Here is a 57,671-nt window from a genome sequence, read left to right as displayed (position 1 = left end):
CTCTTTGATAAGACAGATGCCCTTGTTCATATCTCTGAGATGGCATGGACGCGTACCAATAATGTCGAAGACTTGGTAGCAATCGGGGATGAAGTTGATGTTAAGGTTATCAAGATTGATGAAAAAGGACGTGTGGATGCTTCTATGAAAGCTCTTCTTCCTCGTCCTCCAAAACCTGAACGTGATGAAAAAGGCGAAAAGTCTGAGAGACCTCACCGCCCACGTCATCACAAGGACCACAAACCTAAGAAAGAATTTACAGAAACACCAAAAGATTTAGAATAAGAAAAGGAGAAATGTATGGGATGGTGGCGCGAAACCATTGATATCGTAAAAGAAAATGATCCAGCGGCCCGCACCACTTTGGAGGTTTTGCTGACTTATCCAGGTGTCAAGGCCTTGGCGGCCCACCGTCTTTCGCATTTTCTCTGGAAGCATGGCTTCAAACTCTTGGCTCGTATGCACAGTCAGTTTTGGCGCTTTTGGACTCAGATTGAGATTCATCCAGGTGCCCAGATCGATTCAGGGGTCTTTATCGACCATGGCTCTGGTTTGGTGATTGGGGAGACAGCGATTGTTGAAAAAGGTGTTCTCCTTTATCATGGAGTGACTCTTGGGGGAACAGGGAAAGACTGTGGCAAACGCCATCCTACCGTTCGCAAAGGAGCGCTTATATCCGCTCATGCCCAAGTCATTGGACCCGTTGAAATCGGTGAAAATGCCAAAGTCGGTGCAGCAGCAGTAGTTGTTGCAGATGTTCCAAGTGATGTGACAGTGGTTGGAATTCCTGCTAAGATCGTCCGAGTTCATGGACAGAAGGATGAGCCAACGATTCATGAAGTTGAAGAAAGACGAGAGTACTACGTTAATAAACTTGAGCAGGCTAAAGAAGCCAGTCACAGATCGTCTGGGCTCTAATTTATGATGATTCTTTTATCTATTAACATTTTTTAAAAGACGATATTCGACTGAGTAGGTCGTAAAGCAAAAGGGCGACTGTCAGCCCTTTTCTTGCATTTATTTGATTCTTCTTTTACTTTTTAGAAAGGAGCAAGGGATTCCGAAGTGTAGAGATATTCGGACTGAAATTCAATTGAATTCTTAGTAATGAAACTAACTGTTCTTGGATTTTGGTTTTCCTGACTATTATTTTATGATTAAAATTTACGACACCATGTCTCGTGATTTGCGAGAGTTTGTCCCGATTGAGGACGGCAAGGTCAAGATGTATGTTTGTGGGCCAACCGTGTACAACTATATCCACGTGGGGAATGCCCGCTCAACAGTGGCTTTTGATACCATTCGTCGCTATTTTGAGTATCGTGGGTACGAGGTTGCCTATATTTCCAATTTTACGGATGTGGATGATAAGATTATCAACCGTGCCAAGGAAGAAGGTATCACGCCTCAGGAGGTTGCGGACAAGTACATCGCTGCCTTTCGTGAGGATGTGACAGCCTTGGGCGTCAAACCTGCGACCCGCCATCCTCGTGTGGTGGAGTTTATGGCTGACATCATCCGCTTTGTGGAAGACTTGATTGAAAAAGGCTTTGCCTACGAGAGTCAAGGAGATGTCTATTTCCGTGTGGAAAAATCTCACAACTATGCCAAATTGGCTAATAAAACCTTGGAAGATTTGGAGCTGGGTGCTTCAGGTCGTACCGATGAAGAAACAGGTCGTAAGGAAAATCCTGTAGACTTTGCCCTCTGGAAATCTGCCAAATCAGGCGAGATTTTTTGGGACAGTCCTTGGGGACCTGGTCGTCCGGGCTGGCACATCGAGTGTTCAGTCATGTCGACAGAGATTTTAGGTGATACCATTGATATTCACGGTGGTGGAGCCGACCTAGAGTTTCCACACCACACCAATGAAATTGCCCAGTCAGAAGCCAAAACAGGTCAGACCTTTGCCAACTACTGGATGCACAATGGCTTTGTCAATATCGATAATGTCAAGATGTCTAAGTCTTTGGGGAACTTTATCACTGTTCATGATGCCCTCAAAACTCTTGATGGTCAAGTGCTTCGTTTCTTCTTTGCGACACAACATTACCGTAAGCCTATCAACTTTACGGAAAAAGCAGTTCGCGATGCCGAGACCAATCTCAAGTATTTGAAGAACACTTATGAGCAACCGTTTACAGGAAAAGTGGATGTCAAAGAGTTACAAACCTTTAAAGACAAGTTTGTAGCAGCTATGGATGAAGATTTTAACGCTGCCAACGGTATCACAGTTGTTTTTGAAATGGCCAAATGGATTAACTCAGGTAACTATGATGCAAGTGTTAAGGAAGCTCTTGCAGCTATGTTAGAGGTCTTTGGAATTGTCTTTATTGAGGAAGTTTTGGATGCAGAGATTGAAGACTTGATCCAAAAACGCCAAGAAGCGCGTGCTAATCGTGACTTTGCGACAGCGGATCATATTCGTGACCAATTGGCTGCTCAAGGGATTAAGCTCCTTGACACCAAAGATGGAGTGAGGTGGACACGTGATTGATGTCAATCTCATTAACGGGATTGCGCTAGCCTTTGAGGGGGATGCGGTGTATTCTATGTATATTCGCCGTCACCTCATCCTCAAAGGTATGACCAAACCCAATAAACTTCACCAAGAAGCGACCAAGTATGTGTCAGCCAAAGCTCAGGCTCGCCTGATTTCTCTTATGTTGGATGAGCAGGTCTTAACGGAAAAAGAAGAAGAAATCTACAAACGTGGCCGCAATACCAATAGTCACACCAAGGCCAAAAATGCCGATGTGGTAACTTACCGTATGTCCACAGGTTTTGAAGCAGTCATGGGCTATCTCCATATGACTGAAAATCTGGAACGTCTTGAGAGCTTGATTTCGTGGTGTATCCAAAAAGTGGAGGACTAGGACATGATGGCAAAAGAACTACAAGACTGGTTTCCTGAAGCTCGGATTTCAGACCAACCAGTAGAGAAAGAGGGCTATCTCACACTCCCTTTAGCTTCTCAGCAGTGGATTTTGCTGGAGGAAGCTGGGCTCAGCGAGCGTGAAAAGCAGCTGGTTGCCCTTTTGACCCAGGAAAAGCAAGGCAATTCTACCAATCCTTGGTATTCTTATTTGGTTGAAGGAAAGGGACAAGCTCCCCAAATTTTTAAAAAGATTCAATTGGTCTATTGTCATTTATCCTATTTTCAACAGGAAAATCTATCCTCTTGGCTGGATATGATGCGGACTCTTTTTCCGAACTGTCAGACTGTGATTCAGGTCGGAGCTCAGGATTATGTTTTCGTGCTTCAACAAGATAAGTACACGTCTGTACGAGCTATTTTAAGTGATACGATTGAAGCGGTTGAGTATGACTTTGGACTGCGTCTGTCTATCATGTTAGGACAGGTTTGGTCTCAGACAGGACATCAAACCCTATCAGACTTAATCAAAGCAGAGCGGGATTTATTTAAGACTTGGTGGCGTCAGGGTCACCAAGGTGTCCATACTTTTTCTCAGCTCTATCTTTGGAGTATGGGAGAAAGACTCGTGAACTTGAAGGCAATCAAGGAGTGTCTACACCAGATGATTTTGGATCAGGACCAGATTCAGGAAATCATTCTCTCTCTTTGGGAAAATAGTGCTGTCTTAACTAAAACAGCCCAGCAACTCTATCTGCACCGTAATTCTCTTCAATACAAGATTGATAAATGGGAAGAATTGACAGGGCTTCAGTTGAAGGAATTGACTGACTTGACCCTGTGTTATCAATTGATTTTACCAGATATTTTATAAAGTTTTGTGCAAGTTGCACAGAACTTTTTTATTTTTTTGGTCATCTTGCCATAGAAAAGTAAAGCGTTTTCATCTATAATAAAACTATCAAAAGACAAAAGGAGTTCACCTCATGGTAGAATTGAATCTTAAAAATATTTACAAAAAATATCCAAACAGCGAACACTACTCAGTTGAAGACTTCAACTTGGACATCAAAGACAAAGAATTTATCGTTTTCGTAGGTCCTTCAGGATGTGGTAAATCAACAACTCTTCGTATGATTGCTGGTCTTGAAGATATCACAGAAGGAACTGCATCTATCGATGGCGTGGTTGTCAACGACGTAGCTCCAAAAGACCGTGACATTGCCATGGTATTCCAAAACTACGCTCTTTACCCACATATGACTGTTTATGACAACATGGCTTTCGGTTTGAAATTGCGTAAATACAGCAAGGAAGACATCGACAAACGTGTGCAAGAAGCAGCTGAAATCCTTGGATTGAAAGAATTCTTGGAACGTAAACCAGCTGACCTTTCAGGTGGTCAACGTCAACGTGTTGCCATGGGTCGTGCAATCGTCCGTGATGCAAAAGTGTTCTTGATGGACGAACCTTTGTCAAACTTGGATGCCAAACTTCGTGTATCAATGCGTGCTGAAATTGCGAAAATCCACCGTCGTATCGGAGCTACAACTATCTACGTAACTCACGACCAAACAGAAGCGATGACACTGGCAGACCGTATCGTTATCATGTCAGCAACTAAGAACCCTGCTGGTACAGGTACTATCGGACGTGTAGAACAAATCGGTACTCCTCAAGAAGTTTACAAAAACCCAGTTAATAAATTCGTAGCAGGCTTCATCGGAAGCCCAGCTATGAACTTCATCAATGTGAAATTGGTTGGTAGCGAAATTGTTTCTGACGGTTTCCGTTTGAAAGTTCCAGAAGGTGCTTTGAAAGTTCTTCGTGAAAAAGGCTACGAAGGTAAAGAATTAATCTTCGGTATCCGTCCAGAAGACGTGAATGCAGAACCTGCTTTCCTTGAAACATTCCCAGAATCAGTTGTCAAAGCTACTATCTCAGTATCAGAATTGCTTGGTTCAGAATCTCACCTTTACTGCCAAGTTGGTAAAGATGAATTTGTTGCCAAAGTTGATGCTCGTGACTACTTGCAAACAGGTGCAACAGTTGAACTTGGATTTGACTTGAACAAAGCACACTTCTTCGATGTAGAAACTGAAAGAACGGTTTACTAAGATAAAAGAAACTTAAAACACTGCTAGAGAAATCTGGCAGTGTTTTTTGAGATGTGGATTGATTGAGAGGGAATTTTCTAGTTTTCATATTCTTAAAAAAGTGATAAAATGGTAGGAAGAATTGGAGAGTAGAGATGCCGAAAGAAGTGAATTTAACAGGCGAAGAAGTTGTCGCTTTAACCAAAGAATATTTAACGGAAGAGGATGTCCATTTTGTCCATAAGGCCTTGGTCTACGCGGTGGAATGCCATAGTGGTCAATATCGCAAATCAGGTGAGCCTTATATTATTCACCCCATCCAAGTGGCAGGTATTTTAGCTAAGCTCAAGCTGGATGCTGTAACGGTAGCTTGTGGTTTCTTGCATGACGTGGTAGAAGATACAGAAGCGACTCTGGATGATTTGGAAAGAGAGTTTGGCCCTGACGTGCGGGTAATCGTTGATGGGGTTACCAAGCTTGGTAAGGTCGAGTACAAATCAATTGAGGAGCAGTTGGCTGAAAATCATCGCAAGATGCTCATGGCCATGTCTGAGGACATCCGCGTTATCTTGGTTAAACTGTCTGACCGCTTACACAATATGCGGACCCTGAAACATCTTCGAAAAGACAAGCAGGAGCGTATTTCCAAAGAAACTATGGAAATCTATGCGCCGCTTGCCCACCGTCTGGGGATTTCTAGCGTTAAATGGGAATTGGAAGACCTATCTTTCCGTTATCTTAATCCAACGGAGTTTTACAAGATTACCCATATGATGAAGGAAAAACGCAGAGAGCGTGAAGCCTTGGTGGATGAGGTAGTTACAAAATTAGAGGAATATACGACGGATCGTCACTTGAAAGGGAAGATTTATGGTCGTCCCAAGCATATTTACTCGATTTTCCGCAAAATGCAGGATAAGAGAAAACGTTTTGAGGAAATCTATGACCTGATTGCCATTCGTTGTATTTTGGATACTCAAAGTGATGTTTATGCCATGCTTGGTTATGTACATGAGCTTTGGAAACCAATGCCAGGTCGTTTCAAAGACTATATCGCTAACCGCAAGGCCAATGGTTATCAGTCTATCCATACGACTGTCTATGGGCCAAAAGGGCCTATTGAGTTCCAGATTCGAACTAAGGAAATGCACGAGGTCGCTGAGTATGGGGTTGCGGCCCACTGGGCTTATAAGAAAGGCATTAAGGGGCAGGTCAACAGCAAGGAATCAGCTATTGGTATGAACTGGATCAAGGAGATGATGGAGCTCCAAGACCAGGCTGATGATGCCAAGGAATTTGTGGATTCTGTTAAGGAAAACTATCTGGCTGAGGAGATTTACGTCTTTACCCCAGATGGAGCTGTCCGCTCTCTTCCAAAAGATTCAGGACCGATTGATTTTGCCTATGAAATCCATACAAAAGTTGGGGAGAAAGCGACGGGTGCCAAGGTCAATGGTCGTATGGTTCCACTGACAACCAAGCTCAAGACAGGGGATCAGGTTGAAATTGTCACCAACCCCAACTCCTTTGGGCCAAGCCGTGACTGGCTCAATATGGTCAAGACCAGCAAGGCGCGTAACAAGATTCGTCAGTTCTTTAAAAACCAAGACAAGGAATTATCTGTCAACAAGGGTCGTGAAATGTTGATGGCCCAGTTCCAAGAAAACGGCTATGTGGCCAATAAATTCATGGACAAGCGTCACATGGACCAAGTTTTGCAAAAGACTAGCTACAAGACAGAAGAATCCCTTTTTGCGGCCATTGGTTTTGGAGAAATCGGTGCGATTACCGTCTTTAACCGTCTGACTGAAAAGGAACGCCGTGAGGAAGAACGTGCCAAGGCCAAGGCGGAAGCAGAAGAGCTTGTCAAAGGTGGCGAGGTCAAGGTTGAGAACAAAGAAACCCTCAAGGTTAAGCATGAGGGTGGAGTGGTTATTGAAGGAGCCTCAGGTCTCCTAGTGCGGATTGCCAAGTGTTGTAATCCTGTTCCTGGTGACGATATTGTTGGCTATATCACTAAGGGGCGTGGTGTGGCTATTCACCGTGTGGACTGTATGAACCTGCGCGCCCAAGAAAACTACGAGCAACGTCTCCTTGATGTGGAGTGGGAAGACCAGTACTCTAGCTCAAGTAAGGAGTATATGGCCCATATCGATATTTACGGTCTCAACCGTACAGGACTGTTGAATGATGTACTGCAAGTTCTTTCAAACACAACCAAGAATATTTCAACGGTCAATGCTCAACCAACCAAGGATATGAAGTTTGCTAATATCCATGTGTCTTTCGGCATTGCCAACCTCTCTACATTGACCACGGTCGTGGACAAGATTAAGAGTGTACCAGAAGTTTACTCTGTCAAACGGACCAACGGCTAATTGCCCGAGCTCTTACTAGAAAGGCTATTATGAAAATCATTATCCAACGGGTTACAAAAGCCCAAGTTAGTATCGAAGGTCAGATTCAGGGAAAAATCAATCAGGGGCTCTTATTGCTGGTTGGTGTTGGACCAGAAGACCAAGAGGAAGATTTGGACTATGCTGTGAGAAAACTGGTCAACATGCGTATTTTTTCAGACGCAGAAGGCAAGATGAACCTGTCTGTCAAAGATATTGAAGGAGAAATCCTCTCTATTTCTCAGTTTACCCTCTTTGCGGATACTAAGAAAGGCAATCGTCCAGCCTTTACAGGTGCAGCCAAGCCTGATATGGCATCAGACTTCTATGATGCATTCAATCAAAAATTAGCGCAAGAAGTACCCGTTCAGACAGGCATCTTTGGAGCGGATATGCAGGTTGAACTGGTCAATGACGGTCCAGTTACCATTATCCTTGATACTAAAAATAGATAAGAAAAACCAAGCCCAGTCGGCTTGGTTTTTCTTATCTATTACAAAATACTCCAAAATGAAATCGGTTCTTGATAGGCCTTGGGGAAATCTCTTTTCAGGCTTTGGCAGATGCGATAGGAAGGGACGAGATGTCCTAGGACGAGGAGAGTTCCCTGAAGGAAAAGTGGGATACCCCTTAAAAACAGCAAGGAGAGAATCATCAAGATATCCCATAAGAGGCTTTGTAAGGCAAAACGCCAGAATCTCGGTCTAATCTGGGAATAGAGGTGACTAAAGTGGTCACAAAGTTGGTTAGAAAGATAGGTCAATAGCACAGGATGAAAGAAAATGAGCCAACCGCTATAAATCAAAATCCAATCCCAAGTAAGCCCCTCTTTAAATGTCAAAAATGCCAGCATGATTCCATCAATGACAAGGAGTTGAATGCTTTTGATGAAGATGATTTTTTTCATGCTAAAACCTCCTTTTCCTTAGAGACACTCCCATAAAGAGATGTGTTTATCGTAAAAATCTGGATAGTGTTCTCTTAGGTAGTCAGCCGTCATATAATATAAAGTAGAATGACAAGCAGTGATGATTGGCATAAGAGAGTAAAAACGCTGAGAACTAATGAAGGCTAAGAGGACAAAAAATAGAAAATCAATGGAGAGAACTCCTAAATAGTAGAAGCGAATCTTTTTATTGATTTGAGGATAAATCTCAGAGAATTGATGTTTGAGTCGGACAAGCAAGCGAAATAACAGAAGTCCTTGAGTAAGGAGGAAAATAAAACCAGTGAGCAAGAGCCGGTCGAAAGCTGTCTCGGGTCTAGTGCTAAAAAATGCAAATAGTAGCAAATCGATGACTGCAATTGCTATAAAATGGATTCTAAAGAGATTTTTCATAAGATGACCTCCCTCTTTTATCTAGCTTCATTCTACTCCAAAAGAATGGGAGTTACAAGTAAAATGATAAAAATAGCAGAAGGGAGATTCTCTTAAGTCGACTTGTTTTTTTATTTAAGTTTTCTTCTATTATCTTACTTCTTCATCATTCCAGACAAATAAAGCTCCGATTGCATTGAGGATATAGAAGATGTATTTTCCGATATTGGCAAAGTTTCCTTGAATACCAGCCTTTGTAAGCTGCACAAAATTGTAAATCAACCAAAAGCCCCACTGAGTTGTTAGTTTCAATGCGTTAAAAGCATTGGCAATGAGGGACAATGCAAAGGCAATAGTTGTTACGTAGGCAAGGAGATTCATCTTTCCTCCATAGCCGATATAGTTTGTCACAAAGGCAAAGAGGAAGGCGATGATTGAAATGATGATGGCCGCCAATTTTAGCTGTTTTTGGCTCATTTGGTTGGGTCTGCCTTCTTGCGAAGCTTCCCATTTCTTAATAGCAAAGGTATAAATGAGGAAGGTGACGGGATAGGTAATGATGGCTGCCTTATTTCCAAGGATATAATCAATAGCACCGGACAAAATGGTATTAACAATACCAAAGTAATTTCCCCATTTGCTTAATTTTCCCGTGAAACGAGTGGACAACATGGAAATCCCAACGTTGGTTACGGAAATCAATCCAAAGGGTACAAGAGCTGTCCATGGTCCCCAGTCTACAAATTTATCGAGGCGGGAGTTGAGGTAACCAGATGCAATTGCAATCCCAACGACCAAAGCAACCCCGAAGAGGTCAAACCATTTGGATGTCGCAAAAATTTTTAGTGATTTTTTCATATATTAAAATATCTTTCTTTTTTTTAACAAATATTATACAACTAAATGAAAGTAAAATCAAATGATAGAAATAAAACCCTGAAAATAAAATTTTCAGGGGTGGTTGGGGTACTTGAGAAATTAGTTGATTTTTTCGACATAGAGTTGTTTGGCAATGTCCATACCTACTTGTAAATCCTCGTTTTTACTGAGGATAGTGAAGGTATTGCTAAAGCCATCAAACTGCTGGACTTGGAGACAGTCACCGATGTGAAGTGAGTGCTTATCCAAATAATTGAGAATGTCAAAACTATCGTGCACTCGAGTCAGGCGGTAGGCGCCAGCTTCCTTGATGTCAGCTAGTGGCAGGTTATTGATTTCAACCAGGAGTTCTCCCTTGGCGGGAATAGTTCCTCCGTGAGGGCAGGTCTTGGGGAATCCAAGCAATTTTTCTAGTCTCTCCACGAATAGCTCAGATACAGTATGTTCCAAGACTTCAGCTTCCTCGTGAATCTGGTCACTCGTATAGTCTAAATGATGGACTAGAAAAACTTCAATCAAGCGATGCTTACGGTAGAGCTCTGAGACCAGTTTGAGTCCAAGATCAGTCAGTAGATAGCCACATTCCTTGTCCTTAAGGATGAGATTTTCGCTCTTCATCCGTTTAATCATTTCAGTTACGGCAGGGGAGAGACTTGCATACGAGCCGCAATTTCCTTGTTGGTAATCTTATGCAAATCTATGCCAATTTCATAAATACACTTTAGATAATCTTCTTTATTCGGGGTCATTCGTTTCCTCTTGTCTAATATCTTTATCTAGTATATCAAAAAAAGCTAGATTTCTCTAGCTATCTGCCACAATGGCTTCTAATTTAGTTCTTTAGCAGCTGCAATTGCGGCTTCGAAGTTTGGCTCAGAATTGATATTGTCCACATATTCAACGTAGCGAATAGTATTGTCAGTATCGAGGACAAAGACTGCGCGTGCCAATAGGTGCCACTCATTGATTAAGAGGGCATAATCACGTCCAAAGGAATGGTCGAAATAGTCTGAGAGCATGATGGCATTTTCAATACCTTCAGCACCGCACCAACGTTTTTGGGCAAAAGGGAGGTCCATGGAAACAGTCAAGACGACCGTGTTGTCCAGTCCAGCCAGTTCTTGGTTAAAGCGACGCGTTTGAGTTGAGCAGATGCCTGTATCGATAGAAGGCACGACACTCAAGACTTTTTTCTTGCCATCAAAATCAGCCAGAGATTTTTTAGAAAGGTCTGTTGTAGTAAGTGAAAAATCAAGTGCCTTGTCGCCGACTTGTAGTTGTTTACCTGTAAAGCTCACAGGATTTCCGAGAAAAGTTACCATAGGATACTCCAATCATTTTTCTTCCATTTTAGCTGAAACAGTCGGAATTTTCCAATGATTTGACCGGAAATATGGATATAGAAAAAACGCCAGCTCATGTGAGAATGACGTTTTTCAGATTTTTTATCTATATGATATTTCTCGAAGGTAGTGCGGACGGGAGCAACTTCCTTCGGAATTTCATCCCTAATTTTTGAGCCTTAGGTCTCAAAAATTCCGTCCTAGATAAGATCAAAGTTCTTATCTAGGATACCACTACAGTGAGAAATATCTGGTAAAAACTCACTTTGTTCGTACTGATTTAAGAAATCTTTATTCTTATAAACGCTGTTTTGTAGCTAGAGATAGAACTAACAAAGCTAATATTAGAAGTAATGTAAAGAGAGACAAGAATCTAGTAATAGATAAACCAATATCTAGATTATTTTGCCAATCCTTCAGCAATCTTATCAAGGTTGTATTTCATCATGTTGTAGTAGCTGTCGCCTTCTTTACCTTGTTCTGCGATAGAGTCAGTAAAGATTTGTGCGTAGATTGGGATGTTTGTGTCTTGTGAAACAGTTTTCATTGGACGGTCATCCACACTAGATTCTACAAAGAGGGAAGGAGTTTTTGTTTGGCGAAGTTTTTCAACCAAGGTCTTGATTTGGTCAGGTGTTCCTTCTTCTTCGGTATTGATTTCCCAGATGTAGGCACTTGGGACACCGTAGGCTTTAGAGAAGTATTTGAAGCATCCTTCGCTGGTTACAATGAGTTTTTTCTCAGCAGGGATGTTGTTAAATTTCTCCTTAGCTTCCTTGTCAAGTTTGTCTAGCTTATCAGTATATTCTTTAAGATTTTTTTCGTAGAATTCCTTGTTGCTAGGGTCTTTAGCGCTCAATTGTTTTGCGATATTTTTAGCAAAGATCATCCCATTTTCAAGGTTAAGCCAAGCGTGTGGGTCTTCTTTACCTTTTTCGTTTTGGCCTTCAAGGTAGATAACATCAACGCCTTCACTGACTGCAAAGTAGTCTTTGTTTTCAGTTTTCTTGGCATTTTCTACCAATTTTGTAAACCAAGCATTGCCACCTGTTTCAAGGTTGATCCCGTTATAGAAAATCAAATCAGCTTGAGATGTTTTCTTAACGTCTTCAGGGAGTGGTTCGTATTCGTGTGGGTCTTGACCAACAGGAACGATACTGTGAAGATCAATCTTGTCACCAGCAATATTTTTAGTGATATCAGCGATGATAGAGTTTGTAGCAACAACTTTTAGTTTTTGACCAGAAGCTGCATCTTTTTTTCCGCTAGTACATGCTACGAGAACAATGGCGGAAAGAAAAAGAACCAACAATGTACCTAATTTTTTCATTAGATCCTCCAATTTATTGGGGCTTTACCCCTTATTTTAACAAATGTTTATTTTTTAGTTTCAAATATCGTTGTTTTGGAGCGATAAAGAAGCTAATGAGAAAGAAACTAGCGGCTGTAAGCACGATACTAGAACCTGCCGCAACGTTAAAGCTATAACCGATAAAGAGCCCCAAAACTGAAGCAGTAGCTCCAAAGGTTGAGGAAAGGAAAATCATGCTTTTCAGGCTATTAGCATAAAGATAAGCAGTTGCAGCTGGGGTAATCAGCATGGCTACAATCAGGATAGTTCCGACACTTTGCATGGCTGTCACAGACACGAGAGTCAGGAGTACCATGAGAAGGTAGTGATAGAAATTGACAGGCATTCCCATGGCTTTGGCCAAGAGTTCATCAAAGGAAGTTATCAAGAGTTGCTTGAAGAAAATCCAGATTAACAAGAGAATGACTGCCCCAACACCGATAGTAATAAACATATCCGTATCTTGGACGGCTAGGATATTACCAAAAAGGATATGGAAAAGGTCAGTTGAACTTTTAGCGACACTAATCAAGATGATACCGAGGGCTAAGAAAGAAGAAAAGGTAATGCCGATGGCGGTATCGCTTTTGATAATCGAGTTTCCCTTGATGTAGGTAATGATGATGGCAGCTAGCAATCCAAAGACAATGGCTCCGATAAAGAAGTCAACGCCCAAGATGAAGGAGAGGGCTACACCTGGTAAGACAGCATGTGAAATGGCATCTCCCATGAGTGACATCCCGCGTAGGATGATGAAACATCCCACAGCTCCAGCTACGACCCCGACGACAATGGCTGTTATCAAGGCGTTTTGTAAGAAATGGAATTTTTGCAATCCATCGATAAATTCTGCAATCATAGGTCACCTCCATTGAAAAAGAGTCGATTACCGTAAGCTTCTTTGAGATTGGCTTCGGTAAAGGTTTCTTTGGTTGGACCAAAGGCAATCACTTCTCGATTGACAAGCAAGACTTGATCGAAGTAGTGGGGAACCTTGCTGAGGTCGTGGTGGACGATGAGAACCGTCTTGCCAGCTTTTTTCAAATCTCTCAGCGTATTCATGATGATTTCCTCACTAACAGAGTCAATCCCAACAAAGGGTTCATCCAAGAGGATATAGTCGGCTTCTTGCACCAAGCATCTGGCAATCAAGACCCGCTGGAACTGACCTCCAGACAGTTGACTGATTTGCCGTTCAGCGTAGTCAGCTAGACCGACGATTTCAAGGGCCTCTTGCACTTTCTTCCAATGTTTAGCATTTAAACTGCGAAAGAGAGGGATAGAGGGAAAGAGTCCTAACGAGACGCATTCCTTGACCTTGATGGGAAAGTTGTAGTCGATATTGATTTTTTGTTCGACATAGGCAATTCGGTGTAAGGATTTTTTAACTTCCTTGTCATCGAGAAATGCCTGACCTTGATGTGGGATAATTCCCAGCATACCTTTTAATAATGTTGATTTCCCAGCACCGTTTGGACCAATGATACCGGTAATTGTTGGTCCTTGGAGCACTAGTGAAATATCCTTAAGTGCCAATGTTTCTTTGTAGGAGACACTGAGGTTTTCGATACGTATCATACAGTTGTATTCCTCCTGCCTCTTAATATACCTTAAAAAAAAAATTAAGTCAAGTTAATTTTTGAAAAATTTAAAATAATAACTGAAAAATGATGGAAAAGGAAAGTCCATTTTTAATTGCATTCCCAAGCAATTTTTGTTAAGCTAGCAATAACTTAAAAAATGAAAGCGAGAACAAGATGACACGTTATCAAGATGATTTTTATGATGCCATCAATGGAGAATGGCAGAAGACAGCTGAAATCCCAGCAGATAAGTCTCAAACGGGAGGTTTTGTTGATTTAGACCAGGAAATTGAAGACTTGATGCTGGCGACAACAGACAAGTGGTTGGCAGGAGAAGAGGTGCCTGAGGATGCTATCTTGGCAAACTTTGTCAAATACCACCGCCTAGTTCGTGATTTTGATAAGAGAGAAGCTGACGGTATCACACCTGTCTTACCACTCCTTAAAGAATTCCAAGAGTTGGAGACTTTTGCGGATTTTACAGCTAGACTAGCAGAGTTTGAACTTGCAGGAAAACCTAACTTCCTTCCTTTTGGTGTATCGCCAGACTTTATGGATGCAAGAATCAATGTTCTATGGGCCAGTGCTCCAAGCACGATCCTGCCAGATACGACCTACTATGCAGAAGACCATCCTCAGCGCGAAGAGCTCTTGACTCTTTGGAAAGAAAGCAGCGCAAATCTTCTCAAGGCTTATGATTTCTCTGATGCAGAAATTGAAGACTTGCTTGAGAAAAGACTTGAATTGGATCGCCGAATTGCAGCAGTGGTGCTTTCTAATGAAGAAAGTTCAGAGTATGCTAAACTTTACCATCCATATGATTACGAAGATTTCAAGAAATTTGCGCCTGCCCTACCTTTGGATGACTTCTTCCAAGCCGTTCTTGGACAAGTACCAGACAAGGTTATCGTAGACGAGGAACGTTTCTGGCAAGCAGCAGACCAATTCTATAGTGAAGAGGCTTGGCCTCTCCTCAAGGCAACCTTAATTTTAAGTGTTGTCAATCTCTCAACCAGCTATTTAACAGAAGAAATTCGTGTTTTGTCAGGTGCCTATAGCCGTGCGCTTTCAGGAGTTCCAGAAGCCAAAGACAAGGTCAAGGCAGCCTACCAGCTAGCACAAGGTCCTTTCAAACAAGCCTTGGGTCTCTGGTATGCCCATGAAAAATTCTCTCCAGAGGCCAAGGCAGATGTGGAGAAAAAAGTGGCAACCATGATTGATGTCTATAAGGAACGCTTGGCTAAAAATGACTGGCTAACTCCTGAAACTCGTGACAAGGCCATCGTCAAACTCAATGTTATCAAGCCTTACATCGGTTACCCAGAAGAATTGCCAGAACGCTACAAGGACAAGGTAGTGGATGAAAATGCTAGTCTTTTTGATAATGCTCTGGCCTTTGCGCGTGTGGAAATCAAGCACAGTTGGAGTAAGTGGAACCAGCCTGTTGACTATAAGGAGTGGGGAATGCCTGCTCACATGGTCAATGCCTACTACAATCCTCAGAAGAATTTGATTGTCTTCCCAGCAGCTATTTTACAGGCGCCTTTCTATGACTTGCATCAGTCATCTTCTGCTAACTACGGTGGTATTGGAGCAGTTATTGCCCATGAAATTTCCCACGCCTTTGATACTAACGGAGCTTCCTTTGATGAAAATGGTAGCCTCAAGGACTGGTGGACAGAGAGCGACTATGCTGCCTTCAAGGAGAAAACACAAAAAGTTATTGACCAATTTGATGGACAGGATTCTTATGGTGCAACCATCAACGGTAAATTGACTGTGTCAGAAAACGTGGCTGACTTGGGAGGAATCGCCGCAGCTCTTGAAGCAGCTAAGAGAGAACCAGACTTCTCAGCAGAAGAATTTTTCTACAACTTCGGTCGCATCTGGCGCATGAAAGGTCGTCCAGAATTTATGAAACTTTTGGCTAGTGTCGATGTGCACGCACCAGCCAAACTCCGTGTCAATGTGCAAGTACCAAACTTCGATGATTTCTTTACAACCTATGATGTCAAAGAAGGAGATGGTATGTGGCGTTCACCAGAAGACCGCGTGATTATTTGGTAATGAATCGAATCTAATACTAAAATCCGTAAATCTATATAGGATGGGTTAGAGAGGTTAATATGAAGAAATTTTTAATGATATTTTCAGTTATTCTTACTATTTTTGTTTTAGCATCTTGTGGTGCAAACAAAAAAGATGAAAAAATAGAACCTTCGGCAACACAATCATCTTCTACCAAAGAGGAACAGAAGGAAAGCTCTACGAAGTCAGAGAGCCAAACTAGTACAAGTTCTTCAATGGCAACGCCGTCAACAACAATGGAAACGAAAAGCGAAACAGGAAAAGATTTGTACAAGGAAGTAATAGAGCGGTACAATCACTATCAGGCACTTTTAAGTAGTGGCGACCGAGAATCCTTGTATGAAAAGTTGAAACAGAACAAGATTTTTTCTGAAGAGTATGGCTATATCTTTACACTAAGCACCTACGATAAACCAGCTAGTCTTCATTATGTGTTTGCTGATTTAAATAAGGATGGTCAGGATGAATTGATTATTGGAGATAAAAAATATATAGGGGCCATTTACTATTTAGAGAATAAACAACCCAAGTTGCTTCATACAGCTTATGTAGCTTCTGCAGGTGGTTTTCGTTCCAGTTTAGTTATCTATGAAAATGGTCAAGTCAGATATGCAGACTGGCAGTCAACACGACCAGAAATGAACTTAAGTCTATATGCTTTTGATAAAGACGGAGTACAGAAGATTAAAGAAGGAATCTTTCAAATTGGTAGTGATCAAAAGCCAGAGCAAATCTTAGGGATTTCTTCTAATGAACTTGATTTAGCTAAATTTGAATGGAAAGAATTTGAGTCAGCTAACTAATGTTCTATGAAGTTCAATACTAGACTAGATTCTAAAATCAAAGAATGGAGAATTGAATAGCAGTACACAAAAACCAAGGATAAAAAATTCCTTGGTTTTTTGCTAGCTAGAAAAAAGGATTGAAGGTCTTTTCGTGAGCAATAGTAGTAGCTGGACCATGCCCTGGATAGACGTCATAGTTTGGCAGGGTGAAGAGTTTGGTCTGGATGCTATGAAGGAGTTGCTCCATACTACCAGTCGGAAGGTCGGTCCGTCCGATTGTTTCTCGGAAAAGAGCATCCCCTGTTAAGACTAGGTGAGCATCAGGAAAGACGATAGAAACACCACCGATAGAGTGACCAGGAGTTGGCAAGACAGTAAAACGAAATTCCTCTAGTTGGTATTCTTCATGAAAGACAAAGGTGTGCTCTGCAGGTTTTGCGACCACATCTGCCATATCATCGTGGCGAGGAAGCCCAGAGAGATTATCGACAGGGGTGTAGAGCCAGCTGGCTTCACTCTCTGCGATATAGACAGGAGGATTTCCAAAAGTCTCGCGAACTAGGTCTAAACTCATGATATGGTCATAATGGGCGTGGGTCAAGAGAATAGCACAGATAGGTTTGTTGATGTTCTCTATTGTCTGACGAATAGCTTCCCAATGGCTACCAGGGTCGACAACGATGAGGTATTTTTCACCTTCCAGGTAATAGGTGTTTTCATAGGCAACAGGATTCACAGTTTTATGGATTTTCATACTAGCTCCGATCTCAAAGAATGTACTAAATTAAGTATAGCACAGTTAGGGGGAATAAAGTAGACAGAAAGTTTTTCTTTATAGAAGGTTCCTTGCTATCTATTTCATTCTGTTCAAAATAGAGATAGCTATTTTTAGAGCGAGGAACTAGCTAGAATTTTTAAAGATTTCATAGAGCTTTTTATTGATTTAGATGTAATTTAAAGCCAACGAGCTGGAGAGTAAATTATTGAAAAAATGGATAATGAATCAAAAAAATTGTATCTTACAGTAGAGACAAGTTTTTGTCTGTGAACAGCAAAATATACATGTAGAGTTAATTTAAATTAATATATTAAAACTACAAAATATAGTATGTAACCTATAACTCTTTGATACATCTAACAAAACAAGTTAAATAGTCAGAAAATTATTGTGTTTTTGGAAAATATTTATTTTAAATTTAGAATAAAAAAATAAGCCATTTTATTTGCCATAGACTAGGAAATATGATATTATAAAGCTGTATGTTGTAGACAATTTTATGATATTGAAAATGACTTCTAACATCTTTTGTTTTCATCTGAGGTTAGCTGTGAGTTTGCGATATCAATAACTTGTAAATCGACATCAAAATAAAAAAGGAGGTTGTGGGTCTAAATGAAAGGCAAGCAACAACAAGATTATAGAGTAGAAAAGTACATCCGTTATGGTATCCGGAAATATAGCTTTGGAGCAGCATCAGTAGCAGTTGCAGCTGGTTTGATGTTCCTTGGAAATGGTGCGGTATCAGCAACGGAAGTTCAAGGTGCAGAAGCATCAGTAGCTGCAACTACTGCCCCAGCAAATCAAGCGGATTCTAATAAAGACAAGGAAGCCGTGAAGCCAGAAACTAAAGTAGAAGAAGCAAAACCTGAAGTTAAAGTACAGGAAGCTAAGAAAGCAAATAAAGCAGCTCTTGAAGCGAATGTTGCTACTTTAGAAATGAAATTAGCATCTGCTAAAAATGCAGATGCGTCTGTAGTAAACTCAGCTAAGGAAGTTTTAGCTACAGCTAAAGCAACACTTTCAAATCCAGAAGCAAGTCAATTGGATGTGAATACTTTAGCTGACAAACTTTCAGCATTGGGTCAAGCCGTAGCTGAATCAGATGCCATGGGTCAACAGAAAAAATTAGAAGCTGAAAAAGTAGCTGCTAAAGCTGAAGCTGAAAAGAAAGCTACTCCAGCAGAAAAATCTCTTTCAGCAGCTCAAACAGCACTTGACAAAGCTTCATCTGAAGCAGAAGTGACTAATAAATTAGCAACTGCTGAACTTTCTAAAAAGGAAGTGAAGGAAGAAAATAAAGCAGCTGTTGAAGCGGCAGTAGCTAAAAACCAAGCAGTTCTTGCGGAAACAAAATCTCTTTTAGCTGAAAAGAGCGTGACCAAAGAGCAAGTGGATGCACAACTTGCACGCCTGAATGAGTCAATCCTTGCAGTATACAATGAGCTGAAAAATGCAGGTATTGGTCGTGATGGTAAGTTTTCAGCAGTCTTAGCAGACATTGCTGATACGGTTACAACTCCACCTCTTTCAGAAGAAGAACAAGCAAATCACTGGAAGAAATACGCAGATAAAAACACAGAACGTCTGACAAAACAAATCAAGTGGTTTGACATTTCAAATCCGAAAGCGACAATTGAAAATCTTGGTGATGGTGGTAAGCTTAAAGTAGGTACTAAGTTTACACAAGAAATCTCTCCAGGATATGTTGTGACTTTGACAGTTACTAAACTAGCACCATTCAACTCAACTGATGAGTACAAAAAACGTGGTGGAGCAGGATACGATGCCAATGCTCAAAACGTATACAAAGACAATACTCCAGCTGAGTTGAAAGTCGTAAACCAAGGTTCATACTCTGTTGCGAAAACAAACGGAATGGATACTAAAGGTAAAACAGTTATCCAATCAGTTAAAGATGGAGCCAACGTCGGGGTGGAATTCTCAGTTAAAGCTACGTTAAATGGAACAGAAGTTCCAGCCAACGTTGTATTCTTAACAGGGGAAGAAGCTGGTTCTTCAGAAATTGAAATCTATAAAACAGATGGTGATGGTTTCGAGTTAGTAACTGAGTTATCAAACTCTAATGTCCCAGGTAAAGAAACAGCTCGTTCATATATTGGGGAAATCTATGAACGCAGAACAGTGGCTACTGCTGGTCATGGACAAAATCGTGCAGATGGCCAATTAGGTATTTCTTACACGCTTGAAGGAAGTGGTAAACCAGCTTTCGCTCCATTCTTAGCTGACAAAGGTGCAGGATTCTTCAATACAACAGTTACATCAGATACAGTAATTACTGCAACAGCAAAAGATGGAACTATTCATGCGGATGGATTAGGAACACAAGTTTTCGGACCGGTCTCAACTCACCGTGATTCAGGTTTCTCCACTCCATTGGTAATGACTCGTAATGCCAAAAATATTGGTATGTATATTATGTCTAATGGGCAACAAGGGTCTATGCTTGGATTTATGGTCCTAGATGAAGGGGATGCTCCTGCATCATACGGACGTGTAGCCCACTCTATTTCTAAATCTGAGGGACAACACCAACCATATCTAGGTTCTGTACCGGCTGACGTTGATGTTCGTACAACTCCAATTAACAAAACAAATGCCTTTGTATACGATGATATCAATGGTATCGGTAATGCTGATGAAGGTGCTCGTCAATTGATGGGTGATGATGTTGCTCCAAATGATAACTATAAGTTGAAAAAAGTTAACGATGGAACTTACTCAATGACGTTCGATGCCCACCTAGACGGAGAAGCTAAAGCTTACGTTAACGGTTGGATTGACTTTAACAACAATGGAAAATTCGATGAAGATGAAGCCGCTGGTGTGACAGAAGTGACTGCTGATGGTAAGGTTACTCTTACTTGGACAAACACAGTTCAAAATGTGGATACTAGTGTGACAAAATTAGCTACACGTCTTCGTATTGCATACGATAAAGCAGATGTCAAGGCTCCTACTGGTATTGCCTACTCAGGTGAAGTAGAAGATTTCCAAATCCAACAAACAATTCCACCACGTGGAACTAAGAGAGAAACAACAGATGTACAAGGTGCAACTCAGAATTCTACTGTTGCCTTTAATGCATATGGTCAAAAGAACTATGATTTTGATAAAGACAATGCAATAGATACAACTGTTAAATCACAAATCGTTAAACCAGATGGTACATTAGTAACAGATGCTGACCTAGTAGATGGATACTATGTAGTACCAGGGCAAGGTAAATACAAGATTACTGATAACGGTGCAAATGTAGATGTAGAATTTATCCCAGAAGCAAACTTTGTAGGTACAGCAGATGGTATTACGATTCGTCGTACAGATATCAATGGTAACACTACTGGTTGGGGTAACGAAGGTCGCCAAATCATCGGTGGTGCAGGTGAAGCTAAAGACCAACTAGAATTAGTAAGTGAGCAAGTTCAACTAACTGGCTTAGCTGCTAAAGGTTCTATGGATGGTCGTTACATTCCAACAGTAACTCCAAAAGCAATCGTTGGAACTCCAGAAGAGTCAACTGATATCCAAGGTAAACCACAAACGAAAACACCTAAATTCTCAATCGACGTAGATAAAGATGGAGATGGAACTGCACCAGATGCGGTAACACCAAGTGCTAACTACCCAGCTAAATTGGTAGATCCAGCGACTGGACAACCAACAGATGAAACAACTGTAACTGTAAAAGGTGAAGGAACTTATACAATCGATCCAACAACTGGAGCGGTAACATTTACTCCAGAACCACAATTTACAGGAACTGCTAAAGGTATTGATGTATCATTAACAGCACCAGTAGGTCAAGATAAAAATGGTCAACCTGTAACAGCTACAGCTACTGCAAAATACACTCCAACTGTAACACCTGTTAACCCAACAGCAACTCCAGCTACTTCAACAGGAGTACAAGGTGAAACTCAAACAGGTAAACCAACATTTACAGAAGGAAATACAGAAGTACCTATTAAAGAGGGTTCTGTAAAATTATTAAATCCAGATGGAACAGAAGCAAATGGACCAGTAGATGCTCTAGACCCAAGTGGTAAAAAAGTTGGGGAATACACTGTAGATCCAACAACAGGTGTAGTAACCTTCACACCAACAGACAAATCTTACACAGGACCAGTACAACCAGCTAAAGTTCAAGCTGAAGATAAGAATGGAACAAAAGTTTCTACAACTTACACTCCAAACATCGTAGGAGTAACACCAACAGCAACACCAGCTACAACTGAAGATGTTCAAGGTAAGACTCAAGAAAGTCCAGTTTCATTTGAAGCAGGAAAAACTACAATTGCTGGAGAAGAAAAAACTGTAGAAATCGATCCATCTACTTACACACTTCTAGGTGAAGATGGACAACCAGCTACTGAAGTACCAGCTAAAGATCCAGAAGGAAACGTAATTGGTAAGTACACTCTTAAAACTGTAGATGGAAAAGCTGTTGCAGTATTCGAACCAACAGATAAGACATATTCAGGTGAAGTACAACCAGTACGAGTTCAAGCTAAAGATAAGAATGGTACAGCTGTAGAAACAACTTACACACCGAAGATTACTCCGGTAGTTCCAACAGCAGAACCGGCTACATCAGAAGCTATCCAAGGTGAAACTCAAAAAGGAACTCCAACATTCGCTCCTGGAGACACTATTGCTCCAATCAAAGAGAACTCTTACAAGCTTCTTGATAAAGAAGGAAATGAAGTTCCAGCTGGTCAAACAACTCCAGCATATGCTGAGGACGGAGTAACTCCAGTAGGTACTTACTCAATTGATCCAGCAACAGGTGAAGTAACCTTCACACCAACAGATAAATCTTACACAGGTAATGTTACACCTGCTGATGTTCAAGCAGAGGACGCAAATGGAACAAAAGTTTCTACAACTTATACTCCATCTATCGTACCTGTAACACCAACAGCAGAACCAGCTAAAACTGTAGATGTTCAAGGTGCAACTCAAACAGGCAAACCAGTATTCCAAGGTGGAACAGCTATGGTTAACGGTGAAGAGAAAACTGTTGAAATCGACGATACAGTACCAGCTAAATTGGTAGATCCAAAAACTGGAGAACAAGTTGATTCAGTCACTGTAGAAGGTGAAGGAACATACACAGTAGCTCCAGATGGAACAGTAACATTCAAGCCAGAACCACAATTTACAGGAGTAGCCAAAGGTGTTGAGGTAGTTCGTCAAGATAAGAACGGCACACCAGCTAAAGCTACATACACACCGGAAGTTAAACCAGTAACACCAACAGGAACAGATGCTGTAACTGAAAATATTCAAGGTTCAACTCAAACAGGTAAACCTGAATTCAAGGGTGGAACAGTAACAATCGATGGTAAAGAGAAAACTGTTGAAATCAATGAAGATAAACCAGCTAAATTGGTAGATCCAAAAACAGGAAATCCAGTTGATTCAGTAACTATCGAAGGTGAAGGAACATATACAGTAGCTCCAGATGGAACAGTAACCTTCACACCAGAAAAGAACTTTACAGGTAAAGGAACAGGTGTTACAGTTCAACGCGAAGATAAGAACGGCACACCAGTAACAGCTAAATACACTCCAGTTGTTAAGAAAGCAACACCAACAGGAACAGACGCAGTAACTGAAGATATCCAAGGTTCAACTCAAACAGGTAAACCAACATTTGAAGGTGGAAAAGTTACTGTAAATGGTGAAGAAAAAACTGTTGAAATTGATGAAGATAAACCAGCTAAATTGGTAGACCCGAAAACAGGAGATCCAGTTGATTCAGTAACTATCGAAGGTGAAGGAACATACACAGTAGCTCCAGATGGAACAGTTACATTCACCCCAGAAAAGAACTTCACAGGTAAAGGAACAGGTGTCACAGTTCAACGCGAAGATAAGAACGGCACGCCAGTTAAAGCTACTTACACACCAGTTGTGAAACCAGCAACACCAACAAGTTCAGATGTCATCACTACAAATGTTCAAGGTGCTACTCAAGAAGGAACACCAACATTTAAAGGTGGAAAAGTTACTGTAAATGGTGAAGAAAAAACTGTAGAAATCGACGAAACTGTTAAGCCAACATTCGAAGATGGCACAACTGAGAAGAAAGTACCAGGCGAAGGAACATACACAATCGACGAGAACGGTAAAGTAACCTTCACCCCAGAGAAAACATTCACTGGTCAAGCAACAGGTGTAACTGTTAAACGTGTAGATAAGAACGGCACACCAATCACAGCTAAGTACACCCCTGTAGTCGTTCCAGTAACACCAACTTCAAAAGATTCTGAATCAGAAGGTCCTAAAGGACAACCTCAAGAAGGCACACCAACATTTGAAGGTGGAAAAGTTACAATCAATGGTAAGGAAGTTCCAGTTGAAATCGATGAAACTGTTAAACCAACATTTGACGATGGCACAACTGAGAAGAAAGTACCAGGTGAAGGAACATACACAATCGATGAAAACGGTAAAGTAACCTTCACCCCAGAACCTGACTTCGTAGGTAAAGCAACAGGCGTAACCGTTAAACGTGTAGATAAGAATGGTACACCAGTAACAGCTACTTACACTCCAACAGTTCGTCCTGATACTTCATTCGTTGATAAAGATGGCAACCCACTTTCACCAACAGAAGATGGAACTAAACCAACTAAAGATATCCCAGGATACAAGATTGTTAAAACTGAAGTAGACGAAAAAGGAAATACAAAACACATCTACGAAAAAGTTAAGACATCATTCAAGGATAAAGAAGGAAACGAAATTCCAGGAAATCCAAGTGAAGATGGCGAACAACCTAAGAAAGATATTCCAGGTTACCGCTTCGTAGAAACTAAGAAACTTCCAAATGGAGATACAGAGCACGTCTACGAAAAAGTTAAGACATCATTCAAGGATAAAGAAGGAAACGAAATTCCAGGAAATCCAAGTGAAGATGGCGAACAACCTAAGAAAGATATTCCAGGTTACCGCTTCGTAGAAACTAAGAAACTTCCAAATGGAGATACAGAGCACGTCTACGAAAAAGTTAAGACATCATTCAAGGATAAAGAAGGAAACGAGATTCCAGGAAATCCAAGTGAAGATGGCGAACAACCTAAGAAAGATATTCCAGGTTACCGCTTCGTAGAAACTAAGAAACTTCCAAATGGAGATACAGAGCACGTCTACGAAAAAGTTAAGACATCATTCAAGGATAAAGAAGGAAACGAGATTCCAGGAAATCCAAGTGAAGATGGCGAACAACCTAAGAAAGATATTCCAGGTTACCGCTTCGTAGAAACTAAGAAACTTCCAAATGGAGATACAGAGCACGTCTACGAAAAAGTTAAGACATCATTCAAGGATAAAGAAGGAAACGAAATTCCAGGAAATCCAAGTGAAGATGGCGAACAACCTAAGAAAGATATCCCAGGTTACCGCTTCGTAGAAACTAAGAAACTTCCAAACGGTGATACAGAGCACGTTTATGAGAAAGTTAAGACAAGTCACAAGGATAAAGACGGAAATGAAATTCCAAACTATCCAACAGAAGATGGCGAACAACCTAAGAAAGATATCCCAGGTTACCGCTTCGTAGAGACTAAGAAACTTCCAAATGGCGACATCGAACACGTTTATGAGAAAGTTAAGACAAGTCACAAGGATAAAGACGGCAACGAAATTCCAAACTATCCAACAGAAGATGGCGAACAACCTAAGAAAGATATCCCAGGTTACCGCTTCGTAGAGACTAAGAAACTTCCAAATGGCGACATCGAACACGTTTATGAGAAAGTTAAGACAAGTCACAAGGATAAAGACGGCAACGAAATTCCAAACTATCCAACAGAAGATGGCGAACAACCTAAGAAAGATATCCCAGGTTACCGCTTCGTAGAGACTAAGAAACTTCCAAATGGCGACATCGAGCACGTCTACGAAAAAGTTAAGACATCATTCAAGGATAAAGAAGGAAATGAAATTCCAAACTATCCAACAGAAGATGGCGACCAACCTAAGAAAGATATTCCAGGCTACCGCTTCGTAGAAACTAAGAAACTTCCAAATGGAGATACAGAGCACGTCTACGAAAAAGTTAAGACATCATTCAAGGATAAAGAAGGAAACGAGATTCCAGGTAATCCAAGTGAAGATGGCGAACAACCTAAGAAAGATATTCCAGGCTACCGCTTCGTAGAGACTAAGAAACTTCCAAATGGCGACACAGTTCATGTTTATGAAAAAATCATTCCTTCTGTGAAACCAGAACCTGCGAAACCATCAAAACCAGCTCCAGCTAAACCAGCTAAGGAATTGCCTAATACTGGTACAGAAGATCACTCAAGCCTAGCAGCTCTTGGACTTCTTGGAGTATTGAGCGGATTTGGTCTTGTGGCACGCAAGAAAAAAGAAGACTAATGTTTTAATCATTAAAGATTAAACAAAGGAATTCAACTTCATAAATGAAAACCCAACTAATCAAACGATTAGTTGGGTTTTTTATGTGGATTATCTCTTTTTCCAGGCTTGGTAACGGGTATCAATTAATAATTGGGTGAGGCGTCCCATGGTTTCCCTTTCTTCTGGAGTGAGGGATTGAGCTTGGACAAAGAGATGATGAATGTGTTCGATAGCCTTTAAGGATGACAGGTCATTGATGGAGCTAATCCCAGCATCTAGAATGGTGCCAAAGAAGAGGTCGAAGTAGAGCTGGAGTTCTTCGTCAGGGACTGTTGCCACCCATTCTTTGAAGGTTGTGTCAACTTGTTGACTATCACTGTTGATTTTATCCAGTTGGACGAAGTGCTTGTCCTCAATCTGCCAACTAAAGGTATCGTGCTGGGCGATACCACCTAAGGCAGTACTGTGCACGATGATTTGGTGGTTAGGGATTTCCATCATCATACCGATAATGGACCCTTGTGGGATGAAGACCTTGCTTCTATCCATTATCCTTTGATAGCCCTCGGTTTGTGTCAGTTCTTTATGGAGACCAGGCGCATCAAAGGTATAAACTGCTGTGATTTGATTTTGCAAGCTTTGCTCAATTTGACTAGCAGCATAGATGGCTAAATTTCCTCCCTTGGAATGCCCGGCCAGAATGACCTTTTGCTTAGGATGGCGGGCAAAAAAGTTCTTTAAATAGCGGAGAGCGTGCTTTTGAGCAGGAATTTCCTTCATATAGGTCAGGTGGAAATCTTCCTTCCAGCCAATGATACTGTCATCTGTCCCACGAAAGACAATCAGATAGGTATCGAGAGTGAGGCGGTAGGTCATAGCCGCAAATTGCTTCTGCAGTTCAGGGTCGATGTCGTTGATAAAATGGGAGAGTTTACAATTTTTGAAGCGTTTGTGTTGAGATAGCTCATCCAATAGCTGGAGGCGATTTTTGCTGGTCAACATGTTAGATTCTCTTGGAACCTGAGGAGCTAGGTCTAAAAGTCGCTGAGGATTTGTGGAGACCAGATTATCAAAGGAGAGGTAGGTGATTTCTGTTAAGGCTAGAATATCTAACTCATTCAAAGGAAGGTCGTAAAAGAAATCGTGTGTGACATCTTTCAGATAGTCAAAAATATTGGCCATAATAGCTCCTTTCTTTTTATTTATCTTATCACAATCACATAGAATTTACTAGTTTGTTTGTACGAGCTCTCTACATACCGACCTATAATGGTATGATTCAGACACATAGAAGACAGTTTGCTTTTATTTTAAACCTTTAAACATACTTGTTTGTATCTGTTTGTCGTCAATCCCATTCTCTTTTAAGAAATTTTTCATCTCATTTATATCATCAGGTTGGCCGGTTAAGAGATAAATAGCTTGGTTACCGTATTTCACAACCGCATTTTTTAAAAATGCTTGGCTTTGAGAAAAGGTTTCGCTAGTTTTATAAGTTAGATTCGGATTATTCTTACTAAGCTCTCTTAACTCATTATCAAAAATGTTTACTCCTTTGTCTAAATGATTAAGAATGATGGAGCGCTTACCAGCCCACTCTTTCACAACTGGACGTAGAGTAGAAATACCGACATCAGAGGCAAAACAAACCAGTGCTTGGTCATTGTCTTTAACAGATAAAGATGACTCCAGCCAACTCATCTCAATTTTACTACCAGCTGGTAAATGTGTTAAGGTTTCCTTAAACACGCTACCACTATTATGGGTTACAATAAGAATTTCATCTTCATCAGGAGTGGAAGCAAGGGTTAGCCATCGGCTAGCCTGATCCTCCTTTACTGGACTTTTGTCTGGACCAAACGAGCTGTCAGGAAGCTTAAACTGAGCATAGGAGCCAGCTTTCCATATTTGATTTTTTGGTTTTGTGATGTGAACTAAATACAAATCTCCGCTGGGATTTTCAATGGATTTTATCGATAAAGTTTGACTTCGTCCAAGATAGGTAATGATTCCCCAAGATATAAAGCCGAGCACTCCAAGTGTAGTTAGAATAATTATGAACATTTTTTTCCCTCGTTTCATTTTTAACTCCTATAGTGTAGTAATTTTCTATGAATGAATAATATTTTTTTTCATTCAATGTTTTCCAAAAAAATAAAGAAAAGATTTCTTTATTTCAGTATTCCTTTAATGAAGTTGGTTGCTAGTATTTCTACAGTTTTGCTAATATCTGGAAAATCATTTTCTGTGATATGCATATCCATGTAGTAAAATAGGTTGTAAACTTGTAAAATATCTTGAATTTTTTCTGGAGAATGGCCTTCAGCCTGCAAACGATGAGTAAAGGTTTTCACGAGAAATTGATGAAATGGATTCGTGACTTTCCCTTCTTCTGAGGAATAGTAGCTATGCAACTCATCTGCTATGGCAGGATTGTACCATTCTGCAAGGATTTTATTGGAAGAAACGAGTGCTCTGGATTGAGCAAAGAGTTGACTAATAAGATCAATCATATCAATTTCCCAATCCAGTTCTTCGATCATAGTTTGGCGAACACGGTTGTTTTCATCAATATAGATATCTAAAAAAATAGCTTCTTTACTTTCGTAATAGTTATAAAAAGATCCGACTGCCATATGAGCTTGTCTAGCAATTTCTGAAATTCCTGTCGCCTTGTATCCTTTTTTTGAAAAAACTTCATAAGCTGCGGATTTCAAAGCCTGTTTTTTGTCCAATTTGATTCACCTCTTTTCTGAATGAATATTAAATATTGTTCATTCATATCTTAACAAATCTTTTTCAGATTGTCAATCTGAAAGCTAGAACTTTTTACGGATACCACTCGATAAGGAGCTTTTCAATGTTAGAAGAGTATAGAGTGTCGTTTTAACTACACTCAAGGTTTGGAAGAATAGATATAAATTTTGGTTAAGGGGATGTATAAAAGAACTGAAATGAGGGTTGAAAAAATTAAAAATAAATGGGTAGTGCTGGCACTATGTCTGAAAATAAGGTATGATATCAATGGGGTTATTCACTATCTGTTTTTGAGCTGTTGTGACAAGGAAATGTCAAAAAAGTATTAGATACTAAGCCCTCTATTTATACTAAAGGATTTAAGACTCCTAAAATTAGCAAAGGAGAATCAGATGCACAAGATTTTATTAGTAGAAGATGATCAGGTTATTCGTCAACAGGTCGGGAAAATGCTCTCTGAGTGGGGATTTGAAGTGGTTCTGGTAGAAGACTTTATGGAAGTTTTGAGTCTTTTTGTCCAGTCGGAGCCTCATCTGGTCCTCATGGATATTGGTTTACCCTTATTTAATGGTTATCACTGGTGTCAGGAAATTCGTAAGATTTCCAAGGTGCCTATCATGTTTCTGTCTTCGAGAGACCAGGCTATGGATATTGTCATGGCAATCAATATGGGCGCGGATGACTTTGTGACCAAGCCTTTTGACCAGCAGGTTCTTTTAGCCAAGGTTCAGGGCTTGTTGCGCCGTTCCTATGAGTTTGGGCGTGACGAGAGTTTACTGGAATATGCTGGTGTGATCCTCAATACCAAATCCATGGATTTACATTATCAAGGCCAAGTCTTGAATTTGACCAAGAATGAATTCCAGATTTTACGAGTGCTGTTTGAGCATGCGGGCAATATTGTAGCGCGTGACGACCTCATGCGGGAACTTTGGAACAGTGACTTTTTCATTGATGATAATACTCTCTCTGTCAATGTGGCTCGTTTGCGTAAAAAGTTGGAAGAGCAGGGCTTGGTAGGATTTATCGAGACCAAGAAAGGGATAGGGTACGGACTGAAGCATGCTTGATTGGAAACAATTTTTTCTAGCCTATCTGCGCTCCCGTAGTCGTCTGTTTATATATCTGATTGCTTTAGCATTTCTGGTTTTGCTCTTTCAGTTTTTATTTGCCAGTTTGGGAATTTACTTTCTCTACTTTTTCCTGCTGTGTTGCTTTGTAACCATCTTATTTTTCACTTGGGACATATTGGTGGAAATGCAGGTCTATCGCCAGGAAATTCTCTATGGGGATAGGGAAGCTCAGTCTCCTTTGGAAAGAGCCTTGGCTGAAAAATTAGAAGCGCGTGAGATGGAACTCTATCAGCAGAGGTCAGATTCAGAAAGAAAACTGACGGATTTGCTGGATTACTATACCTTGTGGGTCCATCAGGTTAAGACACCCATTGCAGCTAGTCAACTCTTAGTTGCAGAAGTAGCTGACCGCCAACTGAAGCAGCAGCTAGAACAGGAAATTTTCAAGATCGACTCCTATACCAACTTGGTTTTACAGTACCTGCGTTTAGAAAGTTTCCATGATGATTTGGTCTTAAAGCAGGTTCAAATTGAGGACTTGGTCAAAGAAATAATTCGTAAATATGCTCTTTTCTTTATTCAAAAAGGATTAAATGTCAATCTACATGATCTTGATAAAGAAATCGTGACGGATAAAAAGTGGCTGCTAGTGGTTATTGAGCAAATCATCTCAAACAGTCTCAAGTATACCAAGGAAGGTGGTCTGGAGATTTATATGGAGGGACAAGAGCTTTGTATCAAGGATACGGGAATCGGGATAAAAAACAGTGATGTCCTCCGAGTCTTTGAACGTGGCTTCTCAGGATATAATGGACGCCTAACTCAGCAGTCATCTGGACTTGGCCTCTATCTATCTAAGAAAATTTCTGAAGAACTAGGTCACCAGATTCGTATCGAGTCTGAGGTTGGAAAAGGAACGATAGTAAGAATTAAGTTTTCCGATATGAATCTGATAATTGAGTGAGCATGATAGATAAGAGCCCAGGATAAGACAACTGGGCTTTTTTATCTTTAACTGTGTATCCTAGTAAATTATTTGCTTGGGCGTTTTCGGTTGAAAAAATCAAAATGGAGCAATGGGTTGTCAAACAAACTCATCACGCTTATTTATTAAACTGCATCTTCTTTTATAAGAGATGCAGTCTTTTGTTCTTTGGATAAGGAAACAAAAATTTCTTTATATATCTGTTCAATTGATAGATTTCTTCAGAGAAAGACTGTAAAATTTTTGATATAATATGAAGGATGGACTGACGGATACTTAAAGGATAATTCTCAAAAGAATTACAGGTGAGAAGAAAAATATGTAAGATTGGACAAAAGTCTCTCTACCATCATCCATGCAGAAACAAGATTATATGAAATAAAAAGGAGTAACCAATGACCGGAAACTATTCAACACGTGAATACCGTGAGAAATTATATGATGATCTTCATGTTCGATTAAGAGATACAGTGATTTTGATGTGTGCGATTTTTATTGCCTCTATCGGACTAAATATGAATTCAACAGCTGTCATTATTGGAGCCATGCTAATTTCCCCTCTTATGACACCGATTGTTGGACTGGGGTTTGGTTTAGCTATTTTTGATACGCGTTTAATCAAGCAATCTCTAGAGGTTTTATTTACTCAAGTATTGGTTAGCTTGCTTGTCTCGGCTCTGTATTTCTGGATTTCTCCCTTATCTTATGAAAGTAGCGAATTGATTGCACGAACCTCTCCAACCATTTGGGATGTTCTCATTGCTATTGCTGGTGGGATAGCAGGCGTCATTGGTTCAAGGAAAAAAGAAGCAAACAATATCGTGCCAGGAGTAGCCATTGCAACAGCTCTGATGCCACCTATCTGTACTGCAGGTTACGGTTTAGCTAATGGAAATGTACGATTTTTATTTGGGGCTCTCTATCTCTTCTTGATCAACTGTGTCTTTATCATGCTAACCAACATTGTTGGAACAAGAATTTTGATGAGAAAATCTCCCCTAAGTTCATTTAAAGAGCTAAATATTAAAATGAGAATTGGCTTGATATCCTTGATTGTATTATTGATTCTTCCAGCTAGTTATTCAGCAGTCACTCTGACGATAGATCAAGCGCGAAAAGAAGGAATCAAACAGTTTGTAGGAAAAGAGTTCGCCAATCACACGGTCATTAATCAAGTCTACAAGTCAAGGGACAATGAATTAGTCTTGACGGTTGTTGGAGATCCGATTTCAGAAGAAGAATTAGAAACGCTCCACCAAAAACAAGCCTCTTACGGTATTCAATCTGTTCAATTGAAAGTCAATCAAGTTCATAATTCGACAAAATTAGACAGTGATACGACTAAGGAATTTTATGAAACCATTAACAAGTATATCGATCAAAAACTCTCTGAAAAGGATTCACAAAAAGATCTCGTAAAAGAAAATGAAGCAGACAAGGAATGAGGATATTGACCTTATCTAACTCATGAAAGAAAATCTTGTGTGGTGGTTTGGTCAATCACTACTAGCTCGGATTAAATAATACTCTTCGAAAATCAAATTTAAACCACGTCAGCGTCGCCTTACCGTACTCAAGTACAGCTTGCGGCTAGCTTCCTAGTTTGCTTTTTGATTTTCATTGAGTAAAAATATAAAAAGCAACAGCTGTTTCAGTTGTTGCTTTTTAGGTATCTAGGATTTTATCCCAGGTTTTATTTCTTATTTCTCAACGCGTGATTTGTTGGCGATATCAGCTAGGATAGCTTGAACAAAATCATCTACTGAGACAGTTTGTGTTTCTTTTTGGCCGTAGCGACGAACGTTGACTGTTCCGTCTTCCATTTCCTTGTCTCCAACGATTAATTGGTAAGGAATCTTGCTAGTTTGTGACGCACGGATCTTGAACTGCATTTTTTCATTGCGCTCATCTACATCTGCACGGACACCACGGTCACGGAGTTTTTTAGCTACTTCCCATGCGTAGTCCACGTGTTTTTCGTTAGATACTGGGATGAGGGTTACTTGGTGCGGTGCAAGCCATGTTGGGAAGGCACCCTTGTAGTTTTCAATCAAGATAGCTGTGAAGCGTTCCATGGTTGAGATAACACCACGGTGGATCATAACTGGACGGTGCTCTTCACCATCAGCTCCGATATATTTGAGGTCGAAGCGTTCTGGAAGCAAGAAGTCAAGCTGGATAGTCGAAAGGGTTTCTTCTTTACCAAGGGCAGTTTTAACCTGGATATCCAATTTTGGTCCGTAGAAGGCTGCTTCACCTTCGGCTTCAAAGTAGTCCACACCCATTTCATCAAGGGCGGCACGAAGCATGGTTTGGGCATTCTCCCACATCTCATCGTTATCAAAGTACTTGTGAGTATCTTGAGGGTCGCGAAGAGAGAGACGGAAGCGGTATTCAGTCAAGTTGAAGTCTTCATAAACATCGATAATCAACTGAAGGGCGCGTTGGAATTCTTCTTGGATTTGTTCTGGAGTCACAAAGAGGTGACCGTCGTTAAGAGACATTTCACGTACACGTTGAAGACCAGTGAGGGCACCAGATTTTTCGTAGCGGTGCATCATACCGATTTCAGCGATACGGATTGGCAACTCACGGTATGAGTGAACATGGTGTTTGAAGACTTGGATGTGGTGCGGGCAGTTCATTGGACGAAGGACAAATTCTTCCCCGTCACCCATGTCCATAGTTGGGAACATGTCTTCTTGGTAATGATCCCAGTGACCAGAAGTCTTGTAAAGTTCAACAGAAGCAAGTGGTGGAGTGTAGACGTGTTGGTAGCCAGAAGCCAACTCCTTGTCAACGATATAGCGTTCCAACTCACGACGAATAGTCGCACCATTTGGCAACCAGAATGGCAAACCTTGACCAACCTCTTGAGAAATCATGAAGAGATCAAGCTCTTTACCAAGTTTGCGGTGATCACGTTCCTTAGCTTCTTCACGCATTTGAAGGTAGTTTTTCAAGTCTTTCTTGTCAAACCAAGCTGTACCATAGATACGTTGCATCATAGCGTTGTCGCTATTTCCACGCCAGTAAGCACCTGCTACATGGAGAAGGTGGAAGATTTGGATGCGGCCTGTTGATGGGACGTGAGGGCCACGGCAAAGGTCTACATACTCACCTTGACGATAGATAGTCAAACCACCTTCGTCTTCAGAGTGTTCTTCAATCAATTCCAACTTGTAAGGGTCATTTTTGAAGATTTCACGTGCCTCGTCTTTAGTCACCTCTTCGCGAATAGATGGGAAGTTTTCTTTGACGATTTTTTGCATTTCTTCTTCGATACGAGGAAGGTCTTCGTTAGAGATTTGACCAGCTGTGTTGTCAGTATCGTAGTAGAAACCATCTTCGATGGCTGGACCAACTCCCAAGTGAATATCTGGGAAAAGACGACGAGCTGCTTGAGCAAACAAGTGAGCGGCTGAGTGACGCAAGATTGGAAGGGCATCTTCGTGATCAGGTGTCACAATTTCGATGCTTCCGTCTTCAGTAATAGCACGAGTAGTGTCGATAAGTTTGCCGTTAAATTTACCAGCAAGAGCTTTTTTAGCTAGGGAATTGCTGATAGATTGGGCAATTTCAAAAGTTGTAACGCCAGATTCGAATTCACGAACAGCGCCATCTGGGAAAGTAATGTTAATCATGATGTTCTCCTTACTTATATTATTGACGAATGTGTTAACCCCATTCTGAAAACAGGGACAGAGGATTGTGAAAGCTAGAAAAACAAAAAGCGACATCCTCGAAAGGACGTCGCAACGTGGTTCCACCTTCATTTATGTTCCTCAAAAAAGAGGGACACCTCTGATTGGCTCTAACGTGGCCACCGTTTTATGTTTTCATAAAAACTCAAGAGTAGTATCAGTATAGTCTTTCTATGCGTTCTCAGCAACCACGCACTCTCTAGTAGAAAGGGACTAAGTGACTTGTCTCTATGGATTATTATAGCATGATTGTGAGATTTTTCAAGATATTTGTAGATTTTTTTGAATTTTCTTCATTGAAAGATTGCCTGATATGCTTTGTTAGGAGTAATGTGAAATCATCTTTTTGATAAGTCTTTACCTTGATAAAAGTAGTGTTCTGGATTTAGTAAGAGTGGGTTAAAGGTGACTATTATACAGTATTTTTTGTTATAATATTAAAAAGATATATAAGAGGAAATGAGGAGAAAGAATGACAAAAATAGCTCTTCTTTCAGATATTCATGGAAATACCACCGCTTTGGAGGCGGTTTTAGCAGATGCTCGGCAGCTAGGAGTGGATGAATACTGGCTTCTGGGAGATATTCTCATGCCAGGAACAGGGCGTAGAAGGATTTTGGACTTGTTGGATCAACTACCGATTACGGCTAGAGTTTTGGGAAACTGGGAAGACAGTCTTTGGCATGGTGTCCGTAAGGAATTGGATAGTACTCGTCCCAGTCAACGCTATCTCTTACGCCAATGCCAGTATGTTTTAGAGGAAATTTCCCTAGAAGAAATTGAACTGCTCCACAATCAACCTCTCCAGATTCATCGTCAGTTTGGGGATTTGACGGTAGGAATTAGCCACCATCTTCCTGATAAGAACTGGGGGAGAGAGTTGATTCATACTGGAGCGCAAGAGGATTTTGACCGCTTGGTGACCAATCCACTTTGTGATATCGCTGTATATGGTCATATTCACCAGCAGTTGCTTCGTTACGGGACTGGTGGGCAATTGATTGTCAATCCGGGCTCGATTGGGCAACCTTTCTTTCTAGATGCCCAGTTACGTAAGGACTTGCGGGCCCAGTATATGATTTTAGAGTTTGATGACAAGGGCTTGGTAGATATGGATTTCCGACGGGTAGACTACGATGTAGCAGCTGAATTGCAGCTGGCTAAAGATATCAAACTTCCCTATTTTGAGGTTTATTATGAAAGTCTGGTCAATGGTATCCACCATACCCATGATCAGGAATTTTTGAGAGAATTGGCCCAGAAAGAGGGCTACGATAGGGAGTTAGATGCCTGGTTGAAAAGTGGTAACGATTGACATTACAACTAAAAAGGGTATAATAATAGAAAAAGAAGAGTAGAGGCAGGGGAGCCTCGTAAAAAGGAGAAGAGGATGCAAATTCCAAGTAGATTTACCATTGCGACTCATATGCTGATAATCATTGCCCTCAAGGGGAAGGAAAGCAAGGTGACCAGTGATTTTCTGGCTGCTAGTGTCGGGGTCAATCCAGTCATTATCAGAAAGACCTTGTCCCAGTTGAAGAAGGCAGAGCTGATTTCAGTAGCGCGTGGAACAGGGGGAACAGAGATTGTCAAGGACCTCAAGGACATTAGTCTATTAGATGTTTATCAAGCGGTCGAGTGTCTTGGTAAGACAGGTCAACTCTTTAGTTTTCATGACAATCCGAATCCAAATTGTCCAGTTGGAGCTCATATTCATGATGTTTTGGATCAAAAATTGGAGAGAATTCAGCTGGCTATGGAGGTTGAACTCGGTCAGACCAGTCTGGAGCAAGTCGTGGCTGATGCAGAGAGTCAAATGAAGGATTAAGAGGGATAGATGCCTACAAATGAAATGTCAAAACACTGCTAGAAATCTGGCAGTGTTTTTGAGTTTTGGGCAGAAAAAACTCCTGAGAAATCCCAGGAGAATGTGATTGATTATTTGAACTTGAATCCTTCGTAAATAAGCTCTGTTTTTGGATTTTGTTTCTTAATCTGTTTAGCAAGTGACTTCATCATAGAAAGGGGACCACACATATAGACGCTCGCATGTTCAGGTACTTCCTCTTGCTCAAAATTAAGATAGCCGTCTTTCCTACTGTCTACTAGATGGAGTTCAAAATTAGGATTTTTCTGAGCATAGTCACGGAGCAAATCTAGGTAGACTGCATTTTCATCTCCACGGAAGCTATAGTAGAAGTGAACCTGTTTATCTAAAATAGGATGTTCACGGATGTAAGAGATGAAGGGGGTGATCCCAATGCCTCCAGCAATCCAAACCTGATTTTCTCGTCCTTCTTCTATAATCATGTGTCCGTAAGCTCTGTCTAGTGTTACTTTGCTGCCGACTTGAAGATTGTCATAGATATTCTTGGTATGGTCGCCTGAATTTTTAACAGTAAAGTAAAGAGTTTGGTCATGACCTCCTGAGATAGAAAAGGGATGCGGAGCACTTTCAAAGCCTTCTTGGAAAATCTTTAGGAAGGCAAATTGTCCTGATTGATAGCTGAAAGGTCTGCTAAGATGGATTTGAATTTCTCTAGTATCGTGATTTAAGCGTTTGAGATTGGTAATTTTCCCTAGATAGGGGAAGGAAATCTTTTGATAAAGGAAGATGATATAAAAACCAGCCAGTAATCCTAAAAGGGCATAGCTACCAACAAGAAAACTTAGGAGATTAAATGTGAGGAGGCGATTGCCCATTATCATGTAGACGTGAAAGAGTCCGAAAATATAAGCTAGGTAAACTAGACGGTGAATCCATCGCCAAGCTTCGTATTGGATGTATTTGCCTAAATAGGCGACAAGGATGATGCTGATAAAGATATAGATTGCAAGATTTCCAAACTGAGCAGCTAAGCTAGAGCCCCACAAACCGCCCATACTAAAGTTATGAAAGATGAGTAGGATGATGGAGAGAAGAGCTGTGAATTTGTGGACAGTATAGACCTTCTCCAAACCGTGAAACCAGTTTTCTATCAGAGGGAGACGAGTGGCTAAGATAAAGGTCAGGGATAGGCTTGTTAAAGCTAGTCCTGGAATCATGAATTGGGGAGAAGTGCTCATCCAAGTTAAAATAGTCAAGACAAAACTGGCTATGATAAAAAGTATTCCTTTGAGTGATTTCATAAAAAATTCCATTTCATTTAGATTTGATCTGTTGTAAACAAATTTGTTACATTTTATCATAGAAAATGTATGGTGTCAAATTGAGTTCTATAAATATCTACTCTCATCAAAAAAACTCTCCAATTTAACTGGAGAGTTGCTGTTTATACTCAATGAAAATCAAAGAGCAAACTAGGAAGCTAGCCGCAGGCTGTACTGGAGTACGGCAAGGTGAAGCTGACGTGGTTTGAATTTGATTTTCGAAGAGTATTATTCTGCAGCTTGTTGCCAACGTTTGGCTAGCATATGAGACAGGTTAGAGATTGCTAGGTTAAAGCTGAAGTAGATGAGGGCAATCAGAATATAAAGACTGAAGACTTGCTCTGGTTCAAAATAACGGCCCATGAGAATTTGGCTGGCTCCAAAGAGTTCTTGTAGGGCGATAACAGAGTAGAGGAGGCTGGTATCCTTAATCACGGTTACAAACTGGGAAATGATGGCTGGCAGCATTTTACGAATAGCTTGTGGGAGAATGATGTGGTAGAGGATTTGCATAGAGGTGAATCCTTGCGACATTCCTGCTTCGTACTGGCCCTTGTCCACGGCATTGAGGCCACCTCGGATAATCTCAGCCAGGGCTGCTGAGGTAAAGAGGGTAAAGGCTGTAATACCAGCTGGTGTGGACTTCATCTTAAACACCAAAAAGATGGTGAAAATCCAGAGGAGGTTGGGAACGTTACGTACAAACTCGATATAAATGCTGGAGATGATTCGTAAGACAGGATTTTTCCCATTTCTCATGACGGCTAGTACTGTTCCGATAAGAGTCGATAGGACGATAGCAATCAGAGAAATGTAGAGGGTCAAGCCAAATCCTTTAAAGATAAAGATTAGGTTATCTGGGGTCAAAACTTCTAAAATAGATTCCATAGTAACCTCCTAAAGTGAATAGGCTTTTTTGTTGGCTTGCTCCATCTTGCGACCAAACTGGGCAACAGGGAAGCAAAGAGCAAAGTAGAGAAGGGCAGCGCCTAAAAATGCTGGGATGTAATTTCCGTTGAGGGCTGACCAAGACTTGGTCACAAACATCAAGTCCACTCCAGAGATAATAGCAACTGTCGAGGTATTCTTGATGAGGTTGACGATTTGGTTGGTCAAAGGAGGGAGAATGATACGAAAGGCCTGAGGCAAGATAATCAAGCGCATGGCACTGATATAAGTAAAACCTTGCGACAGGGCGGCCTCCATCTGACCGCTAGGAATAGACTGAATGCCTGAGCGAATAACCTCAGCGATATAGGCGCCGTGATAGAGTCCCACGCAGAGAACAGCCGTCCAATAAATCGGAATCATGATGAGATGGTCACTGATAAGAGGTAGGCCATAAAAAACGATAACAAACTGCACCAAGAGGGGAGTGTTTTGGTAAAATTCGACAAAGATGCGAGCCAAAATTCTCAAAATTGGACGTTTGCTGGTTGACATAGCTCCAAAGAAGATGCCCAAAACCATGGCGAGGATAAAGGATCCGATCGCTAGGGCAAGGGTGAAGAGGAAACCATTGAAAAATTGGCCAAAATCCTGAAAATAGGCTGTCCAAGATGATAAATCTGTCATAGGATGTCCTCCTTAATCTGCGGTATGGCTAGATGGTTTGAGCTTGTAACGATCATAAAGTTTTTGCAAACTACCATCCTTGCTCCATTTGGTAACCAAGTTATCAAGATAGTCGTTGAGCTCGGTATTTGATTTCTTGGTAACAATACCGTAGTCAGATGGCTTGAAACTATCATTTAGCAGTTCTGTGCGTTTGCTGATATAGCCAGATAGAATCGAGCGGTCAACGGAAAAAGCATCAATACGGTGAGCATGAAGGGAAGTAATCAATTCGGGGTAGGAACCAAGTTCGACGAATTTAAACTTCAAGCCTTTCTTTTTACCCAGTTCAGTAATCAGGCGTTGGGTAATGGAACCTTGGGCAACTCCGATGGTTTTGCCGTTTAGGTCCTCAATATTTTTGATTTTTGCTGACTTATTAACCAAAAAGCCAGAAGCGTCGGTGTAGTAAGGGCTGGTGAAGTTGTAGAGTTTTTTGCGTTCGTCTGTGATGGTAAAGGTCGCGATATCCATATCGACCTGTTCATTGTCTAGAAGGGGGCCACGTGTCTGAGCGGTAACAGGCACATAGCGAACCTTGACTTTAAGCTCATCGGCCACCATCTTGGCCAAGTCTGTTTCGATACCAGAATAGGTCCCTGTCTTGGGATCCTTGTAGCCGAAGTTGGGAACGTCTTGTTTCACACCAACAACCAGCTCGCCTCTCTTTTGAATGTCTGCGACACTGGTATCAGCCTGAACTGGTTTTGCAGCAGCAAGGCCGAAAAAGCTAATCAATATTGCTGATAAAAAGAATTTCTTTTTCATAGGAGCCTCCTTATTTGACTTTGTCACTTTCGTGGTTGATGATTTTGCTGAGAAATTGTTGGGCACGAGGTTCGCTTGGATTGTCGAAAAAGTCATCAACATCTGTAGTATCCACTAAAACTTCTCCATCAGCCATAAAGATGATGCGGTCGGCAACTTCACGGGCGAAGCCCATTTCATGGGTCACGACAATCATATTCATACCATCGTGGGCTAATTTTTGCATAACTGCCAGAACATCACCGATGGTTTCAGGGTCAAGAGCAGATGTTGGCTCATCAAAGAGGAGGAGTTCTGGATGCATAGCGAGTCCACGTGCGATGGCAATCCGTTGTTTTTGTCCACCAGATAGCATGGCTGGATATGAATCTTTCTTGTCCCACATATTTACAAATTCCAGATATTTTTGAGCTGTTTTTTCAGCTTCTTTTTTATCAATTCCTAGAACTTTTATGGGTGCGAGTGTTACGTTTTCTAACACTGTTTTGTGAGGGTAGAGGTTAAAATGCTGGAAAACCATGCCGACTTCCTTGCGAAGAGGAACTAAATCTTTCTGGCTGGCACCAGCAACTTGGTGACCATTTACTAGAAGACTTCCTTTGTCTACAGCCTCCAAACCATTGATGGTGCGGATAAGAGTGGACTTACCAGAACCAGAAGGGCCTAGGAGTACAACAACTTGCCCTTTTTCAAAACGGAGATTGATGTCGCGGAGTGCGTGGTAGTCTCCGTAATATTTTTCGACGTGTTCAAATTCTACTAAAGCCATAAGGAATCTCCTTTGTGTTAGATTTTATAACATGATTCTACACCAAAAGAATTGCCTTGTCAAATCATATCTGAAAAAATTCACTAAAATTTTATAAAAAAGCAATCTGGATAGAGAAAACGACTAAATCATGTTATAATGAAGCAATAGAATTCTTAGAAAGAGTGGATGTCTTTTTGATAACACCTACTTATGAATGGCAGTTTGCCCCGCAGGTTGAAGATGCAGATTTTACAAAGATAGCCAAGAAGGCTGGATTGGGTCCTGAGGTGGCTAGGTTATTATTTGAAAGAGGAATTCAGGACCAAGAAAGTCTGAAGAAGTTTTTAGAACCTTCCTTGGAGGACTTGCACGACCCTTATCTGCTCCATGATATGGACAAGGCAGTGGAACGGATTCGTCAGGCCATTGAAGAAGGGGAAAATATCCTCGTTTACGGTGATTATGATGCGGATGGTATGACTTCGGCTTCTATTGTCAAGGAAAGTTTGGAACAGCTTGGTGCCGAGTGCCGGGTTTATCTGCCCAATCGTTTTACCGATGGCTATGGTCCAAATGCTAGTGTTTATAAATACTTTATCGAGCAAGAAGGAATTTCCTTGATTGTGACGGTGGATAATGGAGTTGCTGGTCATGAGGCTATTGAATTGGCCCAGTCTATGGGAGTAGATGTCATTGTGACTGACCATCATTCCATGCCTGAAACCTTACCAGATGCCTATGCCATTGTCCATCCTGAACATCCTGATGTGGACTATCCTTTCAAATATTTGGCTGGTTGTGGAGTGGCTTTCAAGTTGGCTTGTGCCCTGTTAGAAGAAGTGCAAGTGGAATTGCTTGATTTGGTCGCTATTGGTACCATTGCAGATATGGTGAGTTTGACGGATGAGAACCGTATCTTGGTTCAGTATGGTCTGGAAATGTTGGGCCATACTCAGCGCATTGGTTTACAAGAAATGTTGGACATGGCTGGGATTGCTTCCAATGAAGTAACAGAAGAAACGGTAGGTTTCCAGATTGCCCCTCGTTTGAATGCCTTGGGTCGCTTGGATGATCCTAATCCTGCCATTGATTTGCTGACTGGCTTTGATGATGAGGAAGCGCATGAGATTGCCCTCATGATTCATCAGAAAAACGAAGAGCGCAAGGAAATCGTCCAGTCTATTTATGAAGAAGCTAAGACCATGGTGGACCCTGAGAAGAAGGTCCAAGTCTTGGCTAAGGAAGGTTGGAATCCTGGGGTTCTAGGAATTGTGGCTGGTCGTTTGTTGGAAGAACTAGGGCAGACAGTCATCGTTCTCAATATAGAAGACGGTCGTGCCAAGGGCAGTGCTCGTAGTGTGGAAGTGGTCGATATTTTTGAAGCCCTGGATCCTCATCGAGACCTCTTCATCGCCTTTGGTGGCCATGCTGGTGCGGCAGGAATGACGCTGGAAGTGGAGAAACTCTCAGATTTATCTCAGGTTTTGGAAGATTATGTCCGTGAAAAAGGAGCAGATGCTGGTGGCAAGAACAAGTTAAATCTAGATGAAGAACTGGATTTGGAGACACTTAGCTTGGAAACGGTCAAAAGTTTTGAACGTTTGGCACCTTTTGGAATGGACAATCAGAAACCTGTCTTTTATATCAAGGATTTTCAGGTTGAAAGTGCCCGTACCATGGGGTCAGGCAATGCCCATCTCAAACTGAAAATTTCTAAAGGCGAGGCGAGTTTTGAAGTGGTAGCCTTTTGCCAAGGTAGATGGGCAACAGAATTTGCTCAAACCAAGAATCTAGAGCTGGCAGTCAAATTGTCTGTCAACCAATGGAATGGCCAAACTGCCCTCCAGTTGATGATGGTGGATGCGCGTGTGGAAGGTGTTCAACTCTTTAACATTCGTGGGAAGAATGCAGTCTTGCCAGAAGGAGTTCCAGTCTTGGATTTTGCTGTAGAACTACCAGATTTAGTAGATAGCGAAGCTGTGGTTGTAAAAACCGTTCCAGAGGATATTACTCAGCTGAAGACCATTTTTCAGAAACAGAATTTTTCCGCTGTCTATTTCAAGAATGATATTGATAAGGCCTACTATCTGACAGGGTATGGGACTAGAGAGCAGTTTGCTAAATTGTACAAGACTATCTACCAGTTTCCAGAGTTTGATATTCGCTACAAACTGAAGGATTTGGCTACTTATCTCAATATCCAACAAATCTTGCTGGTCAAAATGATTCAAGTATTTGAAGAGCTAGGCTTTGTGAAGATCAAAGATGGTGTCATGACAGTCAATAAAGAGGCACCAAAGCGGGAAATCGGAGAAAGTCAAATTTACCAAAATCTCAAACAAACCGTCAAAGATCAAGAAATGATGGCGCTGGGTACCGTGCAAGAAATTTATGACTTTTTAATGAAAAAAGAGTAGATGATAGGAAAGAGTTGGGCAGCCAGCTCTTTTTTGAAAACAAATCTTCATTTTGAAAATCATTAAAAAAATGGTATAATGGTAGGAAAGGATTCGGCTAAAAGTAATAGTGCTTTTAGAATAAGAGGGTAAGCAACCCTATAATCAAGATAAACAAAGCTTTCGGAGGCAAAATGAGTAATATCAGTTTAACAACACTTGGTGGTGTACGTGAAAACGGGAAAAATATGTATATCGCTGAAATCGATGGATCTATTTTCGTTTTGGATGCAGGTCTGAAATACCCTGAAAATGAACAACTAGGGGTGGATGTCGTTATTCCAAATATGGACTACCTTTTTGAAAATAGCGACCGTATCGCTGGCGTCTTTTTGACCCATGGTCATGCGGATGCCATTGGTGCTCTGCCTTATCTCTTGGCTGAAGCCAAGGTGCCTGTATTTGGGTCTGAGTTGACCATTGAGTTGGCAAAACTCTTTGTCAAAGGAAATGACACAGTTAAGAAATTCAATGATTTCCATGTTATAGATGAGGATACGGAGATAGATTTTGGAGGAACTGTAGTGTCCTTCTTCCGTACGACCCACTCGATTCCAGAAAGTCTGGGTGTGGTCTTGAAGACAGCTGAAGGTAGCATCGTTTATACAGGTGACTTCAAATTTGACCAGACGGCTAGTGAATCCTACGCGACAGACTTCGCTCGTTTGGCAGAAATCGGTCGTGATGGAGTTCTAGCTCTTCTTAGCGATTCAGCCAATGCGGACAGTAATATCCAAGTGGCTAGCGAAAGTGAAGTTGGGGACGAGATCACTCAAACCATTTCGGACTGGGATGGTCGTATCATTGTTGCAGCAGTAGCTAGCAACCTCTCTCGTATCCAGCAGGTGTTTGACGCTGCGGATGCAACAGGCCGCCGTGTGGTCTTGACAGGATTTGATATTGAAAATATCGTCCGCACGGCTATTCGACTGAAGAAATTGTCTCTAGCTAACGAGAGTCTTTTGATTAAGCCAAAAGATATGTCTCGCTTTGAAGACCATGAGTTGATTATCCTTGAGACAGGTCGTATGGGTGAGCCTATCAACGGTCTTCGCAAGATGTCGATTGGTCGCCACCGTTATGTGGAAATCAAGGACGGTGATTTGGTCTATATCGTAACCACTCCGTCTATCGCCAAAGAAGCAGTTATGGCGCGTGTGGAAAACATGATTTACCAAGCTGGCGGGGTTGTCAAACTGATCACCCAAAGCTTGCGTGTGTCAGGACACGGAAATGCGCGTGATTTGCAGTTGATGATCAATCTCTTGCAACCCAAGTATCTCTTCCCAATTCAAGGGGAATACCGTGAGTTGGATGCCCATGCTAAGGCTGCTATGGCAGTAGGGATGTTGCCAGAACGCATTTTCATCCCTAAAAAGGGAACCAGCATGGCTTATGAGAATGGTGACTTTGTCCCAGCTGGCTCGGTTTCGGCAGGGGATGTCTTGATTGACGGGAATGCCATTGGTGATGTTGGTAATGTAGTCCTTCGTGACCGTAAGGTCTTGTCAGAGGATGGTATTTTCATCGTAGCAATCACCGTTAACCGTCGTGAGAAGAAAATTGTGGCCAAGGCTCGTGTTCACACGCGTGGATTTGTTTATCTCAAGAAGAGTCGCGATATTCTCCGTGAAAGTTCAGAATTGATTAACCAAACGGTAGAAGACTATCTTCAAGGAGATGACTTTGACTGGGCAGATCTAAAAGGGAAGGTTCGTGATAATCTGACCAAGTATCTCTTTGACCAAACCAAGCGTCGTCCAGCTATTTTACCAGTAGTCATGGAAGCAAAATAATCGTTGAAATAAACAGAGAGAAAGTCGAGTTTCGGCTTTTTCTTATAGAAAAATAGAGGAAAAAATTATGGCAGTAATGAAAATCGAGTATTACTCACAAGTTTTGGATATGGAGTGGGGAGTGAATGTCCTCTATCCTGATGCTAATCGAGTGGAAGAACCAGATTGTACAGATATCCCTGTCTTGTACCTTTTGCACGGGATGTCTGGCAACCATAATAGTTGGCTCAAGAGGACCAATGTAGAACGCTTACTTCGAGGAACCAATCTTATCGTTGTTATGCCCAATACCAGCAACGGTTGGTACACAGATACTCAGTATGGTTTTGACTATTACACAGCTCTAGCAGAGGAATTGCCACAGGTTCTAAAACGCTTCTTCCCTAACATGACCAGCAAGCGTGAAAAGACCTTTATCGCTGGTCTTTCTATGGGAGGCTATGGCTGCTTCAAACTGGCTCTTGCTACAAATCGTTTTTCTCACGCAGCTAGTTTTTCAGGTGCCCTTAGTTTTCAAGATTTTTCTCCTGAAAGCCAAGATTTGGGAACACCAGCTTATTGGAGGGGTGTGTTTGGAGAAATTAAAGACTGGACAACTAGTCCCTATTCTCTAGAAAGTCTGGCTAAAAAATCGGATAAAAAGACCAAGCTTTGGGCTTGGTGTGGTGAACAGGATTTCTTGTATGCAGCCAATAATCTGGCAGTGAAAAACCTCAAAAAAATAGGATTTGATGTGACCTATAGCCATAGCGCTGGAACTCACGAGTGGTATTATTGGGAAAAACAATTGGAACGGTTTCTAGCAACTCTGCCAATTGATTTCAAATTAGAAGAGAGATTGTCATAATTTAGCTTTCTTTCAGCTTGTTTTAGTAAAATAGACTTTATTTGCTAGAAAGGTGGAGGGAAATGCGCTGGATTTTTCGTTTGATAGGGGCTTTCTTTTCTTTTGTGTGGCGTTTGTTTTGGCGCCTGATTTGGATAGTTGTAATCTTATGTGCTCTTGCTTTCGGTCTTCTCTGGTATCTGAACGGGGATTTTCAAGGAGCGCTAAAGCAAGCAGAACGGTCAGTCAAGATTGGTCAACAAAGTATTGACCAATGGGAAAAAACTGGGCAACTGCCTAAGTTGAGCCAGACAGATAGCCACCAACACTCTGAAGGAAGGTGGCCACAGGCTTCTGCTCGTATTTACCTGGATCCCCAGATGGATTCACGCTTTCAAGAAGCTTATGTAGAAGCAATTCAGAACTGGAATCAAACAGGTGCTTTTAACTTTGAAATTGTGACTGAGTCTAGTAAGGCAGATATTATGGCTACGGAGATGAATGACGGAGGCACTCCTGTGGCAGGAGAGGCAGAAAGTCAGACCAATCTATTAACGGGGCAATTCTTGTCTGTAACGGTACGGTTGAATCATTATTATCTGTCCAATCCTAACTATGGCTATTCCTATGAGCGTATTGTCCATACGGCAGAACATGAGTTGGGTCATGCAATTGGCTTGGACCATACAGATGAGAAGTCTGTCATGCAACCTGCGGGTTCCTTTTATGGTATCCAGGAAGAGGATGTTGCAAACCTCCGAAAAATATATGAGACCAATGAGTAGGGGACTATTTTTCCCTACTTTTTTGCTATAATGGAACTATGAATAACTTGATTAAATCAAAACTAGAGCTCTTACCGACCAGCCCTGGTTGCTACATTCACAAGGATAAAAACGGCACCATTATCTATGTAGGAAAGGCTAAAAATCTGCGAAACCGTGTGCGGTCCTATTTTCGTGGAAGTCATGATACCAAGACGGAAGCTCTGGTGTCCGAAATTGTGGATTTTGAATTTATCGTTACTGAGTCCAATATTGAGGCACTTCTCCTAGAAATTAATCTGATCAAGGAAAATAAGCCTAAATACAATATCATGCTCAAGGATGACAAGTCTTATCCTTTCATCAAAATCACCAATGAACGCTATCCTCGTTTGATTATTACCCGACAGGTCAAGAAGGACGGAGGTCTCTACTTTGGACCTTATCCAGATGTGGGGGCGGCCAATGAAATCAAGCGGTTGCTGGATAGGATTTTCCCTTTTCGTAAGTGTACCAATCCACCATCTAAGGTCTGTTTTTACTATCATATCGGTCAATGTATGGCCCACACCATCTGTAAGAAGGATGAGGCCTATTTCAAGTCTATGGCTCAGGAGGTTTCCGATTTTCTAAAAGGGCAGGATGACAAAATCATTGATGACCTAAAGGGCAAAATGGCAGCGGCAGCCCAGACTATGGAATTTGAACGTGCGGCGGAATACCGTGACCTAATTCAGGCTATTGGAACGCTTCGAATCAAGCAACGGGTCATGGCTAAGGATCTCCAAAATCGGGATGTCTTTGGCTACTATGTGGATAAGGGCTGGATGTGTGTGCAGGTTTTCTTTGTCCGTCAGGGTAAGCTCATCGAGCGAGACGTCAATCTTTTCCCTTATTACAATGATCCGGACGAGGACTTCTTAACCTATGTGGGACAATTCTATCAAGAAAAATCCCACCTAGTACCCAATGAAGTGCTGATTCCGCAGGATATTGATGAAGAAGCCGTCGAGGCCTTAGTGGATACTAAGATTCTCAAACCCCAGCGTGGAGAGAAGAAACAACTGGTCAATCTAGCCATAAAAAATGCTCGTGTTAGTCTGGAGCAGAAGTTCAATCTGCTAGAAAAATCTGTCGAAAAGACACAAGGAGCTATTGAAAATCTAGGACGCTTGCTCCAAATTCCGACCCCAGTCCGTATCGAATCTTTCGATAACTCCAACATCATGGGAACCAGTCCTGTTTCAGCCATGGTGGTCTTTGTTAACGGTAAACCGAGTAAGAAGGATTACCGTAAGTACAAGATAAAAACCGTTGTTGGACCGGACGATTATGCCAGCATGAGAGAAGTCGTTCGCAGGCGCTATGGTCGAGTACAGCGTGACGGTTTGACTCCTCCAGATTTGATTGTCATCGATGGGGGACAAGGTCAGGTCAATATCGCCAAGCAAGTCATTCAAGAGGAGCTGGGCTTGGATATCCCCATTGCAGGTCTGCAAAAGAATGATAAGCACCAAACCCATGAATTGCTCTTTGGAGATCCGCTTGAGGTGGTGGAGTTGTCTCGCAATTCTCAGGAGTTTTTCCTCCTCCAACGCATTCAAGATGAGGTCCACCGATTTGCCATTACTTTCCACCGCCAACTGCGCTCCAAAAATTCCTTTTCATCACAACTGGATGGAATTGAAGGGCTGGGACCTAAACGCAAGCAGAATCTCATGAAGCATTTCAAGTCTCTCACTAAAATCAAGGAAGCCAGTGTGGATGAGATTGTCGAAGTTGGAGTACCTAGAGCGGTTGCAGAGGCTGTGCAGAGGAAGTTGAATCCGCAGGAAGAAGAGGAATTAGCTCAAGTAGCGGAACAAGGAATAATAGAATGGAGAGAAAATGAGTAAAATAAGTAAAATAAGCAATAAAATATTAGGGACAGTATATGTAATTTCTTATCTCTGCCTTCTTTATTGTCTGTGGATTTGGAATGGACCAATTTTTCTTTTTTTGACGGTTATCTTATTTGGTTTTCCCTTGTTGATAATAGCCCTTCCTTTGTTAGGTTTATGGATATTTACAAAATTGAAATCCCAGATTTTAATTGGTTATATATCGAGTTTATTGAACAGCTATTATCTGTATTTGGTACTTAAAAATTTTCATTTAGAACGAATTACAGATACAGCAGGCCATAAAATTGCTTTATCGTCCGGGCTATCTGTTGCAATTATCATTTTTGATGTGATACTTTTATCAGTTGCTACCTTAGGTTTTTATAAAAATTATATTTTGGTTTTTAAAAAAGAATAATTTGGACCAAGAGATACTATGAAAAATCCCTGCAAGCTCTTTCAAAATATGGTAAAATGGAAGCAGTAGAATTAGAAAAGGAAATCGATTATGAAATTTCTTGAATTAAATAAAAAACGTCATGCGACCAAGCATTTCACTGACAAACCTGTTGATCCAAAAGATGTGCGTACGGCTATCGAAATTGCAACCTTGGCACCAAGTGCCCACAACAGCCAGCCTTGGAAATTTGTGGTGGTTCGTGAGAAAAATGCCGAACTAGCAAAATTGGCTTACGGTTCAAACTTTGAACAGGTATCATCAGCGCCTGTAACTATTGCCTTGTTTATAGACACAGATTTGGCTAAACGTGCTCGTAAGATTGCCCGAGTTGGTGGTGCTAATAACTTTTCTGAAGAACAACTTCAATATTTTATGAAGAATTTACCTGCGGAATTTGCCCGTTACAATGAACAACAAGTCAGCGACTACCTAGCCCTCAATGCAGGTTTGGTTGCTATGAACTTGGTTCTCGCTCTTACAGACCAAGGAATCGGATCAAATCTTATCCTTGGATTTGACAAATCAAAAGTCAATGAAGTTTTGGACATTGAAGACCGTTTCCGCCCAGAACTCTTGATTACAGTGGGATACACAGACGAAAAATTGGAACCAAGTTACCGCTTGCCAGTAGATGAAATCATCGAGAAAAGATAGAAAGAAGAAAAAATGAAAGCAATTGATTTTACAGCAGAAGTAGAAAAACGCAAAGAAGACCTCTTGGCTGACTTGTTTAGTCTTTTGGAAATCAACTCTGAACGTGATGACAGCAAGGTTGATGCTGAGCATCCATTTGGACCTGGGCCGGTAAAAGCTTTGGAGAAATTCCTTGAAATTGCAGACCGTGATGGCTACCCAACTAAAAATGTTGACAACTATGCAGGACATTTTGAGTTTGGTGAAGGAGAAGAAGTTCTCGGAATCTTTGCCCATATGGATGTGGTTCCAGCTGGTAGCGGTTGGGACACAGACCCTTACACACCAACTATCAAAGAAGGTCGCCTTTATGCGCGTGGGGCTTCGGACGACAAGGGTCCTACAACAGCTTGTTACTATGGTTTGAAAATCATCAAAGAATTGGGCCTTCCAACTTCTAAGAAAGTTCGCTTCATCGTCGGAACTGATGAAGAATCAGGCTGGGCAGACATGGATTACTACTTCGAACACGTAGGACTTGCAAAACCAGACTTTGGTTTCTCTCCAGACGCTGAGTTCCCTATCATCAATGGTGAAAAAGGAAATATTACTGAATACCTCCACTTTGCAGGCGAAAATACTGGTGCTGCCCGTCTTCATAGCTTCACAGGTGGTTTACGTGAAAATATGGTACCAGAATCAGCAACAGCAGTCGTTTCAGGTGATTTGGCTGACTTGCAAGCTAAACTAGATGCCTTTGTTGCAGAACACAAACTTAGAGGAGAACTCCAAGAAGAAAACGGTCAGTACAAGGTTACCATCATTGGTAAATCAGCCCACGGTGCTATGCCTGCTTCAGGTGTTAATGGTGCGACTTACCTATCCCTCTTCCTTAGCCAGTTTGACTTTGCTGGTCCAGCCAAAGACTACCTTGACATCGCTGGTAAAATTCTCTTGAACGACCATGAGGGTGAAAATCTCAAGATTGCTCATGTGGATGAAAAGATGGGTGCCCTTTCTATGAATGCAGGCGTCTTCCGCTTCGATGAAACAAGCGCTGATAATACCATTGCCCTTAATATCCGCTATCCAAAAGGAACAAGTCCAGAACAAATCAAGTCAATCCTAGAAAACTTGCCGGTCGCTTCTGTTAGCCTTTCTGAACATGGTCACACCCCTCACTATGTGCCAATGGAAGATCCACTTGTCCAAACCTTGTTGAATGTTTATGAAAAACAAACTGGTCTTAAAGGTCACGAGCAAGTCATCGGTGGTGGAACCTTTGGTCGCTTGCTCGAACGCGGAGTTGCCTATGGTGCCATGTTCCCAGACTCGATTGATACCATGCACCAAGCCAATGAATTTATTGCCTTGGATGATCTCTTCCGAGCAGCAGCAATCTATGCCGAAGCTATTTATGAATTGATCAAATAAAACGATAGAAGTCTGAGATTGTATGCTTAGACTTCTTTTTGGAGGGAAAGTAGATGTCTCAAATTGAAAGAATCAAGCAGGCTATTATGTCAGATCCACAAAATGCCAGCTATACAGAGCGTGGCATCGAGCCTCTCTTTGCAGCGCCAAAAACTGCTCGCATCAATATCATCGGTCAGGCACCGGGGCTTAAAACGCAGGAGGCAGGACTTTATTGGAAAGATAAAAGTGGTGCCCGCTTGCGAGATTGGCTTGGTGTTGACGAAGACACTTTTTACAATTCAGGATATTTTGCTGTTTTGCCTATGGATTTCTACTTTCCAGGGCATGGCAAGTCAGGTGATTTACCACCTCGAGCAGGGTTTGCCGAAAAATGGCATCCACAGCTCTTGCAAGAATTACCAGATATTCAATTGACCCTCTTGATTGGACAATATGCCCAGGCTTACTATTTAAAGGAGAAAGTCAGTGGCAAGGTGACAGAACGGGTAAAACATTACCAGAACTATCTGCCAACCTATTTTCCACTGATACACCCCTCACCGCGAAATCAAATCTGGATGGCCAAAAATCCTTGGTTTGAGTCAGAAGTGGTGCCGGATTTGAAAAAAAGAATTAAAACCATTTTATAGTCAATGAAAATCAAAGAGCAAACTAGGAAGCTAGCCGCAGGCTGTACTTGAGTACGGTAAGGCGACGCTGACGTGGTTTGAATTTGATTTTCGAAGAGTATTAGGAGAAAAAGAATGAAAGAAATAACCTTTGACGCATTTTACCAGCTTTACCAAAATGACCAACTTTCTCTAGTGGACGTGAGAGAAGTGGAGGAGTTTGAAGCTCTTCATTTAGAAGGTGCTCAGAATCTTCCTCTGAGTCAATTAGCTGATACTTATGATCAATTGGACAAGGATCAGTTACATTATGTTATTTGTAAATCTGGAATGAGATCGGCGCGTGCTTGCCAATTCTTATCAGAACAAGGTTATGAGGTTATCAATGTCCAAGGTGGAATGATGACTTTTGAAGAACTGTAAACAGTAGAATTTTCTCCTACTTAGTGTGATCTTGGTAGGAGGATTTTATTTTTAGATAATTCTTATTTTTAAGAATCTTGAAAACATTCAATATTTACTTCGTGAAGCTTTTTTCATGCTCCTATTCATGATATACTAGGTCAGTATTTTATAAATATGAAGGAGATTTTCATGGCTAAAAAAGGTGCCCTAACAGGTTTACTCCTGTTTGGAATATTTTTTGGTGCGGGGAACTTGATTTTTCCGCCTTCTCTAGGTGCTCTATCTGGAGAACATTTTCTTCCTGCCATCGCAGGTTTTGTCTTTTCAGGCGTTGGTATCGCCGTCTTGACCCTTATTATTGGAACGCTAAATCCTAAAGGATATATCTACGAGATTTCAACAAAGATAGCGCCTTGGTTTGCGACTCTTTACCTCTCAGTCCTTTACTTGTCAATCGGTCCATTCTTTGCTATCCCACGTACAGCTACAACAGCTTACGAAGTAGGGATTAGCCCTCTTTTGTCGGATGCAAATAAAGGTCTTGGTTTGATTGTCTTTACAGTTCTGTATTTTGCAGCAGCCTATTTGATTTCGCTTAATCCATCAAAAATTTTGGACCGTATCGGCCGTATTTTAACGCCAGTCTTTGCGATTTTGATTGTCATCTTGGTTGTACTAGGAGCTTTCAAATACGGTGGGACAAGTCCTCAAGCTGCATCAGCTGCTTATCAAGCTTCTGCCTTTGGTACAGGTTTCCTAGAAGGTTACAATACCTTGGACGCCCTTGCTTCAGTTGCCTTTAGCGTAATCGCAGTTCAAACCTTGAAACAACTTGGTTTCTCAGGTAAGAAAGAATACATTTCAACTATTTGGGTGGTTGGTATCGTCGTTGCCCTTGCCTTCAGCGCTCTATACATTGGTTTAGGCTTCCTTGGAAATCATTTCCCAGTACCAGCTGAAGCTATGAAGGGTGGAACACCAGGTGTTTACATCTTGTCACAAGCCACTCAAGAAATCTTTGGCTCAACAGCCCAACTCTTCCTTGCAGCTATGGTTACCGTAACCTGCTTCACAACAACTGTTGGTTTGATTGTGTCTACAGCTGAGTTCTTTAATGAACGTTTCCCACAAATCAGTTACAAGGTTTATGCGACAGCCTTTACCTTGATTGGATTTGCCATTGCTAATTTGGGTCTTGATGCGATTATCAAGTACTCCATTCCAGTACTGGTTATCTTGTACCCAATCACCATTGCTATCGTTATGATTGTCATTGTCAACAAATTTGTAGCTCTTTCAAAACCAGGTATGCAGTTGACAATTGCTGTTGTTACAGCTATTGCCCTTGCAAGCGTATTAGGAAGCTCGTTTAAGGTTGAGTTTCTTGCAAATCTTGTCAACGCTCTTCCTTTTGCTAAGGCATCTCTTCCATGGTTGGTGCCAGCCATTGTTGGAATCTTGCTCTCATTGGTTCTACCAAACAAGCAAGAAAGCGATGTTTTTGAAATGGAATAATCACTAAAATCACTTTTGTAGCCAAGTCTACAGGAGTGATTTTCTTTTTTTATCCGATGATAAATGTGTTATAATAGGTAGCAAAAGAGGTGAAGAAATGAATCAAACAGTAGAATATATCAAAGAACTGACAGCCATTGCGTCGCCAACAGGCTTCACTCGGGAGGTTTCGGACTATTTAGTCAAGACTCTAGAAGGTTTTGGTTACCAGCCGGTTCGCACAGCTAAGGGTGGTGTCAATGTGACCATCAAAGGTCAAAATGATGAGGAGCATCGCTATGTGACTGCCCATGTGGATACGCTGGGTGCTATTGTCCGTGCTGTCAAATCAGATGGCCGTCTCAAAATGGACCGTATCGGTGGTTTCCCTTGGAACATGATTGAAGGAGAAAACTGTACCGTTCATGTGGCTAGCACAGGTGAAAAAGTATCAGGAACCATCCTCATCCACCAGACTTCTTGCCATGTCTATAAGGATGCAGGAACTGCAGAACGCACGCAGGACAATATGGAAGTGCGTTTGGATGCAAAAGTGACCAATGAAAAAGAAACTCGTGCCTTGGGGATTGAGGTCGGTGATTTTATCAGCTTTGATCCACGAACTGTCGTGACAGAGACAGGTTTTATCAAGTCTCGTCATTTGGATGATAAGGTCAGCGCAGCGATCTTGCTTAACCTGCTTCGTATTTATAAGGAAGAGAAGATTGAATTGCCCGTAACAACTCATTTTGTTTTTTCAGTCTTTGAAGAAGTGGGGCATGGTGCTAATTCTAACATTCCTGCTCAGGTAGTAGAATATCTGGCTGTGGATATGGGAGCTATGGGAGATGACCAGCAAACAGACGAATATACAGTGTCTATCTGTGTCAAGGATGCTTCTGGACCTTATCACTACGACTTCCGTCAACACTTGGTTGCTTTGGCTAAAGAGCAAGATATTCCATTTAAGCTGGATATCTATCCATTTTATGGTTCGGACGCTTCAGCAGCTATGTCTGCAGGGGCAGAAGTCAAACACGCCCTTCTAGGTGCTGGTATTGAGTCTAGTCATTCATATGAACGCACTCATATTGACTCGGTGGTCGCAACGGAACGTATGGTTGATGCTTATCTTAAGAGTGCATTGGTAGACTAATATATGTTTGATTTGCCAGAGAATTGAGCTCATCAAGAAGGGAGCAAATCCCTATTTTGTCAAAGAGTTGGAAACAGGCTATCTTGTGGTTGGAGACCGCCAGTATTTTGCAGGCTATAGTCTCTTTCTAGCTAAGGAACACGTCACCGAATTGCACCATTTGAAAAAGGAGACAAGACTCCGTTTTTTAGAGGAAATGAGTCTAGTCCAAGAGGCAGTTGCCAAGGCCTTTGCTGCTGAGAAAATGAATATCGAACTTCTAGGCAATGGCGATGCCCACCTTCATTGGCATCTGTTTCCTAGACGAAGAGGTGATATGAATGGTCACGGTCTCCAAGGACGTGGTCCAGTTTGGTGGGTTCCTTTTGAAGAAATGACAGCAGAAACCTGCCAAGCAAATCCAGATGAGATTAAACAATTAGTTAAACGTTTATCGATAGAAGTAGATAAACTATTAGAAATAAAGGAGTAGAAATGAAAAAAAGATACCTTATCTTGACAGCTTTGCTAGCCTTGAGTCTAGCAGCTTGTTCACAAGAAAAAGCAAAAAATGAAGATGGAGCAGCTAAGACAGAACAAACAGCCAAAGTTGATGGAACAGTCGGAAATAAGTCTCAAGAAGCCACCCAGAAAAAAGCAGAAGTGGTTAATAAAGGTGACTACTACAGTATTCAAGGGAAATACGATGAAATTATCGTAGCAAATAAACACTATCCATTATCTAAAGACTACAATCCAGGGGAAAATCCAACAGCCAAGGCTGAGTTGGTCAAACTCATCAAAGCGATGCAAGAGGCAGGCTTCCCAATTAGTGATCAATACAGTGGTTTTAGAAGTTACGAGACTCAGACTAAGCTCTATCAAGATTATGTCAATAAAGATGGAAAGGCTGCAGCAGACCGTTACTCTGCCCGCCCAGGCTATAGCGAGCACCAGACAGGCTTGGCCTTTGATGTAATTGGGACAAATGGTGATTTGGTGACAGAAGAAAAAGCGGCCCAATGGCTCTTGGACCATGCGGCTGATTATGGTTTTGTTGTTCGTTATCTTAAAGGTAAGGAAAAGGAAACAGGCTATATGGCTGAGGAATGGCACCTTCGTTATGTCGGAAAAGAGGCTAAAGAGATTGCAGCTAGTGGCCTCAGTTTGGAAGAGTATTTCGGCTTTGAAGGCGGAGATTACGTCGATTAAAAAATAAACTTTTCTCTTGCAATTCCAGATAAATAGTGTATAATAGATGGGTATGTGAAAAACATACTTGTGGGAGGTAAAAATCTCTAATTACCGCCAAAACCACAAAGGAGGATTTAAAAATGGCTAAAAAAGTCGAAAAACTTGTAAAATTGCAAATCCCTGCTGGTAAAGCTACACCAGCTCCACCGGTTGGACCTGCTCTTGGTCAAGCTGGTATCAACATCATGGGATTCACAAAAGAGTTCAACGCTCGTACAGCTGACCAAGCTGGTATGATCATTCCAGTTGTTATCTCAGTTTACGAAGATAAATCATTTACTTTCATCACTAAAACACCACCAGCTGCTGTTCTTTTGAAAAAAGCTGCAGGTGTTGAAAAAGGATCAGGTACACCTAACAAAACTAAAGTTGCTACAGTTACTCGTGCACAAGTACAAGAAATTGCAGAAACTAAGATGCCAGATTTAAACGCAGCAAACGTAGAGTCTGCAATGCGTATGATTGAAGGTACTGCTCGTTCTATGGGATTCACTGTTGTTGACTAATCAATAACACCCCCAATATAACCCGCAAGACTTCATCATTTCGAGAAGTGACGTGGGAGATGAAAATCGATTGAACCACTTACAAGGAGAATAGAAAATGGCTAAAAAAAGCAAACAACTTCGTGCTGCTCTTGAGAAAATCGACAGCACAAAAGCATACAGCGTAGAAGAAGCTGTAGCACTTGCAAAAGAAACTAACTTTGCAAAATTTGACGCAACTGTAGAAGTTGCTTACAACTTGAACATCGACGTTAAAAAAGCTGACCAACAAATCCGTGGAGCAATGGTATTGCCAAACGGTACTGGTAAAACTTCACGAGTTCTTGTTTTCGCACGTGGTGCAAAAGCTGAAGAAGCAAAAGCTGCTGGTGCAGACTTTGTTGGTGAAGATGACCTTGTTGCTAAAATCAACGACGGTTGGTTGGACTTCGACGTAGTTATCGCTACACCTGACATGATGGCTCTTGTTGGACGTCTTGGACGTGTCCTTGGGCCACGTAACTTGATGCCAAACCCTAAAACTGGTACTGTAACAATGGATGTTGCTAAAGCAGTTGAAGAGTCTAAAGGTGGTAAAATCACTTACCGTGCTGACCGTGCAGGTAACGTTCAAGCAATCATCGGTAAAGTATCATTTGAAGCTGAAAAATTGGTTGAAAACTTCAAAGCTTTCAACGAAACAATCCAAAAAGCAAAACCAGCTACAGCTAAAGGAACTTACGTAACAAACTTGACTATCACAACTACTCAAGGTGTTGGTATCAAAGTTGACGTAAACTCACTTTAATCAGTAGTTTATATCAGAGAACGAGTACGAAAGTGCTCGTTTTTTTTAGGTACGACGGGCATTCCGTTCATCTGAGGTGTAAGTCCTCTGTGGGTACATATACTAGTAAATAGAAAAGTGATTCCCAAGCCTGACTATTGTGAGTAGCTGATCGAACGGCATTAGGATAGACTGTTTAAGTCTGACGTTGGAAATAAGAATCGGCAGAGAAAGAGATAGAGAAATCTTGGCTATATGAATAGGCACGTGATAGTAAAGCGTATATAGCGGATAAGGAGGCCAGCAACTCTAAAGTACAAATATGTAGTCGTAACCTATATGCGTAAACTACGTGAGTAATTGAATTCGAACTAGAGAGTTAATTAATAGATTTATGATATAATCATGGCAGACTGTATGCGTTTGATTATAGTTCATTAACAACTAGATTAGAATTATTAGATAATATCATTTTATGTTATAATGAAGAAAAAACAGAGGTGTTCAAATGTCAGAAGCAGGTCATAAGTTTTTAGCAAAATTGGGGAAAAAACGCTTAC

At 41.3% G+C, this 57,671-nt stretch carries 50 protein-coding genes and 2 pseudogenes (2 of these 52 only partly in view); 33 read left to right on the top strand and 19 right to left on the bottom strand.

Annotation, left to right across the window (positions count from 1 at the left end; genetic code table 11):
- From pnp to dtd, 8 genes are all read left to right on the top strand, one after another.
- On the top strand, positions 1-285 hold the final stretch of the coding sequence (pnp, locus tag JJN14_RS07935) for a polyribonucleotide nucleotidyltransferase (RefSeq protein WP_201058357.1). The gene continues 1,929 nt to the left of window position 1, outside the view; the window shows 285 of its 2,214 coding nt (coding positions 1,930-2,214); its start codon lies beyond the left edge, outside the window; it ends in the stop codon at positions 283-285.
- Between the two features lie 15 nt (positions 286-300).
- Positions 301-918 (top strand): serine O-acetyltransferase, encoded by a 618-nt coding sequence (cysE, locus tag JJN14_RS07930; RefSeq protein WP_000539975.1) that lies wholly within the window; start codon positions 301-303, stop codon positions 916-918.
- Positions 919-1,153: 235 nt separating this feature from the next.
- Positions 1,154-2,497: a cysteine--tRNA ligase gene (cysS, locus tag JJN14_RS07925; protein WP_201058356.1), complete on the top strand. Its 1,344-nt coding sequence runs from the start codon at positions 1,154-1,156 to the stop codon at positions 2,495-2,497.
- On the top strand, positions 2,490-2,876 hold the full coding sequence (locus JJN14_RS07920; RefSeq protein ID WP_201058355.1) for a Mini-ribonuclease 3: 387 nt from the start codon (positions 2,490-2,492) through the stop codon (positions 2,874-2,876). The genes cysS and JJN14_RS07920 overlap by 8 nt, the downstream gene beginning before the upstream one ends.
- A gap of 3 nt (positions 2,877-2,879) precedes the next feature.
- The gene (locus JJN14_RS07915) at positions 2,880-3,749 is read left to right on the top strand and encodes a helix-turn-helix domain-containing protein (RefSeq protein ID WP_201058354.1); all 870 of its coding nucleotides are present in this window, start codon (positions 2,880-2,882) and stop codon (positions 3,747-3,749) included.
- 112 nt (positions 3,750-3,861) lie between these two features.
- Positions 3,862-4,992: an ABC transporter ATP-binding protein gene (locus JJN14_RS07910; RefSeq protein WP_000229953.1), complete on the top strand. Its 1,131-nt coding sequence runs from the start codon at positions 3,862-3,864 to the stop codon at positions 4,990-4,992.
- Positions 4,993-5,126: 134 nt separating this feature from the next.
- On the top strand, positions 5,127-7,349 hold the full coding sequence (locus tag JJN14_RS07905; RefSeq protein WP_201058353.1) for a RelA/SpoT family protein: 2,223 nt from the start codon (positions 5,127-5,129) through the stop codon (positions 7,347-7,349).
- A 29-nt stretch (positions 7,350-7,378) separates the two neighbouring features.
- Positions 7,379-7,822 carry a D-aminoacyl-tRNA deacylase gene (gene dtd / locus JJN14_RS07900; protein ID WP_070479776.1) on the top strand — a complete coding sequence of 148 codons (444 nt, stop codon included), beginning with the start codon at positions 7,379-7,381 and terminating at the stop codon, positions 7,820-7,822.
- A 38-nt stretch (positions 7,823-7,860) separates the two neighbouring features.
- Here the strand turns inward: dtd and JJN14_RS07895 are convergent, their stop codons facing one another.
- The 8 genes and pseudogenes from JJN14_RS07895 to JJN14_RS07855 all read right to left on the bottom strand — a co-directional run bounded on the left by JJN14_RS07895 (position 7,861) and on the right by JJN14_RS07855 (position 13,836).
- Positions 7,861-8,274, bottom strand: a complete 414-nt coding sequence (locus tag JJN14_RS07895; protein WP_081109311.1) for a hypothetical protein — start codon at positions 8,272-8,274, stop codon at positions 7,861-7,863.
- Positions 8,275-8,292: 18 nt separating this feature from the next.
- Positions 8,293-8,706, bottom strand: coding sequence for a hypothetical protein (locus JJN14_RS07890; RefSeq protein WP_201058352.1), 414 nt, complete (start codon positions 8,704-8,706; stop codon positions 8,293-8,295).
- Between the two features lie 129 nt (positions 8,707-8,835).
- Complete coding sequence (locus JJN14_RS07885) at positions 8,836-9,543, bottom strand: nicotinamide mononucleotide transporter (RefSeq protein WP_000749110.1); 708 nt, start codon at positions 9,541-9,543, stop codon at positions 8,836-8,838.
- 120 nt (positions 9,544-9,663) lie between these two features.
- Positions 9,664-10,313: pseudogene (locus tag JJN14_RS07880) on the bottom strand (metal-dependent transcriptional regulator).
- Between the two features lie 78 nt (positions 10,314-10,391).
- The gene (tpx, locus tag JJN14_RS07870) at positions 10,392-10,886 is read right to left on the bottom strand and encodes a thiol peroxidase (protein WP_201058351.1); all 495 of its coding nucleotides are present in this window, start codon (positions 10,884-10,886) and stop codon (positions 10,392-10,394) included.
- Between the two features lie 421 nt (positions 10,887-11,307).
- Positions 11,308-12,237: a metal ABC transporter substrate-binding lipoprotein/adhesin PsaA gene (gene psaA / locus JJN14_RS07865; RefSeq protein ID WP_201058350.1), complete on the bottom strand. Its 930-nt coding sequence runs from the start codon at positions 12,235-12,237 to the stop codon at positions 11,308-11,310.
- A 31-nt stretch (positions 12,238-12,268) separates the two neighbouring features.
- On the bottom strand, positions 12,269-13,117 hold the full coding sequence (locus tag JJN14_RS07860; protein ID WP_201058349.1) for a metal ABC transporter permease: 849 nt from the start codon (positions 13,115-13,117) through the stop codon (positions 12,269-12,271).
- Positions 13,114-13,836, bottom strand: a complete 723-nt coding sequence (locus tag JJN14_RS07855) for a metal ABC transporter ATP-binding protein (protein ID WP_000619164.1) — start codon at positions 13,834-13,836, stop codon at positions 13,114-13,116. The genes JJN14_RS07860 and JJN14_RS07855 overlap by 4 nt, the downstream gene beginning before the upstream one ends.
- Before the next feature lie 179 nt (positions 13,837-14,015).
- Between JJN14_RS07855 and pepO the strand changes: the two genes are divergently transcribed.
- Together pepO and JJN14_RS07845 are read left to right on the top strand one after the other, a co-directional pair.
- A complete protein-coding gene (gene pepO / locus JJN14_RS07850; protein WP_201058348.1) occupies positions 14,016-15,908 on the top strand; it encodes an endopeptidase PepO in 1,893 nt (630 codons plus the stop codon).
- A gap of 59 nt (positions 15,909-15,967) precedes the next feature.
- Complete coding sequence (locus JJN14_RS07845) at positions 15,968-16,732, top strand: hypothetical protein (protein WP_201058347.1); 765 nt, start codon at positions 15,968-15,970, stop codon at positions 16,730-16,732.
- Positions 16,733-16,838: 106 nt separating this feature from the next.
- On the opposite strand, the gene JJN14_RS07840 is transcribed toward JJN14_RS07845, so the two are convergent.
- Entirely contained in the window at positions 16,839-17,468 is a 630-nt protein-coding gene (locus JJN14_RS07840) for an MBL fold metallo-hydrolase (RefSeq protein WP_042750483.1), read from the bottom strand.
- Between the two features lie 639 nt (positions 17,469-18,107).
- Here JJN14_RS07840 and JJN14_RS07835 point away from each other — a divergent pair.
- Positions 18,108-25,904 carry an Ig-like domain-containing protein gene (locus JJN14_RS07835; protein ID WP_201058346.1) on the top strand — a complete coding sequence of 2,599 codons (7,797 nt, stop codon included), beginning with the start codon at positions 18,108-18,110 and terminating at the stop codon, positions 25,902-25,904.
- 90 nt (positions 25,905-25,994) lie between these two features.
- On the opposite strand, the gene JJN14_RS07830 is transcribed toward JJN14_RS07835, so the two are convergent.
- The 3 genes from JJN14_RS07830 to JJN14_RS07820 form a co-directional block, all read right to left on the bottom strand.
- Positions 25,995-27,068: a DUF2974 domain-containing protein gene (locus JJN14_RS07830; RefSeq protein WP_201058345.1), complete on the bottom strand. Its 1,074-nt coding sequence runs from the start codon at positions 27,066-27,068 to the stop codon at positions 25,995-25,997.
- Positions 27,069-27,191: 123 nt separating this feature from the next.
- The gene (locus JJN14_RS07825; RefSeq protein WP_140223948.1) at positions 27,192-27,968 is read right to left on the bottom strand and encodes a ferredoxin reductase; all 777 of its coding nucleotides are present in this window, start codon (positions 27,966-27,968) and stop codon (positions 27,192-27,194) included.
- Positions 27,969-28,057: 89 nt separating this feature from the next.
- Positions 28,058-28,627: a TetR/AcrR family transcriptional regulator gene (locus JJN14_RS07820; protein WP_101776789.1), complete on the bottom strand. Its 570-nt coding sequence runs from the start codon at positions 28,625-28,627 to the stop codon at positions 28,058-28,060.
- Between the two features lie 408 nt (positions 28,628-29,035).
- Between JJN14_RS07820 and JJN14_RS07815 the strand changes: the two genes are divergently transcribed.
- The 3 genes from JJN14_RS07815 (at position 29,036) to JJN14_RS07805 (ending at position 32,146) form a co-directional block, all read left to right on the top strand.
- Positions 29,036-29,713, top strand: coding sequence for a response regulator transcription factor (locus JJN14_RS07815; RefSeq protein ID WP_000548991.1), 678 nt, complete (start codon positions 29,036-29,038; stop codon positions 29,711-29,713).
- Positions 29,706-30,680: a sensor histidine kinase gene (locus tag JJN14_RS07810; protein WP_201058344.1), complete on the top strand. Its 975-nt coding sequence runs from the start codon at positions 29,706-29,708 to the stop codon at positions 30,678-30,680. Before JJN14_RS07815 ends, JJN14_RS07810 begins: the two co-directional genes overlap by 8 nt.
- A gap of 416 nt (positions 30,681-31,096) precedes the next feature.
- Entirely contained in the window at positions 31,097-32,146 is a 1,050-nt protein-coding gene (locus tag JJN14_RS07805) for a DUF389 domain-containing protein (RefSeq protein ID WP_125852135.1), read from the top strand.
- 255 nt (positions 32,147-32,401) lie between these two features.
- Here the strand turns inward: JJN14_RS07805 and thrS are convergent, their stop codons facing one another.
- Entirely contained in the window at positions 32,402-34,345 is a 1,944-nt protein-coding gene (thrS, locus tag JJN14_RS07800) for a threonine--tRNA ligase (RefSeq protein WP_000608345.1), read from the bottom strand.
- A 34-nt stretch (positions 34,346-34,379) separates the two neighbouring features.
- Positions 34,380-34,569: pseudogene (locus JJN14_RS10315) on the bottom strand (hypothetical protein).
- A 308-nt stretch (positions 34,570-34,877) separates the two neighbouring features.
- Between JJN14_RS10315 and JJN14_RS07795 the strand changes: the two are divergent.
- Both JJN14_RS07795 and JJN14_RS07790 read left to right on the top strand, forming a co-directional pair.
- Positions 34,878-35,720: a metallophosphoesterase family protein gene (locus JJN14_RS07795; protein WP_201058343.1), complete on the top strand. Its 843-nt coding sequence runs from the start codon at positions 34,878-34,880 to the stop codon at positions 35,718-35,720.
- A 75-nt stretch (positions 35,721-35,795) separates the two neighbouring features.
- Entirely contained in the window at positions 35,796-36,233 is a 438-nt protein-coding gene (locus JJN14_RS07790) for an Rrf2 family transcriptional regulator (protein WP_201058342.1), read from the top strand.
- Between the two features lie 110 nt (positions 36,234-36,343).
- On the opposite strand, the gene JJN14_RS07785 is transcribed toward JJN14_RS07790, so the two are convergent.
- From JJN14_RS07785 to JJN14_RS07765, 5 genes are all read right to left on the bottom strand, one after another.
- The gene (locus JJN14_RS07785) at positions 36,344-37,534 is read right to left on the bottom strand and encodes a ferric reductase-like transmembrane domain-containing protein (protein WP_201058341.1); all 1,191 of its coding nucleotides are present in this window, start codon (positions 37,532-37,534) and stop codon (positions 36,344-36,346) included.
- Between the two features lie 249 nt (positions 37,535-37,783).
- Positions 37,784-38,443, bottom strand: a complete 660-nt coding sequence (locus JJN14_RS07780) for an amino acid ABC transporter permease (protein ID WP_201058340.1) — start codon at positions 38,441-38,443, stop codon at positions 37,784-37,786.
- Positions 38,444-38,452: 9 nt separating this feature from the next.
- Positions 38,453-39,130: an amino acid ABC transporter permease gene (locus JJN14_RS07775; RefSeq protein WP_201058339.1), complete on the bottom strand. Its 678-nt coding sequence runs from the start codon at positions 39,128-39,130 to the stop codon at positions 38,453-38,455.
- A 12-nt stretch (positions 39,131-39,142) separates the two neighbouring features.
- Positions 39,143-39,937, bottom strand: coding sequence for a transporter substrate-binding domain-containing protein (locus JJN14_RS07770; protein WP_201058338.1), 795 nt, complete (start codon positions 39,935-39,937; stop codon positions 39,143-39,145).
- Positions 39,938-39,947: 10 nt separating this feature from the next.
- The gene (locus JJN14_RS07765) at positions 39,948-40,706 is read right to left on the bottom strand and encodes an amino acid ABC transporter ATP-binding protein (protein WP_001229569.1); all 759 of its coding nucleotides are present in this window, start codon (positions 40,704-40,706) and stop codon (positions 39,948-39,950) included.
- Between the two features lie 176 nt (positions 40,707-40,882).
- On the opposite strand from JJN14_RS07765, the gene recJ reads away from it, so the two are divergent.
- The 17 genes from recJ to JJN14_RS07680 all read left to right on the top strand — a co-directional run.
- Positions 40,883-43,105 carry a single-stranded-DNA-specific exonuclease RecJ gene (gene recJ / locus JJN14_RS07760; protein WP_201058337.1) on the top strand — a complete coding sequence of 741 codons (2,223 nt, stop codon included), beginning with the start codon at positions 40,883-40,885 and terminating at the stop codon, positions 43,103-43,105.
- A gap of 173 nt (positions 43,106-43,278) precedes the next feature.
- Complete coding sequence (locus JJN14_RS07755; protein WP_094753434.1) at positions 43,279-44,940, top strand: ribonuclease J; 1,662 nt, start codon at positions 43,279-43,281, stop codon at positions 44,938-44,940.
- A gap of 67 nt (positions 44,941-45,007) precedes the next feature.
- Positions 45,008-45,787, top strand: a complete 780-nt coding sequence (locus JJN14_RS07750; protein ID WP_094753435.1) for an alpha/beta hydrolase — start codon at positions 45,008-45,010, stop codon at positions 45,785-45,787.
- 62 nt (positions 45,788-45,849) lie between these two features.
- Positions 45,850-46,551, top strand: a complete 702-nt coding sequence (locus tag JJN14_RS07745) for a M57 family metalloprotease (RefSeq protein ID WP_125429430.1) — start codon at positions 45,850-45,852, stop codon at positions 46,549-46,551.
- 38 nt (positions 46,552-46,589) lie between these two features.
- Positions 46,590-48,425, top strand: coding sequence for an excinuclease ABC subunit UvrC (gene uvrC, locus JJN14_RS07740; protein WP_201058336.1), 1,836 nt, complete (start codon positions 46,590-46,592; stop codon positions 48,423-48,425).
- The gene (locus JJN14_RS07735) at positions 48,418-48,831 is read left to right on the top strand and encodes a hypothetical protein (protein WP_236253685.1); all 414 of its coding nucleotides are present in this window, start codon (positions 48,418-48,420) and stop codon (positions 48,829-48,831) included. The genes uvrC and JJN14_RS07735 overlap by 8 nt, the downstream gene beginning before the upstream one ends.
- Positions 48,832-48,921: 90 nt before the next feature.
- Positions 48,922-49,527 (top strand): nitroreductase family protein, encoded by a 606-nt coding sequence (locus JJN14_RS07730; RefSeq protein ID WP_201058335.1) that lies wholly within the window; start codon positions 48,922-48,924, stop codon positions 49,525-49,527.
- 12 nt (positions 49,528-49,539) lie between these two features.
- A complete protein-coding gene (gene pepV / locus JJN14_RS07725; RefSeq protein WP_201058334.1) occupies positions 49,540-50,940 on the top strand; it encodes a dipeptidase PepV in 1,401 nt (466 codons plus the stop codon).
- 53 nt (positions 50,941-50,993) lie between these two features.
- Positions 50,994-51,572, top strand: a complete 579-nt coding sequence (locus JJN14_RS07720; protein ID WP_201058333.1) for a uracil-DNA glycosylase family protein — start codon at positions 50,994-50,996, stop codon at positions 51,570-51,572.
- 114 nt (positions 51,573-51,686) lie between these two features.
- Positions 51,687-51,974 (top strand): rhodanese-like domain-containing protein, encoded by a 288-nt coding sequence (locus JJN14_RS07715; protein WP_070478540.1) that lies wholly within the window; start codon positions 51,687-51,689, stop codon positions 51,972-51,974.
- A 171-nt stretch (positions 51,975-52,145) separates the two neighbouring features.
- Complete coding sequence (gene brnQ, locus JJN14_RS07710) at positions 52,146-53,471, top strand: branched-chain amino acid transport system II carrier protein (RefSeq protein WP_201058332.1); 1,326 nt, start codon at positions 52,146-52,148, stop codon at positions 53,469-53,471.
- A gap of 97 nt (positions 53,472-53,568) precedes the next feature.
- On the top strand, positions 53,569-54,606 hold the full coding sequence (locus JJN14_RS07705; protein ID WP_201058331.1) for a M42 family metallopeptidase: 1,038 nt from the start codon (positions 53,569-53,571) through the stop codon (positions 54,604-54,606).
- Position 54,607: 1 nt separating this feature from the next.
- Complete coding sequence (locus JJN14_RS07700; RefSeq protein WP_201059150.1) at positions 54,608-55,078, top strand: HIT family protein; 471 nt, start codon at positions 54,608-54,610, stop codon at positions 55,076-55,078.
- A gap of 2 nt (positions 55,079-55,080) precedes the next feature.
- On the top strand, positions 55,081-55,797 hold the full coding sequence (ldcB, locus tag JJN14_RS07695; RefSeq protein WP_201058330.1) for an LD-carboxypeptidase LdcB/DacB: 717 nt from the start codon (positions 55,081-55,083) through the stop codon (positions 55,795-55,797).
- Between the two features lie 122 nt (positions 55,798-55,919).
- Positions 55,920-56,345: a 50S ribosomal protein L11 gene (gene rplK, locus JJN14_RS07690; RefSeq protein ID WP_001085807.1), complete on the top strand. Its 426-nt coding sequence runs from the start codon at positions 55,920-55,922 to the stop codon at positions 56,343-56,345.
- A gap of 97 nt (positions 56,346-56,442) precedes the next feature.
- Positions 56,443-57,132 carry a 50S ribosomal protein L1 gene (gene rplA / locus JJN14_RS07685; protein ID WP_001085675.1) on the top strand — a complete coding sequence of 230 codons (690 nt, stop codon included), beginning with the start codon at positions 56,443-56,445 and terminating at the stop codon, positions 57,130-57,132.
- 487 nt (positions 57,133-57,619) lie between these two features.
- Positions 57,620-57,671, top strand: partial view of a class I SAM-dependent methyltransferase gene (locus tag JJN14_RS07680; RefSeq protein WP_125410111.1) — the 5' end (the start) only. It continues 707 nt past the right edge of the window; 52 of the gene's 759 nt are visible here — the first part of the coding sequence; its start codon is at positions 57,620-57,622; its stop codon lies off the right edge, out of view.

The sequence above is a fragment of the Streptococcus mitis genome (assembly GCF_016658865.1).
Taxonomy (GTDB): domain Bacteria; phylum Bacillota; class Bacilli; order Lactobacillales; family Streptococcaceae; genus Streptococcus; species Streptococcus mitis_BT.
This window is presented reverse-complemented; position numbering and strand designations above follow the sequence as displayed.

Coding starts and splice junctions, on each gene's coding strand:
- cysS (WP_201058356.1), top strand. CDS start 1,154: ATGATTAAAATTTACGACACCATGTCTCGTGATTTGCGAGAGTTTGTC.
- JJN14_RS07830 (WP_201058345.1), bottom strand. CDS start 27,068: ATGGCCAATATTTTTGACTATCTGAAAGATGTCACACACGATTTCTTT.
- JJN14_RS07895 (WP_081109311.1), bottom strand. CDS start 8,274: ATGAAAAAAATCATCTTCATCAAAAGCATTCAACTCCTTGTCATTGAT.
- JJN14_RS07845 (WP_201058347.1), top strand. CDS start 15,968: ATGAAGAAATTTTTAATGATATTTTCAGTTATTCTTACTATTTTTGTT.
- JJN14_RS07765 (WP_001229569.1), bottom strand. CDS start 40,706: ATGGCTTTAGTAGAATTTGAACACGTCGAAAAATATTACGGAGACTAC.
- tpx (WP_201058351.1), bottom strand. CDS start 10,886: ATGGTAACTTTTCTCGGAAATCCTGTGAGCTTTACAGGTAAACAACTA.
- JJN14_RS07910 (WP_000229953.1), top strand. CDS start 3,862: ATGGTAGAATTGAATCTTAAAAATATTTACAAAAAATATCCAAACAGC.
- JJN14_RS07705 (WP_201058331.1), top strand. CDS start 53,569: ATGAATCAAACAGTAGAATATATCAAAGAACTGACAGCCATTGCGTCG.
- rplA (WP_001085675.1), top strand. CDS start 56,443: ATGGCTAAAAAAAGCAAACAACTTCGTGCTGCTCTTGAGAAAATCGAC.
- uvrC (WP_201058336.1), top strand. CDS start 46,590: ATGAATAACTTGATTAAATCAAAACTAGAGCTCTTACCGACCAGCCCT.
- psaA (WP_201058350.1), bottom strand. CDS start 12,237: ATGAAAAAATTAGGTACATTGTTGGTTCTTTTTCTTTCCGCCATTGTT.
- JJN14_RS07905 (WP_201058353.1), top strand. CDS start 5,127: ATGCCGAAAGAAGTGAATTTAACAGGCGAAGAAGTTGTCGCTTTAACC.
- JJN14_RS07795 (WP_201058343.1), top strand. CDS start 34,878: ATGACAAAAATAGCTCTTCTTTCAGATATTCATGGAAATACCACCGCT.
- JJN14_RS07835 (WP_201058346.1), top strand. CDS start 18,108: ATGAAAGGCAAGCAACAACAAGATTATAGAGTAGAAAAGTACATCCGT.
- thrS (WP_000608345.1), bottom strand. CDS start 34,345: ATGATTAACATTACTTTCCCAGATGGCGCTGTTCGTGAATTCGAATCT.
- JJN14_RS07885 (WP_000749110.1), bottom strand. CDS start 9,543: ATGAAAAAATCACTAAAAATTTTTGCGACATCCAAATGGTTTGACCTC.
- JJN14_RS07785 (WP_201058341.1), bottom strand. CDS start 37,534: ATGAAATCACTCAAAGGAATACTTTTTATCATAGCCAGTTTTGTCTTG.
- JJN14_RS07810 (WP_201058344.1), top strand. CDS start 29,706: ATGCTTGATTGGAAACAATTTTTTCTAGCCTATCTGCGCTCCCGTAGT.
- JJN14_RS07805 (WP_125852135.1), top strand. CDS start 31,097: ATGACCGGAAACTATTCAACACGTGAATACCGTGAGAAATTATATGAT.
- JJN14_RS07730 (WP_201058335.1), top strand. CDS start 48,922: ATGAAATTTCTTGAATTAAATAAAAAACGTCATGCGACCAAGCATTTC.
- rplK (WP_001085807.1), top strand. CDS start 55,920: ATGGCTAAAAAAGTCGAAAAACTTGTAAAATTGCAAATCCCTGCTGGT.
- JJN14_RS07790 (WP_201058342.1), top strand. CDS start 35,796: ATGCAAATTCCAAGTAGATTTACCATTGCGACTCATATGCTGATAATC.
- JJN14_RS07755 (WP_094753434.1), top strand. CDS start 43,279: ATGAGTAATATCAGTTTAACAACACTTGGTGGTGTACGTGAAAACGGG.
- JJN14_RS07815 (WP_000548991.1), top strand. CDS start 29,036: ATGCACAAGATTTTATTAGTAGAAGATGATCAGGTTATTCGTCAACAG.
- cysE (WP_000539975.1), top strand. CDS start 301: ATGGGATGGTGGCGCGAAACCATTGATATCGTAAAAGAAAATGATCCA.
- JJN14_RS07745 (WP_125429430.1), top strand. CDS start 45,850: ATGCGCTGGATTTTTCGTTTGATAGGGGCTTTCTTTTCTTTTGTGTGG.
- JJN14_RS07715 (WP_070478540.1), top strand. CDS start 51,687: ATGAAAGAAATAACCTTTGACGCATTTTACCAGCTTTACCAAAATGAC.
- JJN14_RS07780 (WP_201058340.1), bottom strand. CDS start 38,443: ATGGAATCTATTTTAGAAGTTTTGACCCCAGATAACCTAATCTTTATC.
- JJN14_RS07775 (WP_201058339.1), bottom strand. CDS start 39,130: ATGACAGATTTATCATCTTGGACAGCCTATTTTCAGGATTTTGGCCAA.
- pepO (WP_201058348.1), top strand. CDS start 14,016: ATGACACGTTATCAAGATGATTTTTATGATGCCATCAATGGAGAATGG.
- JJN14_RS07915 (WP_201058354.1), top strand. CDS start 2,880: ATGATGGCAAAAGAACTACAAGACTGGTTTCCTGAAGCTCGGATTTCA.
- JJN14_RS07840 (WP_042750483.1), bottom strand. CDS start 17,468: ATGAAAATCCATAAAACTGTGAATCCTGTTGCCTATGAAAACACCTAT.
- JJN14_RS07825 (WP_140223948.1), bottom strand. CDS start 27,968: ATGAAACGAGGGAAAAAAATGTTCATAATTATTCTAACTACACTTGGA.
- JJN14_RS07735 (WP_236253685.1), top strand. CDS start 48,418: ATGAGTAAAATAAGTAAAATAAGCAATAAAATATTAGGGACAGTATAT.
- JJN14_RS07750 (WP_094753435.1), top strand. CDS start 45,008: ATGGCAGTAATGAAAATCGAGTATTACTCACAAGTTTTGGATATGGAG.
- dtd (WP_070479776.1), top strand. CDS start 7,379: ATGAAAATCATTATCCAACGGGTTACAAAAGCCCAAGTTAGTATCGAA.
- JJN14_RS07855 (WP_000619164.1), bottom strand. CDS start 13,836: ATGATACGTATCGAAAACCTCAGTGTCTCCTACAAAGAAACATTGGCA.
- JJN14_RS07890 (WP_201058352.1), bottom strand. CDS start 8,706: ATGAAAAATCTCTTTAGAATCCATTTTATAGCAATTGCAGTCATCGAT.
- pepV (WP_201058334.1), top strand. CDS start 49,540: ATGAAAGCAATTGATTTTACAGCAGAAGTAGAAAAACGCAAAGAAGAC.
- JJN14_RS07860 (WP_201058349.1), bottom strand. CDS start 13,117: ATGATTGCAGAATTTATCGATGGATTGCAAAAATTCCATTTCTTACAA.
- JJN14_RS07720 (WP_201058333.1), top strand. CDS start 50,994: ATGTCTCAAATTGAAAGAATCAAGCAGGCTATTATGTCAGATCCACAA.
- ldcB (WP_201058330.1), top strand. CDS start 55,081: ATGAAAAAAAGATACCTTATCTTGACAGCTTTGCTAGCCTTGAGTCTA.
- JJN14_RS07770 (WP_201058338.1), bottom strand. CDS start 39,937: ATGAAAAAGAAATTCTTTTTATCAGCAATATTGATTAGCTTTTTCGGC.
- brnQ (WP_201058332.1), top strand. CDS start 52,146: ATGGCTAAAAAAGGTGCCCTAACAGGTTTACTCCTGTTTGGAATATTT.